This is a genomic window from Streptomyces sp. NPDC126497, assembly GCF_040302425.1.
Lineage (GTDB): Bacteria > Actinomycetota > Actinomycetes > Streptomycetales > Streptomycetaceae > Streptomyces.
The window spans coordinates 1-57,363 of the sequence record NZ_JBEORT010000021.1; the positions used below are offsets into that span (position 1 = coordinate 1).

Below are 57,363 nucleotides of genomic sequence, written 5' to 3' on the forward strand. Positions count from 1 at the left end.
GCCGCTCCGGGATCCGGGACCGCGGAGCCGGCGGCCGGCGGCTCGCCGGCACCCGGCTGTCGCGGCTCCGGGTCCACGGCCGCCGGCCCGGCAGGCGTCGCCCGCCCGTGTCCCCCGCGCTCGGACCGCAGGCAGCGGCGGATCGACTCCGGGTCCAGACCCTCGTTGCACGCCTGGTGCAGAAGCCGGGCGAAGAGGTAGTCGGGGTCGGCGCCCAGCGCCATGGCGAGTGCCTCCCGGGCCTCCAGTTCGTCACCGGTGGACCAGGCGACCCACCCGGCGAGGGTGAGGGGCGCCGCGGCGTGCTCGCCGTACGCCCCGACGCAGCGGCGGGCCAGGGCACGCCACAGGCGAAGGGCCGGGCCGGCCTCGTCGCCCTCCATCCACTCGGCCGCGCGGTCACGGGTCGTGCGGTCCTGCAGGCCGAGGATCAGCGCCGCGGCCTCGTCGTGCCCGAGCAGCTCGTCGTCCCGCAGGTCCGCCGGGAGCACCCCGGACACGGGCGGGGCACCGGCGAGACGGTCCAGGACCCGCCCGGCCAGCGCCAGTGTCTCCTCGGCGACCTCGTGGCGGCCCGCCGCGTCGAGGATCCTGGGGATCAGCGCCAGGCCGGCGGCGTCCAGGGCGGCCTCCTGCTCCCGGGCGGCGGAGTGCTCCCACGGCTGGAGCCGGACGCGCAGTTCGCGCAGGGTGCCACGGACCTGGAGTCCGGCGTAGGTGGCGGCGGCGGCCAGCACCGAGGTGCCGGGCAGGCCCGTCGGTGTCCCCTCGGCCGGGCAGCAGCCCTCGTCGTCACAGCAGTACGACCAGAAGCGCCCGTCCGAGACGCACAGGGCCTCCACCACCGGGATGTCCAGGGCGCCGCACTCCAGGCGCAGGGCGTGGGCGAGCGGGCCCAGTCGTTCCCTGACCTGCCGGCCGGACTCACCCCGGGCCGGTTCCTGGCAGAGGAAGACGACCATCTGCTCGGGCCTGGCGCCCCGGCGCTCGCTCCCCGCCACCAGGCCGTGGGCCAGCTGCCGGGCGGCGGAGGGCCAGTCGTCGGGGCTGGTGGGGATGCCGAGCCGGGCGCGGCCGCCGAACCGGCCCCGTCCGTCCTTGTCGTGCAGGGCGACCAGCACGATGCTGTCCTCCGGGCGGTAGCCGAGCAGATACGGCAGGGCATCGGCGAGCTCGGCGGGCGAGCGCAGGGTGACCTGCTGCGCGTCGCCGCGGCTGTCGTAGGCGGTGCAGGTGATGTCCGCCGGCTGCGGCGCCCGCTCCTCGTCGCCGCCGGGTGCGCGGGAACCGGTGCCATGTCCGGAGATGTCCTTGTTCTCGGGATTCTCGGGGGATCCAGTGATTTCGCTGTGATTCGTCATGCGGAGACGATCTCGCGAATCGCGGCCTTCCGCTTCACCCTGTGGATAAGTCCGATCAGGGACATGTCATTGTTTGCGGGACCCCGGAGCCGCCCCCGCGCACCCGCCCGCATGTCAGTGGCGTCCTGTTGTATGGAGCCATGGAGCACACGAACAACGCGGATCTCCGTACGGCCGCCGACGCGGTTCTCGCCCGTCTCGTCGGGGACGCCTCGGGCGGGGCCCGGCTGCGCGAGGACCAGTGGCGGGCGATCGAGGCGCTGGTCGCCGACAAGCGCCGGGCCCTGGTCGTCCAGCGCACGGGCTGGGGCAAGTCCGCGGTCTACTTCGTGGCCACCTCGCTGCTGCGGGCGCGGGGCAGCGGTCCCACCGTGATCGTCTCCCCGCTGCTGGCGCTCATGCGCAACCAGGTGGAGGCCGCGGCCAGGGCCGGTGTCCACGCCCGGACCATCAACTCCTCCAACAGCGAGGAATGGGAGGCGATCCAGACGGAGATCGCCGCGGGCGACGTCGATGTGCTGCTGGTGAGCCCGGAGCGGCTGAACAACCCGGACTTCCGCGACCAGGTGCTGCCCGAGCTCTCCGCCGCCACCGGGCTCCTGGTGGTCGACGAGGCGCACTGCATCTCCGACTGGGGGCACGACTTCCGTCCGGACTACCGCCGGCTGCGCACCATGCTCACCGACCTCCCGGACGGCGTGCCCGTCCTCGCCACCACCGCCACCGCCAACGCCCGCGTCACCGCCGACGTCGCGGAGCAACTGGGCACGGGGGGTTCGTCGGACGCGCTGGTGCTGCGGGGCCCGCTGGACCGGGAGAGCCTGAGCCTGAGCGTGCTGCGCCTGCCGGACGCCGCGCACCGGATGGCCTGGCTCGCCGACCACCTGGACGAGCTCCCCGGTTCGGGGATCGTCTACACGCTCACCGTGGCCGCCGCCGAAGAGGTCACCGCGTTCCTGCGGCAGCGCGGGCACACCGTCGCCTCGTACACGGGCAGGACGGAGAACGCCGACCGGCAGCAGGCCGAGGAGGACCTGCTCGCCAACAAGGTGAAGGCCCTGGTCGCCACCTCCGCGCTCGGCATGGGTTTCGACAAGCCGGACCTGGGCTTCGTGGTGCACCTCGGCTCGCCCTCCTCCCCCATCTCCTACTACCAGCAGGTCGGCCGCGCCGGGCGCGGTGTCCGGCACGCCGAGGTGCTGCTGCTGCCGGGGAAGGAGGACGAGGCGATCTGGGAGTACTTCGCGTCGCTCGCCTTCCCCCCGGAGGACCTGGTGCGCCGTACGCTCGACGTCCTCGCGCGCTCCGACCGGCCCGTGTCGCTGCCGGCCCTCGAGCCGCTGGTGGAGCTGCGCCGCTCCCGGCTGGAGACCATGCTCAAGGTGCTCGACGTGGACGGGGCGGTGAAGCGGGTCAAGGGCGGCTGGATCGCGACCGGGCAGCCGTGGACGTACGACGCCGAGCGGTACGCGTGGGTGGCGCGCCAGCGCAGGGCCGAACAGCAGGCGATGCGCGAGTACGCGACGACCACCGGGTGCCGGATGGAGTTCCTCCAGCGGCAGTTGGACGACGAGGGCGCCAAGCCCTGCGGCCGCTGCGACAACTGCGCGGGTCCGCGTTTCACCGCCGGGGCCTCGGCGTCCGCGCTGGAGGCGGCCCGCGTGGACCTCGGCCGGGCGGGCGTCGAGGTGGAGCCGCGGCGGATGTGGCCCACCGGGCTTCCGGCGATCGGCATGGAGCTCAAGGGGCGCATTCCGGCCGGGGAGCAGGCGTCCCGGGGCATGGCGCTGGGGCGCCTGTCGGACATCGGCTGGGGCAACCGGCTGCGTCCGATGTTCGCACCGCAGGCGCCGGACGAGCCGGTGCCGGACGATGTCGCCCGGGCCGTGGTGGGTGTGCTGGCCGACTGGGCGAAGGGACCCGGCGGCTGGGCTCCGGGGGCGGCGGACCCCCAGCCCCGGCCGGTGGGGGTGGTCACCCTCGCCTCCCGCAGCAGGCCGCGGCTGATCCACTCGCTGGGGGCGCGCATCGCGGAGGTCGGACGGCTGCCACTGCTGGGTTCGGTGGCGTACACGGGCGAGACGCGCTCCGTCTCGCGGAGCAACAGCGCCCAGCGTCTCAAGGCCCTCGACGGGGCGCTGACCGTGCCCGCCGACCTCGCCGCCGCGCTCGCCGGGGCGCGGGGGCCGGTTCTCCTCGTGGACGACTACACGGAGACGGGCTGGACCCTCGCGGTCGCGGCGCGCCTGCTCCGGCGGGCCGGTGCACAGGGTGTGCTGCCGCTGGTGCTGGCCGTACAGGGCTGAAGGTTCGACCCGCCCCGCGGGTGGGGATATTAGCCGTGGAACACCCGATACCGGGCCGCTGCCTCAATTGCTCGTTGCCGCATCCAAGTTCGACAGGAAGAATTGACGTACGCACCCGCACGGCTCGCCCGCCGATCAGGTAGGGCTCTGTTGCGTGCGCGCTCCCCGAATCCGACCCTGCCCGCAGTCCGGGCGTAGCCGAAGGGAGAACCGTGACCTTCGGATTCGCTCCGTCCTCGGCGGCATCGCTGTCGACGTCCGCCGCTTCCGCCAACCGCGTGCTCGAACCCACGGAGTGGGCCGCCGCGGGAATCCCGCTGCTGCGCAGCCCGCGCGAGATCGTCAGCGGACTGCACGCCCGGCATCGCCCCGGTCCGGCGACCGCGGTCGTCGCCGTGCTCGATCCGGACGAACGTGTCCGGGCGAGCGCGTCGTTCACCCGGCGCACCGACTCCGCGGACGGCTGGCTGCTCCGCAACGTGCTGCTGGCCCAGCTGCGCCGGGTGATCCCGCACGACCTGCGGCGCCGCACCCCGGTGCGCACCGCCGTGCTGCTCCACTGCCGTGACGGCGACGCGCGCTGGACCGAGGAGGACGGTGCGTGGATGTGGGGGCTGCGGGACGCCTGCACCCTGCACGGGCTGCGCTGCGGGGCGTACATCACGCTGACCCGTGACGGGTGGCAGGTCCTCGGCGAGGGGCGTGGCGGCCGCCATCCCAGCGCCGGCTCGGCGCCGGAACCGCTCGCCGTGTCCGAGGCCCCGCCCCGGATACCGCGCACCGGCGGCGGCGCCGCATCGGAGGTACTGCGCCGCGCGGCGGCACGCTGACGTCACGAAGGACACCGCCCGGGCTTCCGGGCGCCGTGCGGTGGTGCGGGACGGGTCGCACCGGGGCACAGCGCGTCCGCACGACGCCGGACCCGCCCCGGTACCGGGGCGGCAGGAAGGCCGGAGCACCGCCCCTCCGTTCGACACGTCGAGTCCCCGACCGTGCGGACGCCACGACCGCGGCGCCCGTCCCCGGTGCCCGGGTGGACGCCGTGGCGTCGGCTCAGACGCCCGCACCCAACATCGAGTTGATCCGCTGCGGGTCGCCACAGACGACCAACAGGGCGCCGGCCCGGGCGTGCGCCACCGACAGGGCGGAGGCGGCCACGGACTCCGGGCCCCCGTTGACGGCGACCACGACGACGGGGCGCGCACCGGCGCGTTCGGCGACCTCGGCGTCCGTGTAGAAGACGTCGTCACCGGCGTCGTGCTGGGCCCAGTAGGAGGCCTCTCCGAAGGACAGTTCGTGGGTGGCCCACGGGTGCGGATCACCGGTGGTGATCACCAGCACGTCGCCGGGGGCGCGACCCGAGTCCAGCAGCAGGTCCACGGCCTCTTCGGCGGCGTCGAGCGCCCCCTGGGCCGAGGCCGGGATCAACTGGAGCTGCGGGGTGGCCGCCGCGGGCGCGGGCGGGCTCGCGGGCGCGGGCTTGGCCGCGTCGCGCGAGGCGCGCTGCGCCGGCGGCGCGGGCCGTGGCGGGCCGGGACGACCGGGACGCGACGGAGCCGCGGGGCGGGGACCGGGTACGGGGCGGGGGGTCGGCGCGGTGCGGCCGCTGGCCGGCGTGACGCGGGGACCCTGGGCACTCTCGTGAATCTGAGGCTCCTCGGGAATGAGAGGCATGAGCTGATTTTTATCAAACGTTGGTACGACTCGCGCCGCCGGGTGGCACATGAGGTGCGAGCGGCCCGTCAGAAATCGAAGCCGAGTTGACCCTCGATTTCCGGAACGCGCCCTTCCGTCCAGCTGCGGACCTTCTTGAGGTGCCGCCACTGGGGCAGCGCATCAAGATACGCCCACGACAACCGGTGGTGCGGGGTGGGGCCCCGGACCTCCAGCGCGGCCTTGTGCACGGGCGACGGATACCCGGCGTTGTCCGCGAAACCGAAGTCTGCATGGTCGACGCCCAGTTCGGCCATCATTTTGTCGCGCTGAACCTTGGCGATCACCGAGGCCGCCGCGACGGCCACGCACGACTGGTCGCCCTTGACGACCGTACGGACCTTCCAGGGCGTGCCGAGATAGTCGTGCTTGCCGTCGAGGATCACCGCGTCCGGCCGGACCGGCAGCGCCTCCAGCGCGCGCCTCGCCGCCAGCCGCAGCGCGGCCGTCATCCCCAGGGCGTCGATCTCCCCGGGGGAGGCGTGCCCCAGGGCGTACGAGGTCACCCAGCTCCGCAGCGTCTCGGCGAGCTCGGTGCGCCGCCTGACGGTGAGGAGCTTGGAGTCGGTGAGGCCCTCCGGGGGCCTGCGCAGTCCGGTGACCGCCGCGCAGACGGTGACGGGGCCGGCCCACGCGCCGCGCCCCACCTCGTCGACACCTGCAACGATCTTCGCCCCGGTCGTGGCGCGCAGAGAGCGCTCGACGGTGTGAGTAGGTGGTTCGTACGGCATGGCGCCCTTAGCGTACGCCGCCCCGAACGGCCCGCGACACCCGGTTCCCCGAGTGGCTCCGGCGGCCCCGCCGCACCCCCGTCAGGAGCCGTCCGGCCGCAGCAGCGGAACCATCAACCGGTCGATCATCTCCTCCACCTCACCGTCCGGCCATTCGCTGCCGCACACCTTCGAGCGGTACATCATCATCGCCGGAAGGGCGTCGAAGACATATCCGTTCGCGGCGTCGGGGCGCACCTCCCCCCGCTGGATTCCACGCTCGATCACCGCGCGCAGCATCCTGAGGGTGGGTTCGACGACACCGTCGAGGATGATCGCGTGGAAGCGTTCGGCCTGCAGGGTGTCGCATTCGTGAATCACCGACCGCAGGGCGCATCCCGGCCGGGAGAACATCGCGTCGCGCGCCCGCAGACACAGGTGCAGCAGGTCCTCGCGCACACTGCCCAGGTCCGGCGCCGCGTCGAACTGCGGCAGACCGGCCCGCAGCGCGTCCGCGACCAGATCCTCCTTGGACGACCAGCGCCGGTAGACGGCGGCCTTCCCGGTCTGGGCGCCCGCGGCGACGCCCTCCATCGTCAGGCCGTTCCAGCCGACCGTACCGAGCTGCTCCAGGGCGGCGTCGAGGATCGCGCGTTCCAGCACGGCGCCACGGCGGCGGGACGCGGCCGTCCGGTCCTGGGCGGTCACCCAGCTCGAAGAAACCATCTGACTCTCCCACGAGCAGAGGAAGCGGATATTCGGGGACGAAGCACGCGCCGCACGGCGACCGAGGGGGACGCGCCGGGCGACGACGTATCGAGTGAACGCTTGCGTTCACTGTCGGAGGCTCATACCGTTGGCGCAACAGTGAACGCGAGCGTTCACTGAAGCACTCGTGGGGGACCCATAGTGACAACCTCTCCTTTAGTCCAGGACCAGAAGCCAGGCGCGGCCCGCCGCAACGGCCGTCCCGGCATCGCGCTCACCGTCATCGCGGCCTGCCAACTCATGGTGGTGCTCGACTCGACGATCGTGAACATCGCGCTGCCGCACATCCAGAACGCCCTCCAGTTCAGCACCACCGACCTCACCTGGGTGATCAGCGCCTACACCCTGACCTTCGGCGGCCTGCTGCTGCTCGGCGGCCGGGCCGGCGACATCCTCGGCCGACGCCGCGTCTTCATGAGCGGCATCCTGCTGTTCACCCTCGCCTCGCTGCTCGGCGGGCTCGCCCAGGAGCCTTGGCAGCTGCTGGCCGCGCGCGTCCTGCAGGGCGTGGGCGGCGCCGTCGCCTCGCCCACCTCGCTGGCGCTCATCACCACCACCTTCCCGGAAGGGCCCGAGCGCAACCGCGCCTTCGGCATCTTCGCCGCGGTCTCCGCGGGCGGCGGCGCCATCGGCCTGCTCGCGGGCGGCATGCTCACCGAATGGCTCGACTGGCGGTGGGTGCTCTTCGTCAATGTGCCGATCGGCCTGCTGATCGTCGTGCTCACCCCGATGTACATCAACGAGTCCGAGCGGCACACCGGCCGGTTCGACATCGTGGGCGCGGCGACCTCGACGGCCGGTATGGCCTCTCTCGTCTACGGCTTCATCCGCGCGGCGGAGGAAGGCTGGCGGGACGGTCTGACCATCGGCTCCTTCGTGGCCGCCGCGCTCCTGCTGGTGGCCTTCGCGCTGGTCGAGTCCCGGGCCAAGGAGCCGATCACCCCGCTGCGGATGTTCGCCGACCGCAACCGCTCGGGCACGTATGTGATCATGCTCAGCCTGGCCGCGGCGATGTTCGGCATGTTCTTCTACATCGTCCTCTTCGTGCAGAACGTGCTCGGGTACACCCCGATCGAGGCCGGTCTCGCCTTCCTGCCGGTGACGGTCGTGATCGCGCTCGGGGCCGGTCTGTCCCAGCGGTTCCTCCCCGTGTTCGGCCCCAAGCCGTTCATGCTCGTCGGGTCGACGCTCGCCGCCGCCGGACTGGCCTGGCAGACGTTGATCAGCTCCGACAGCTCGTACGTCAGCGGCATCCTCGGCCCCATGCTGGTCTTCGGCCTCGGCATGGGACTGAACTTCGTGACGCTGACGCTCACCGCGGTCTCCGGGGTGGCCCAGCACGAGGCCGGCGCCGCCTCCGGGCTGCTCAACGCGACCCAGCAGGTGGGCGGTTCGGTGGGGCTGGCGCTCCTGACGACGGTGTTCGGCACGGCCGGAAAGGACGAGGCGGAGAAGCAGCTCCCGGCCTTCCTCGCCGAAGGAACGGAGGAGCAGAAGGCGGAGTTCGCCCGGACGCACCAACTGCCCGCCCCCTGGAGCCACGAGGTGCTCACCGAGGGCATCTCCACGGCCTTCGTCCCGGCTGCCGCGATGGCCGTACTCGCCCTGGCCACCGCGTGGTTCGTCATCCGGGTCCGCAAGAGCGACCTGGAGGCGCTGTCCGGCTCGGCCGGACCGGGCGTGGGCTGAGAGGGGAAGACGGCGGGTCCGGCCCGGCGGCGCCCCGGCCGACGTCCTCGGACTCGGCCGGCGCACGCCGGGCCCGCCCGTGCCCCTCGGGACGCGCGGCGCCCCGGCCGACGCCTCCACGGTCACCACCACGGCCCTCCCCCGCACCGTCGCACGGCGGACGCGTCCACACGTGTCAGGTCTCACGCCTCACACAGCGTCCCGACAACGAGCGGCCGGTCACGGAAGGTTCCCGGTGCGCACGGAGGGTTCCGGGCCCCGGACTCAGACCGCGGTCCGCATCCAGTCCGGCAGGGGCTCGACCCGCTCCACCCACTCGGCGGGCGGCGCTCCCGCCGCCTCGGCGGCGACCACACCGCCCACGATCGCGCAGGTCGTGTCGACGTCCCCGCCCACCTGCGCGGTCGTCCAGAACGCCCGCTCGTAGTCACCGAGGGAGCGGGCCGCTGACCAGAGCGCGAAGGGCACGGTGTCATGCGCCGTCGTACGCCGTCCGCAGCCGAGCACGGCCGCGACGGTGGCCGCGTCACCGTAGTCGAGCATGTCCCGGGCCCTGCGCAGCCCCGCGCCGACCGCGCTCCTCGCGGGCACCAGCGCGACGACCCCGTCGAGGAGGGCTTCCGCACCGGGCGGCCCGTCGGGCGCGGCGGCCAGCGCGGCCGCCGCCGCGACGGCCATGGCGCCCACCACGGCCTCCCGGTGCTGGTGCGTGGGGTAGGCGGAGATCTCGGCCTGATGCGTGGCCTGCTCCGGATCGTCCGCGTACCAGGCGCCCAGCGGCGCGATCCGCATCGCGGCGCCGTTGCCCCACGATCCCCGCCCGTCGAAGAGCGCGGCGGCGAGTTCCCGCCAGTCGCCGCCCTCGCGGACCAGCCGCAACAGCCGGTTGACCGCCGGCCCGTAGCCCCGGTCGAAGTCGTGGTGCGTGGCGAAGGACCGCGCGAGGGCGTCCTGGTCGATGCGCTGGTGCGCGGCCAGGACGGAGACGACGGAGCACGCCATCTCCGTGTCGTCCGTCCACTGCCAGGGTCCTCGCGGCAGTTCGCGGCGCTTGAGCAGCGGGTAGTTCGCCGGCACGAAGAACTGGGAGCCGAGCGCGTCCCCGACGGACACGCCGCGCAGGCTGGCCAGGGCGCGGCCCAGGCGCCCGGCGGGAGAGGAATCAGCGGTCATCGCCCTGCCACTCTATCCGGTGCCCCTCGGTCTATCCGGTGATCCCGTAGGGTTCCGGATCCCTCCACCGCTCGAAGGGCCGGTCGAGGGTGTACTTGTCGTTCTCCCCCAGAACGAGCATCCGCATCTCGGCGTTCCCCGGGTTGGACAGCGACTCGAACTCCGCCACGGTCCAGTGGAACCACCGCATGCAGAACAGCCGCATGGCCAGACCGTGGGTGACGATCAGGACGTTCGGCGGGTGGTCGGGGTCCTCGAAGCTGCGGAACAGGCTCTCCAGGAAGCCGCCGACCCGGTCGTAGACGTCGGCACCGGACTCGCCCTGGGCGAAGCGGTAGAAGAAGTGCCCGTAGGCGTCCCGGTAGGCCTTCTGCAGCCGCACGTCCTCCCGGTCCTGCCAGTTGCCCCAGTCCTGCTCGCGCAGCCGCGGCTCCTCGCGCACCCGTATGCGCTCCGGGTCGAGGCGGAAGGCGCTCAGCGTCTGGTGCGTGCGGCGGTAGGGGGAGACGTAGACGCTGACGTGCTCACGGCCGAAGAGTTCCCGCAGCCGCTCCCCCGTCTCCTCCGCCTGCCGCCTGCCCCGCTCGGTCAGGGCCAGGGCGTGATCGGGTTCGCGCTCATAGACGGAGTCATCAACATTGCCCGTTGATTCGCCGTGTCGGACAAGGACGATGCGCCGTGGTCGTGCCATGCCGAAACCCTAGATCGGGTGACGGCCGGACGGGCACCCGGGCGGGGCTCCTACGGCGTACGTCACACCCGTCCCCCGCCCCGTGCCACGCCGGCGCACACCGTTCCCGGTCCGGAGGTCACACCGTCCAGGCCGGCTCCATCTCCACGATGTCCCCCGTGAGGGCCGCGACGTCGGCCTCCGTCTGCGCCCTCAGCGCGAGGCGTTCCACCCGCTCGGTGCGGTACTTGCCGTGCTCGGCGGCCGAACGCCACATCGACAGCACCAGGAACTCGTTGCCCGGCGCCTCCCCGAACAGCCCCCGGACCATGCCGGGCGAGCCGGCCATGGCCGGGTTCCAGACCTTCTCCTGCATCAGCACGAAGTGCTCCGCCCGTTCCTCGTGCACGCGGCACAGCGCCACCCTGAGCAGGTCGGCGTCCGTGAAGCGCGGTTCGAAGCCGGTCTTCACGTCGAAGCGGTGGTCGAAGAGCCTGACCTGGGCGTCCTTGAACGTGCCCGACTGGGTCGAGGCCAGCCGGTCGTGGGAGCGGGCCATGAACGAGTCGTAGAAGGCACGGCTCTCCCAGAAGGAGAAGACGTGCGCCACGTCCTGCCGCCCCCGGCTCCATCCCCCGCCCTGCCCGCGAAACCCCGGCTCCCCCAGAAGCCCCGCCCATTTCCGCTGCCCCCGCTCGAACCCGCGGCGGTCCACCACGGTGCAGCGAATCCACTTGACCAGCACCGCGCCATCGTAAGGCCAGGGAGCGTGGCGTCGGTCACTCCCGGGTCGACTGCTTACCGGCGTCCGCACCCACGCGCGTGGCAGGATGGACAATCTGTCGGGAACGCCCGGCAGTTGGGGTGAGCGGCAGGACGGTCACGGGGAAGGGGAAGACTGGTGAACGACCTCAACAAGGGCATCCGCAAGGTCGAGATCGCGCTGAGGTGGGATCCGAGTCCGTCGGGAGAGCCCTCCACCGACCTGGACCTCGTCGCCGCGCCCTATCCGGCGGAGGGCCCGTACGGTGAGCCCGCCTACGTGGTGCACTTCGACAGCCGCTCCCCCGACGGCACCATCACGCTCAACCGGGACAGCAAGGACGGCCAGGGCTTCGGCTACGACGAGGTCATGACGGTGGAGCTGGACCGGCTCGACGAGCGGTACGCGCGCGTGGTGGTCGGCGTCGTCATCCAGCAGCACCGGGGCCGGCGGACGTTCTCCGGGGTGGGAAACCCCGGTCTGCGCATCCGCGAGGGCTACACCGTGCTGGCCGAGGACGACTTCGGCGGTGTCCCCGGGGCCACGGCGGCGACGGTCGCGGAGTTCGTCCGGGACGGGTCGGGGCCCTGGGAGTTCCGTCCCGGGGTCCGGGGGTTCGAGGGCGACCCGGCGGCCTTCACCCGTGCGATGGGGTCCGCGCGCCGGGCCTGACGCGACGCCGGGGGCGGCGGTGCCGGTGTTCCGGCACCACCGCCCCCGGCGGTTCTCACCCCCGGGCAGCGCCCGGAAGCGTCAGCTGCAGCCGCTGGTCGAGCCGCAGCCCTCGCAGATGTAGCAGGAACCGGCGCGCTGCATCTTCGTACCGCAGGAGAAGCAGAGCGGGGCGTCGGCCTGGATGCCCAGCTGCATCTCGACCAGCTCCGCGCTGGTGTGGGCCTCCTTCGGGGCGGGCTTGACCGCCTCGGTCTCGGTCTTCGGCGCGGCGACCGCCTTCAGCTCCTGGGCCCGCGGCGCCGACTGGGCCAGGCCCTCGACGTCGACCTCGTCCTCGGACGGCTCGTACGAACCGGTCTCCAGGTGACGCTGGCGCTCCTCGGCGGAGTGGATGCCGAGCGCGGAGCGCGTCTCGAAGGGCAGGAAGTCCAGCGCCAGGCGGCGGAAGATGTAGTCGACGATCGACTGCGCCATCCGCACGTCCGGGTCGTCCGTCATGCCGGCCGGCTCGAAGCGCATGTTGGTGAACTTCGAGACGTACGTCTCCAGCGGCACGCCGTACTGGAGGCCCACCGAGACGGCGATGGAGAAGGCGTCCATCATGCCCGCGAGCGTCGAACCCTGCTTGGACATCTTCAGGAAGACCTCGCCGAGACCGTCGTCCGGGTAGGAGTTGGCGGTCATGTAGCCCTCGGCGCCGCCGACCGTGAAGGAGGTGGTGATGCCGGGACGGCCCTTCGGGAGGCGCTTGCGGACCGGGCGGTACTCGACCACCTTCTCGACCGCGGCCCGGATCGTCTCCTCGGCCTTCTCGGTGACCTCGGCCTTCTCCTTCTCCTTGGTCTTCGCGGAGAGCGGCTGGCCGACCTTGCAGTTGTCGCGGTAGATGGCGAGCGCCTTGACGCCCAGCTTCCAGGCCTCGAAGTAGATCTCCTCGACCTCCTCGACGGTCGCCGACTCCGGCATGTTGACCGTCTTGGAGATGGCGCCGGAGATCCAGGGCTGGATCGCGGCCATCATGCGGACGTGGCCCATCGGGGAGATGGCGCGCTCGCCCATGGCGCAGTCGAACACCTCGTAGTGCTCCTGCTTGAGACCGGGGGCGTCGATCACATTGCCGTGCTCGGCGATGTGGGCGACGATCGCCTCGATCTGCTCCTCCTGGTAGCCCAGGCGGCGCAGGGCCTGCGGGACGGTGCCGTTGACGATCTGCATCGAGCCGCCGCCGACCAGCTTCTTGAACTTCACCAGCGCCAGGTCCGGCTCGACACCGGTGGTGTCGCAGGACATCGCCAGACCGATGGTGCCGGTCGGGGCGAGCACGGACGCCTGGGCGTTGCGGAAGCCGTTCTTGTCGCCGAGGTGCAGCACGTCCTGCCAGGCCTCGGTGGCGGCGGCCCACACCGGGCTGTCCAGGTCGTCCATGCGCACGGCGGTGCCGTTGGCGTCGGCGTGCTGCTTCATGACGCGCTGGTGGGCGTCCGCGTTGCGGGCGTAGCCGTCGTACGGGCCGACGATCGCGGCGAGTTCGGCGGAGCGCCGGTAGGCCGTGCCCGTCATCAGGGAGGTGATGGCGCCGGCGAGGGCGCGGCCGCCGTCGGAGTCGTAGGCGTGGCCGGTCGCCATCAGCAGGGCGCCGAGGTTGGCGTAGCCGATGCCGAGCTGGCGGAAGGCGCGGGTGTTCTCGCCGATCTTCTGGGTCGGGAAGTCCGCGAAGCAGATCGAGATGTCCATCGCGGTGATGACCAGCTCGACGACCTTCTGGAAGCGCTCGGTCTCGAAGGACTGGTGGCCCTGGCCGTCGTCCTTGAGGAACTTCATCAGGTTCAGCGAGGCGAGGTTGCAGGACGTGTTGTCCAGGTGCATGTACTCGCTGCACGGGTTCGACGCGGTGATCCGGCCGGACTCGGGGCAGGTGTGCCAGTGGTTGATGACGCCGTCGTACTGGATGCCCGGGTCGGCGCAGGCCCACGCGGCCTCGGCGAGCTTGCGGAAGAGCGCCTTGGCGTCGACCTCCTCGATGACCTCGCCGGTCATCCGGGCGCGCAGGCCGAACGTGCCGCCCTGCTCGACCGCCCGCATGAACTCGTCGTTGACGCGGACCGAGTTGTTGGCGTTCTGGTACTGGACGGAGGCGATGTCGTCGCCGCCCAGGTCCATGTCGAAGCCCGCGTCGCGCAGGACGCGGATCTTCTCCTCCTCCTTGACCTTGGTCTCGATGAAGTCCTCGATGTCCGGGTGGTCCACGTCGAGGACGACCATCTTGGCCGCGCGGCGGGTGGCGCCGCCCGACTTGATCGTTCCGGCGGAGGCGTCGGCTCCGCGCATGAAGGAGACCGGGCCGGAGGCGTTGCCTCCGGAGGAGAGCAGCTCCTTGGAGGAGCGGATCCGGGAGAGGTTCAGGCCAGCGCCCGAGCCGCCCTTGAAGATCATGCCCTCTTCCTTGTACCAGTCGAGGATCGACTCCATGGAGTCGTCGACGGACAGGATGAAGCAGGCGGAGACCTGCTGCGGCTGGGGCGTGCCCACGTTGAACCACACGGGGCTGTTGAAGCTGAAGATCTGGTGCAGGAGGGCGTACGCCAGCTCGTGCTCGAAGATCTCGGCGTCGGCGGGCGAGGCGAAGTACTTGTGGTCCTCACCGGCCTTCCGGTACGTCTTCACGATGCGGTCGATCAGCTGCTTGAGGCTGGTCTCGCGCTGCGGGGTGCCCACGGCGCCCCGGAAGTACTTGCTGGTGACGATGTTGACCGCGTTCACCGACCAGAAGTCGGGGAACTCCACGCCGCGCTGCTCGAAGTTGACCGAGCCGTCGCGCCAGTTGGTCATGACGACGTCACGGCGCTCCCAGGCCACCTCGTCGTACGGGTGGACTCCGGGAGTGGTGTGGATGCGCTCGACCCGCAGCCCCTTGCCGGCCTTGTTGCTCTTCGCGCGGGGACTCCGTGCCGGACCGCTCGCCGTCTCTGTCATGCCGCCTCCCTGTACGGGCAAAAACGCCCTGAAGTGCCCCGATTGTTCCCGTGGCACGGTGTTCTGTCTGATGTCACGTGCGCCCACTCGTCCGCCCGTGACAGGTCTTCTCATCGCCGCCGCCCGGCCGGTCCCCGCATCCGGACCGGCCCGCCGGTCAGTCGGCGGCGGGGGCGGGTGCGGGGACCTGGGCGGTCCCGCCGGACCCGCTGCCCTCTTCCCTGCTCCCCGGGCCGGTTCCCCCGGCGTCCCCGTCGCCCGCGGCGGGCCGCTCCGCCCGCCTGAGTTCCCCGATCGCGGCCTCGAAGTCCTCGAGCGAGTCGAACGCCCGGTAGACGGACGCGAACCGCAGATAGGCGACGAGGTCGAGTTCCTGCAGCGGACCGAGAATGGCCAGCCCCACGTCGTGGGTGGTCAGCTCGGCGCTCCCGGTGGCCCGCACCGCCTCCTCGACGCGCTGCCCGAGCTGGGCCAGGGCGTCCTCGGTGACGGGCCGCCCCTGGCACGCCTTGCGCACGCCGTTGATGACCTTGGTGCGACTGAAGGGCTCGGTGACTCCGGACCGCTTGACCACCATGAGCGAACACGTCTCCACGGTCGTGAAACGACGGGAGCAGTCCGGACACTGGCGGCGCCTGCGGATCGACGTGCCGTCGTCGGTCGTACGGCTGTCGACGACACGGCTGTCGGGGTGCCTGCAGAAGGGGCAGTGCATGAACTCCCAACCCTCCTCACAGCAGACTCGATGACCTCGTGGGGCCTCTCGGGCCTCACGAAGCAGCACCAGCATAGGCGATCACGAAGGGCCCGAAGACCCGGGGGACCACAACTTCTGGGCTGCTGCCGCAATCCAACCACTAGATGTGGGGATTGGCTCATACATCCACGCCCCCCGCACGCGTGTCGCGCGCGTCAGGGCGGACGGGGCCCGCAGGACCCCGCGCGACGGGGAGACGCCGTGCCGGGAACGGGAAGGAGACGTGCGACTCCCGAAGAGAGCGGGGGCCGCTCCACGCGCCACGGGGCGCCCGGTGGCAGACTGAGGGCCGCGACCGCGAGGTCACCGCTTCGGCGGTGAAGAGTACAACAATCGGCTCGTTTGTCCGGCAGGAAGCGTGACGGCCAATACACCCCGGAGAAAGATCACGTACAGTAATTCGCGATTTTTCACTCGAACGTGTGTTTGGCGCAACCTTTCGAAAGCATCTACCGTTGTGCTGCAGGGAGACCATCGAGAGGGGCCGACGTGACCACCACCGCAGACAGTGCCGCCATCACTGCCCAGGACCGCCCCCAGGGCCGGATCGAGCCGGTGCACGCGATGAACGAAGCCACGAATCCCGAGGCGCACAAGCGCTCCCTGCCGGGCCGACCTCCCGGCATCCGGGCGGACAGCTCCGGACTCACCGACCGCCAGCGCCGGGTGATCGAGGTCATCAGGGACTCCGTGCAGCGCCGCGGCTACCCGCCGTCGATGCGCGAGATCGGCCAGGCGGTCGGACTCTCCAGCACGTCCTCCGTGGCCCACCAGCTGATGGCCCTGGAGCGCAAGGGCTTCCTGCGCCGCGATCCGCACCGCCCGCGCGCCTACGAGGTGCGCGGCTCCGACCAGGCCGCCTCCGTGCAGCCCACGGACACCGCCGGCAAGCCGGCCGCGTCCTACGTCCCGCTGGTCGGCCGTATCGCCGCCGGTGGCCCGATCCTCGCCGAGGAGTCCGTCGAGGACGTCTTCCCCCTGCCCCGGCAGCTCGTCGGCGACGGTGAGCTGTTCGTCCTGAAGGTCGTGGGCGACTCCATGATCGAGGCCGCGATCTGTGACGGCGACTGGGTCACGGTCCGCCGCCAGCCGGTCGCCGAGAACGGTGACATCGTGGCGGCCATGCTCGACGGCGAGGCGACCGTCAAGCGCTTCAAGCGCGAGGACGGCCATGTGTGGCTGCTTCCGCACAACGCGGCCTACGAGCCCATCCCCGGCGACGACGCGACCATCCTGGGCAAGGTGGTGGCCGTTCTGCGGCGCGTCTGACACACGGCGCGGGGCCGGCCCGGACCGCCGCCCCGCCCCCTGACCGGACCCCGGGACCTCTGCGCCGGTCCCGGGGTCCTGTGCTGTCCGGACGGACCGCCGACGGCCGCCACCGCTGCTGCTTCCGGTCGGTGGCGTGCCGCGGCACGCCACCCCCTCACTCCGCCGTCGCCCCGCTCTCCGCCCGCCGCGCCGCCGCGTCGATCGCGGCCAGCGACTTCCTGACCTGGTTGCGGTCCGTGGTGTACCAGAAATCGGGCAGCGAGGCCTTCAGATAGCTGCCGTACCGGGCAGTGGCCAGCCGCTGGTCCAGTACGGCCACCACACCCCGGTCCCCCGAGGCACGGACGAGACGGCCCGCGCCCTGTGCCATGAGCAGCGCCGCGTGGGTGGCGGCGACCGCCATGAAGCCGTTGCCGCCGGCTTCCTCCACGGCCTTCTGGCGGGCGCTCATCAGGGGGTCGTCCGGGCGCGGGAAGGGGATCTTGTCCATGACCACCAGCTGGCAGCTGGGACCCGGTACGTCGACGCCCTGCCAGAGCGACAGCGTGCCGAAGAGACAGGTCTTCGGATCGGCCGCGAAGTTCTTGATCAGTTCGCCGAGCGTCTCCTCGCCCTGGAGGAGGATCGGGAACTCCGGGATGCGGGAGCGCAGCTCCTCGGCGGCGAGCTGGGCGGCCCGCATCGAGGAGAACAGCCCCAGGGTGCGGCCGCCCGCGGCCTGGATCAGCTCGGTGAGCTCGTCCAGCATGTCCCCGCGGTCACCGTCACGGGCCGGGCGCGCCAGATGTCTCGCGACGTACAGGATGCCCTGCCGGGGGTAGTCGAACGGCGAGCCGACGTCCACGCCCTTCCACGGGGGGAGGTCATCGTCCTCGGCGCCCTCGGGACCGAGCCCCAGGGACGCCCCCACACCGTTGAAGTCGCCGCCCAGCTTCAGCGTCGCCGAGGTCAGGACCACGGAACGGTCGGTGAAGAGCTTCTCCCGCAACAGCCCCGAGACGGACATGGGGGCGACGCGCAGGGACGCCCCGCTCCATCGATGAGCGGCTCCGCCGCGGGGCTCGTGCCGCTCGTACCAGACGACGTCCCACTCGGAGCCGTTGGTGATGCGCTCCGCCACGTCGTGGACGCTCTCCACGGAGGCCAGCGCCTGCTTGCGGACCGCGTCCTCGTCCTGGACGGATTTGTCGCGGGTGGACCCGATCGCGGAGATGACCGTGCGGCAGGCGTCGCGCAGCGCCATGAGCGCGTAGCCGAGGTCCTCCGGGATCTCCTCCAGCCGGCCCGGAAGGGCCAGCTCCATCAGCCGCTCGAACCCTTCGGCGGCGGTCTGGAGCTGGTCGGCGGCCTTCTCGTCGACCAGCTTCGCGGCGCGCCGCACGGCGCGGTTGACCTGCCCGGGGGTGAGCTCCCCCGTGGCGACTCCGGTGACCCGGGAGACCAGCTCATGGGCCTCGTCGACGATCAGCACCTCGTGCTGCGGGAGGACCGGCGCGCCCTCGATGGCGTCGATCGCGAGCAGGGCGTGGTTGGTGACGACCACCTCGGCCAGCTTGGCGCGCTCCCGTGCCGCCTCGGCGAAGCACTCGGCGCCGTAGGCGCACTTCGTGGCGCCCAGGCACTCCCGCGACGACACCGACACCTGGGACCAGGCCCGGTCGGAGACGCCCGGCGTGAGGTCGTCCCGGTCGCCGGTCTCCGTCTCGTCCGCCCAGTCACGCAGGCGCAGCAGGTCCTGGCCCAGCTTGCTGGTGGGCGCGGCCGCCTCGAACTGGTCGAAGAGGCCCTCCTCCTCGTCCTGCGGCACGCCCTCGTGCAGCCGGTGCAGACACAGGTAGTTGGAGCGGCCCTTGAGCATCGCGAACTCGGGGCGGCGGCGCAGCAGCGGGTGCAGGGACTCCACCGTGCGCGGCAGGTCGCGCTCCACGAGCTGGCGCTGCAGGGCCAGGGTGGCCGTCGCCACCACCACCCGCTCCCCGTGCGCGAGCGCGGGCACCAGGTAGCCCAGCGACTTTCCGGTGCCGGTGCCGGCCTGGACCAGCAGATGGGCTCCGTCGTCGATCGCCTCGGCGACGGCTTCGGCCATGGCCACCTGGCCGGGACGCTCCGTGCCGCCGACCGCGGTGACGGCGGCGTGCAGGAGCTCGGGGAGTGAGGGCTTCGTCATAGCGCGACCACCCTACGGCCCGGCGCTGACATCCGTGCGGCCGCGGTGAGGGCTGGGGACACGATCAGGGCGGGCTCCTCGGGTGCGGAAGGGTTCGGTGCCGAAGCGACCGGGGGACGGCGCGGTGCCGGAGCGTCACAGCAGGTGGCGCACGGCGCGGTCCCGGATCATGAGGGCGGCCCGCTTGGCGGGCAGATCGAGTTCGGCCGAGAAGCGGAAGCCGGCGTTGAGGAAGGCGGTGACGGAGGGGACGTTGCGCAGGTCGGGTTCCGCGACGACGCGCGTCGAGGCGGGCGTGTGGTCGAGGGCGAGGTCGGCGACCGTCCTGAGCAGTACTCCGCCGAGGCCCCGCCCCCGGTCGCCGGCGGCGCCGATGAGGACGTGCAGTCCGGTGTCGTGCGGCCGGGCCGCGTAGTGGCGGGCCAGGGGGTCGCGATCCGCGCGGTAGACCTCCCAGTAGCTCATCGGCGTGCCGTCCAGGACGCCGACGCACGGAACGCTGCGCCCGTCCCCGGCCAGTTGGGCCCGCAGGTGGTCGGCGGTCACGGCCGGCGGCCCGGAGAGCTCCCAGAACACGGCCACGGCGGGGTCGTTCATCCACCGTGCCAGGAGGGGCAGGTCCCTCTCGACCCGGACGGGGACGAGCCGGAACGGGCCGGCGGGAGTGCCGGCCGGGCCCCAGTCGTCGATGTCGCCGGGCGTCACGGGTGCAGGGGGTTGGCGAGGGTGACGTAGACGGACTGGGTGTCGACCGGTCCGACGAGTTCGTCGAGGCCGTGCAGCCGGGTCAGCAGGTTCGCCTTGCAGCGCAGGACGGGTGAGTCGAGCAGCCGGGCGGGCAGCGTGCCGCGGGTGCGGGCCGGTCCGGCGGCGGCTTCGGCCAGGAACCGGCGGAGGACGGCGAGCAGCAGCCGCTCGTCGGCGAGGCGCTGGGAGCCGAAGGCGCCGACGAGACCGAGGACGTTGTTGACGCCCAGGTAGTACGCGAAGCGTTCGTCGGTGACCTCGTCGGGCACGAAGGTGTCGCTGCGCTCGCCGATGCCGGGCAGCAGGGCGTCGAGTTCCGCGCGGCGTGAGGCGCGGAAGTAGTAGCCCTGGTTGTCCCGGTAGCGGCCGCCCACGGGCCAGCCGTCGGCGTCCAGCAGCAGCAGGGTGTTCTGCTGGTGCGCCTCGAGGGCGATGCCGGCCTCTCCGTCCAGCCACAGCACGGGCCGCACCACGTGGTCGAGGTACCGCAGGAACCACTCGGCGGCGACGGCGCCGGAGGGCCGCCCCGTGCGCGCGGTGAGGCGGGTGACGATCTCGGCCAGCCTGGATGCCGTACGGCCGCCGGGGCGGGGGCGCGGCGCGACCAGTCCGGCGACGCAGGCGACGTCGTCGTGCGGCCGGAACGGGTTGTGCCGGATCACCGCGTCGAGTCCGGTCACGGGGTCGCCGGCCGGTGTGTCCACGGCGATCCAGGCCGGGTCCCGGACGATGTCGAAGCCGGGGTGCGCGGCCCGCCACCGCCGGGACAGTCCGGTGCGCAGCAGCCGGTGGACCTCGACGCCCCGGTGGAGCTCCTTGCGGAGGTTCTCCCGGCGGGAGTTGGTGATGCGCAGGCCCAGCGACAGCTTGAGCATGGCCGGGGCGCCGGTGCGGTGGACGGTGCGGACGGAGGAGGTGGGGTGCCAGGGGGCGCCGTGCTCGCCGAGGTCGCGGAGCAGCCCGGCGTCCAGCAGGGCGGCGACCTGGGGCCGGTGGCGGACCTGGCGCAGTTGCCAGGGGTGCACGGGCAGCGCCGCGTAGCCGTCGGGCAGCGGCAGCCCGGCGCCGGCGAGCCGTGCGGTGAGGCGGTCCGCGGGGACGGGCCGTCCGCGCTCGGTCCAGGCGGAGTCGGTGGCCAGCAGCGACGGGGCGACGGCCACCCAGTGCAGGGGGAAGGAGCCGCGCGACTCGGGCGAGTACCGCCGTGCCTCGGCGTCGGAGAGTCCCTCGCGGCTCTTCGGGTCCGGGTGCAGCGGATGCCCGAGGACGAGTGCCTGTTCGGCGGCGAGGAAGAGGTCGGCACGGTCGGCCGGGTGCGTGCGCCGGTCGCCGACGAAGGCGGCGGTGCGCCGTACGGAGTCGGCGACGCGCGCGACCAGGTCGGTGCCGTCGCCGGCCGGCGCACCCGCCGGCTCCGGGAGGCCGGTGTCCTCCCGGCCAAGGAGGGCGGCGAGCAGCACGGCGTCGACGGGCGGGGCGGGCTCCGGCGCGTCGGCCAGACGGGGCGGGCCGAAGCGGTGCCAGCCCGTGGGGGACCGGTACAGGACGGGTACGAGCAGGGCCGTGCCGCTGGCCGGCAGGGGCAGGCACAGCAGGCCGCCGTCCGGGACACGGAGGCCGGTCTCGCGTACCCAGCAGCGCAGCAGGTTCTCCGTGGCCGCCGCCTGGGCCGCACTGTGCGGGTCGGGGTGGTCCAGGGGGCAGGCGCCGGCGTCCTCGGACGGGTCGGCGTCGGGCGGCTTCCCCTGCCGGCGCGGGAGCGGGGAGCCGGTGCGGTCGGCGGGTGCGGGGGTCGTGTGCAAGGCGGATCCTCGTGGGGGGGTGCCGGGGGTGGGGTCAGCCCGTCCGTGCCGGACGGGCTCCGGGGAGGCCGGGCTCCCGGTGCGTGGTGTGGCGGTGCGCGCGGCCCCGGGCCGCCGCGTGGAGGGCGTCGGCGAGTCGGTCCAGGACCGCGGCCGCCTGTTCCCCGGTGATCGTCAGGGGCGGCAGCAGGCGCACGACGTTCGCGCGGGGGCCGCCGACGTCGACGATCAGCCCCCGTCGCAGGCACTCCCGCCGCACGGCGGCCGCGAGTCCGGGCGCGGCGGGGTGGGAGGGGCACGGGTCGTCGGGCGGCGCTTCCGGGTCCACCACGTCGACCCCGATCATCAGCCCCCGCCCCCGCACGTCCCCCACGCAGGCGAGCTCACCGGCGAGGGTCCGGAGCCGGTCCAGCAGGACGGCGCCCAGGGCGGCCGCGTGTCCGGCGAGGCCGTTCTCGCGGATGTGGGCGAGGGTCGCCGTGCCCGCGGCCATGGCGAGCTGGTTGCCGGGGTGGGCGGGGGGACCGGGCGGGTCGAGGTCGTCGCGGTGGACCACGGCGGCCAGCGGGAGGCCGCCCCCGATCGCCCCGGACAGCACCATCGCGTCCGGTGCGGTGCCGCTCCGCTCCACCGCCCAGAAGGTGCCGGTCCGCCCGAGCCCGGTGAGTGTCTCGTCGACGATCAGCGGGACGGACCGGTCGGCCGTGAACCGTCCCGGCCGGGCGTCCGGCGCCGGATCCACGATCACCCCGGACGGAACGCGTCCGTGGGGCGCGGTGTCCTCGGGCACGGACTCCGGCCGGTGGGCGGCGGGTCCGGCTTCGTGCTCGTCGTCCACGGCCCGCCCGGTCGTCCTCCGTACGAGTCGGAGGGCGGTCGCCACCGCGTCGTCGCGGCTCGGTCCGCAGAGGCGCACGTGGGCGTGCCGGGCGAGCCCGGGCGGCAGGGTGCGCGACAGTTCGGTGACGAAGGCGTCCTCCACCGGGGTCGCCGGGCCGGGGGCGTGGAGCGGCGCGCCGGAGTCGATGATGCCGCGGATCGCCTCCAGCACGACGGGGTGGTTGTGCCCGAGGGCGAGGGTGCCCGCCCCGGAGAGGCAGTCCAGGTAGCGCCGGCCGTCCGCGCCCTCGACGGTCATCCCGCGCGCCCGCACCGGAACGATCGGCAGGGCACCGCTCCCCCGCCCCTCGTACGTGGATTCCGCCACCGTCCTTCGTCCTCCCCTGTGTCCCCGCCGGACCACGGCACGGGGGGTCCGCGTGCGGGCGGCGGGCCTCCCACCGCTACCAACCGCGGACCGCCCGCCGGGTTACGGGTTGTTCCGCCGATGCGCGGCCCCGTGCGCCGGCGGCTCCAGGGGCCGACGGCCTCAAACCGGCGCTTCCCCGGACGATCGGCCAGGTCAGGCGGCTTGTAGCCGAACCGTTGCCGTTCCGTCGGACGTCCCCCATGGCGAACGCATAGTGTGTGGTGCCGTTCCCGAAGGCCGTCGGAACGCCCGCGGGATCCGGTCCGGATCCCGGCGGGACCACGGCCGAAGCACCAGATCCGTTCGTTCCAGGGGGAGTCAGATCATGCGATCCATACGGCCGTCGTCCACCGCTCGCCGAGGGGGGCGGGCGCGCCGGACCTCCCCCGTTCTGACCGCCGTCGCGCTCGCCTCGGCGCTCGCCCTCACCGCCACCGCCTGCGACACGGGGGGCACCGACGCGAGCGCCGAGACCTCCGCGGCCGCCGACGACGGCAAGTTCAAGATCCCGGACGACATCAAGGACCGGCTCAAGGAGCACGGGATCGACATCGACAAGTGGAAGGACGGCGCCTGGAAGGACTGGAGCAAGGACGACTGGCTGCGCGAGGCCGAGGACTTCGTCAACCCGATCATCGAGGACCTGTGGAACCCGGACCGCATGCGGGACGCCGAGGAGCCGGACCAGCAGGTCGACGAGAGCGACCTCTCCGGTGACCAGGGCGTGACGGACCCGACTCCGCAACCGGTGCGGGCGGAGGCGATGTCGCCGTCCTACCACGCCAACGCCCCCACGGCGGGCAAGGTGTTCTTCGACTCGCCCGAGGGCACGATGGTCTGCTCGGCCACGGTGGTGCAGGACCCGGCCAACCCGGGCAAGTCCAACATGGTGTGGACGGCCGGCCACTGTGTGCACGCGGGCAAGAAGGGCGGCTGGTACCGCAACATCGCCTTCGTGCCGTCGTACAACGACGCGGGCAGGTCGGCGAAGGAGCTGGAGACCGCCACGAAGGAGGAGATCGCCCCGTACGGCGTCTGGTGGGGGGACTGGGCGCAGACCTCGGACCAGTGGATCGAGCAGGGCGGTGCCACCGGCGGTGACGGCGCCTCGTACGACTTCGCGGTCATCCATGTGACGCCGGAGAAGGGCGGGAACGGCAAGTCGCTGGAGGAGACGGTCGGTTCGGCGCTTCCTGTGGACTTCGACGCTCCCGCGGTGCCGGAGGCGGGGGAGCTGACGGCGATCGGTTACCCGGCCGCCCCGCCGTACGACGGCCAGACGCTGTACCGCTGCCAGGACGAGCCCGGACGGCTGTCGCTCGCCGAGTCGGACCCGACGATGTACCGCATCGGGTGCAGCATGACCGCCGGTTCGTCCGGTGGCGGCTGGGTCGCCACGGGGTCGGACGGAAAGCCGGCGCTGGTGTCCAACACCTCCATCGGCCCGGTGACGGCGGGCTGGCTGGCCGGTCCGCGGCTGGGCGACGTGGCCAAGGGCGTGTACGACGCGGTCAGCGGGAAGTTCGCCGGTCGGTGACCGGCTCCGTCCGGTCCCGCGTCGTCGCGCGCGGGACCGGACGGGGCGGCGTACGACTACGCCGTGCCGCACGCGAAGCCGAAGCAGGGCTCGAGGTCCCCGGGGGAGACGGTCGGCGCCGCGCCGGACGTGGACTTCTCCGCGCCGGCCGCGACGGAGGCGGGCGAGACGGGGGCCCGGGGCCACCCGGCCGCGCCCGAGCGGGACCTACGGCGACCGGTGATCCGCGCGTGACGAAGGCCCGCCCCCCGCTCACGGCGGGGGGGGGCGGGCCTTCGCGGTGCCGCGGGCGGCTCAGCCGGCCGGGGTGGGAACGTACGGCGCGAGTTCCGCCGCCAGCTCCTCGTGCACCCGGACCTTGAGCAGGGTGCCCTCCGGGGTGTGCTCCTCGGAGATCACCTCGCCCTCGTCATGGGCGCGGGCGACCAGCTTGCCGTGGGTGTAGGGCACGAGCGCCTCGATCTCCACGGACGGGCGGGGCAGCTCGCTGTCGATCAGCGCGAGCAGCTCCGGGATGCCCCGGCCGGTGCGGGCCGAGACCGCGATGGAGCGCTTCTCCACCCGCAGCAGCCGCTGGAGCGTCAGCGGGTCGGCCGCGTCGGCCTTGTTGATCACGACGATCTCGGGCACGTCGGTGGCGCCGACGTCCCTGATCACCTCGCGCACCGCGGCCAGCTGCTCCTCGGGGACCGGGTGCGAGCCGTCCACCACGTGCAGGATCAGGTCGGCGTCGCCGACCTCCTCCATGGTGGAGCGGAACGCCTCGACCAGGTGGTGCGGCAGGTGCCGGACGAAGCCGACGGTGTCGGCCAGCGTGTACAGCCGGCCGCTCGGGGTCTCGGCCCGGCGCACGGTCGGGTCGAGGGTCGCGAACAGGGCGTTCTCGACCAGGACGCCCGCACCCGTGAGGCGGTTGAGCAACGAGGACTTGCCGGCGTTGGTGTAGCCCGCGATGGCCACGGACGGCACCTTGTGGCGCTTGCGCTCCTGGCGCTTGATCTCGCGGCCGGTCTTCATCTCCGCGATCTCCCGGCGCATCTTCGCCATCTTCTCGCGGATCCGGCGCCGGTCCGTCTCGATCTTGGTCTCACCGGGGCCGCGGGTGGCGAGGCCGCCGCCCTTGCCGCCGCCCATCTGCCGGGACAGCGACTGGCCCCAGCCGCGCAGCCGCGGCAGCATGTACTGCATCTGCGCGAGCGCGACCTGCGCCTTGCCCTCTCGGGACTTGGCGTGCTGGGCGAAGATGTCGAGGATCAGGGCCGTACGGTCGATGACCTTGACCTTGACGACGTCCTCGAGGTGGATCAGCTGACCGGGACTGAGCTCACCGTCGCAGATGACGGTGTCCGCGCCCGTGTCGAGCACGATGTCGCGCAGTTCCTCGGCCTTGCCGGAGCCGATGTAGGTGGCGGCGTCGGGCTTGTCGCGGCGCTGGATCACGCCGTCGAGGACGAGGGCGCCGGCCGTCTCCGCGAGGGCGGCGAGCTCGGCCAGGGAGTTCTCCGCGTCCTGTACGGTTCCCGAGGTCCACACCCCGACGAGCACGACCCGCTCCAGGCGGAGCTGCCGGTACTCGACCTCGGTGACGTCCTCGAGCTCGGTGGAGAGGCCCGCGACACGGCGCAGGGCCGCGCGCTCGGAGCGGTCGAACTGGTCGCCGTCCCGCTCTCCGTCGATGTCGAGGCTCCAGGCGACGTCCTCTTCCATCAGGGCATCGGCCCGAAGACCCTCGGGGTAGGTGTGCGCGAGGCGCTTGGTGTCCTGGGAAGGGGAAGAAGAGGAGGTCATTGGGTCCTTACGTCGTCGGTAAACCTTCTGCGGTGACGGAGCCGGTCCGTGGGACCCTCCGTCACTGTCACTGTCCACAACGTCCGGGACGCCCGGGAGATTCCCGCGTCCCGTGCTGTGCTGTGCGGACCTGACGATGGTCGCACGGTACGGCTCGTCTCGTCACCGTGTTATTCCCGGCTTCCGCCCGGTCCACGCACGGGCGGGACCGGCCGCCGGGCGGGCGTCGCGGACCGGGCCGCGGAGGTCCATTCCGGGTGGCCGGGCATCGGCGGGGTCGTGGCCCCGTACAGCCAGGGGTGCAGGAAGCCGGTCAGGTCGCGTCCGGCGGTGCGGGACGCGAGGCGGACGAAGTCGGCGGTGGCGGCCGTGCCGTCCCGGTGGCGGGCGGCCCAGTCGCGCTCCAGGCGTTCGAAGGCGGCGCGGCCGATCTCCTCGCGCAGGGCGTACAGCACGAGCGCGGCGCCGGAGTACACGTTCGGCCGGAAGATGCCGATCTTCCGGCCGGGCCCCGGGGGATTCGGCGCGGCGGGCGGTCCGCCGGCCGCGCGCCAGCCGTCGGACGCCTCGTAGGCGGCCCTCATCCGCGCCTCGAGGGTCCTGCCGCCCCGCTCCTGCGCGTACAGCGCCTCGTACCAGGTGGCGTGTCCCTCGTTGAGCCACAGATCGGACCAGGTGCGGGGGCCGACGCTGTTGCCGAACCACTGGTGGGCCAGCTCGTGCACCATGATCGACTCGACGTACCAGGCGGGGAGGGCGGGATCGGTGAACAGGTCCCGTTCGAAGAGGGAGAGGGTCTGGGTCTCCAGCGCGAACCCGGTGGTCGCGTCGGCCAGGAGCAGGCCGTAGGTCTCGAACGGGTAGCGGCCGGCCCTCTCCTCCATCCAGGAGATCTGGGCGGGGGTCCTGGCCAGCCAGGGTTCGAGCTCCGCGCGGTGCGCGGCGGGGACGACGTCCCGCAGGGGCAGTCCGTGCGGTCCTGTGCGGTGCACGACGGTGGAGCGGCCGATGGAGACCTGGGCGAGTTCGGTGGCCATGGGATGACGGGTCCGGTACGTCCGGGTGACGGCCCCGCGCGTGCGGCCGACGCCGGCGGGCAGGCCGTTCGCGACGGCCGTGTGGCCGTCGGGGGCGGTGACGCGGAAGGTGAACATCGCCTTGTCGGAGGGGTGGTCGTTGCACGGGAACACCAGGTGGGCGGCGTCGGCCTGGTTGGCCATGGCGAGGCCGTCCGCGGTGCGCACCCAGCCGCCCTCGCGGTCCCCGGTGGTCACGGGGTCGCTGGTGTGCCGGACGGTGACGCGGATCCGCTCGCCTTTCTCCAGCGCGTCACCGGGCGTGATCACCAGGTCCTCCCCGGCGCCGGTGAAGCCGGCCGGATCGCCGTCGACCTCGACGGAGCGGACCGTGCCGTGGGCGAAGTCGAGGTTGATCCGCTCCAGGACGGCGGTGAGGCGGGCGTCGATCGTGGTGACGGCTTCGAGCGGCCGGTCGTTGCGGCCGGGGTAGTCGAGGGCGATGTCGTACGCCAGCACGTCGTACCCGGGGTTGCCCAGGTGCGGGAAGAGACGGTCACCGATGCCGAGGGGGGCGGCGGGGGCATCCGCGGCGACCAGACAGACGGAGACGGCGGAGGCGAGCAGCGCCGTGGCCGTCCGGCGGTGACGCGCGCGACCGGTCCCGGGGCGGGAGGTCTGTCGGCGGGAGGTGGGCAGCATGCCCCACGGCTATCAGCGCGCGCGGGCGCCGTGGCGACGGCGCGCTTCCGAGCCACTCGGTCGGGTCATCACACCGCGGGGTCGGGGTGTCGGCCGCCGACGCCTTCGGGTGAGGCCCGGGTCAGATCCCCGGGGCCTGTGCCCGGGCCCGGCTCACGTCGTACACGCCGGCCACCTTGCGCATCGCGCGCATGAGGGCGGGGAGGTGGGCGGCGTCCGGCAGCTGCACGGTGTAGGTGTGCCGTACCTGCTGCCGGTCCGGGGGTTCGACGGTCGCGGAGACGATCTCGGCGCCTTCGGCGGCCATGGCCTCGGTGAGGTCCGCGAGCAGGTGCGGGCGGACGAACGATTCCGCGACCAGCGTGACCCGGCACTCCGCGCCCTCCCCCCAGCGCACGCCGACCTCCGCGCGCCCCGCGCTCTTCATGCGCTCCACCGCCGCGCACTCGGTCCGGTGCACGGTGACCGCCCCTCCGCGCACGGCGAAGCCGGTCACCTCGTCGGGCGGTACGGGCGTACAGCAGCCGGCCAGCCGTACGGTCGCGCCGGCCCGGTCGGCCAGGACCCGGGCGGCGGTGGGACGGCCGGGGACCGGCTCCGGTGACGGGGCCGGGTCCTCGGGCCGGGGCCGGGCGGCCTCCTCCGGTCCGGTCCCGGGCGTCCCGTCCTGTGCGGGGTGGGCGGCCAGCCACCGCTGGATGGCGATCCGCGCGGCGGGCGTGTGGGCGTGCTCCAGCCACTCCCTGGAGGGCTCGGAGGCCGTGTCCTGGCCCATCAGCAGCTGGACGGCGTCGCCGTCCTTGAGGACGGTGCTCAGCGTCGCCAGACGCCCGTTGACCCTGGCCCCGATGCACGCGTGGGCGTCCTCGCCGTACTGCGCGTAGGCGGCGTCCACGCAGGTCGCCCCCTCGGGGAGGCCCAGGGTGCCCCCGTCGGGGCGGAAGACGGTGATCTCGCGGTCCTGGGCGAGGTCCTCGCGCAGCGTGGACCAGAAGGTGTCGGGGTCGGGCGCGGCCCGCTGCCACTCCAGCAGCCGGGAGAGCCAGCCGGGCCGGGTGGGGTCGACGCGTTCCCCGTCGCCCGTGGACTGCTCCTCCGGCGGGGTGGCGTAGGGGTTGCCGAGGGCGACGACGCCCGCCTCGGCGACCTTGTGCATCCGGTGGGTGCGGATGAGGACCTCGACGAGCCGGCCGTCCTCGCCGGCCACGGCGGTGTGCAGCGACTGGTACAGGTTGAACTTCGGTACGGCGATGAAGTCCTTGAACTCCGAGACCACGGGCGTCATGCAGGTGTGCAGCTCGCCCAGGACGCCGTAGCAGTCGGCGTCCTCGTTCACCAGGACCAGCAGCCGGCCGAAGTCGGCGCCGCGCAGGGTCCCGCGCTTGCGGGACACACGGTGCACGGAGACGAAGTGGCGCGGGCGGATGAGGACTTCGGCGGTGATGTCGGCCTCGCGGAGCACCCTGCGCACCTCGTCGGCGGTCTCGGCGAGCGGGTCGTCCCGACGGGCGGCGTTGCGGACGACCAACTCCCGTGTGCGCGCGTACTCCTCGGGGTGGAGGATGGCGAAGACCAGGTCCTCCAGCTCGGTCTTGAGCGCCTGGACGCCGAGCCGTTCGGCGAGCGGGATGAGCACGTCACGTGTCACCTTGGCGATGCGTTCCTGCTTCTCGGGGCGCATCACGCCGAGGGTGCGCATGTTGTGCAGCCGGTCGGCGAGTTTGATCGACATCACGCGGACGTCGTTGCCGGTGGCGACGAGCATCTTGCGGAAGGTCTCGGGCTCGGCGGCGGCGCCGTAGTCGACCTTCTCCAGCTTGGTGACCCCGTCGACGAGGTAACGCACCTCCTCGCCGAACTGCTCCCCCACCTGGTCCAGCGTCACCTCCGTGTCCTCGACGGTGTCGTGGAGCAGGGAGGCGGTCAACGTCGTGGTCTCGGCACCGAGTTCGGCGAGGATCAGGGTCACCGCGAGCGGGTGCGTGATGTACGGCTCACCGCTCTTGCGCATCTGGCCGCGATGGGACGACTCGGCCAGCAGATAGGCGCGGCGCAGGGGTTCGAGGTCGGCGTCGGGATGGTGGGCGCGGTGGGCGTCGACGACGTGCCCGATGGCGTCGGGGAGCCGGTCGCGGGCGGTGGTGCCGAGGAGCGCGGCACGGCCCAGTCGGCGCAGGTCGAGCCGGGGGCGGGCCTTTCTGCGGAACCCCGTGGGCGTGGCGTGACCAGAGGTCACGGGGCCTGGGGTCGCAGGATTCGCGGCCTCCGCGTTCATGTGGCACCTCCGGCTGCGTGGACCGGCGGACGGCGCGCCCCAGGGCGGACTCGGGCTCGGGAGGCGGTGTTCGTCCCCGTCCGGGCCGGTGCTTGATGCTACCGAGCCGGCCCCCCGGAGCCGACCGCCTCCGGCCGAGCGTGAAACGGATCACCCCATTGAGCGAAGGCCCGCCGGGGTCCTTTTCACGCCGCCGGAGCGACGGTCCTCCATGATCTTGAAGGTGAACACGCCTCCGGTCCTGCGAATGCGCTCACCGGGCGGGCCGGAGGCTGCGGTACCGAGCCGGCGCTCCGCTCAGCGCAGGGCGTTCTCCAGCCACTCGGGCTCGATCACACCCTCGGCGACGATCACCGCCGGACCGGTCATCTCGATCTCGCCGTCGGGCCGCTCGGTGATCACGAGGGTGCCGCCGGGCACCTCCACGGTGTACGTCGCCGGGGTGCCGGTGACGCCCGGGTCGGCGCCGTCACGGCGGGCGGCGGCGACGGCGACCGCGCACGCGCCCGTGCCGCAGGAGCGGGTCTCGCCGGCCCCGCGCTCGTGCACCCGCAGCGCCACGTGCCGCGGGCCGCGGTCGACGACGAACTCCACGTTCACGCCGTCCGGGTAGGCGGCGGCCGGGCTGAAGGGGGGCGGGGCGTACAGGTCACCGGCGTGGGCGAGGTCGTCCACGAAGGCCACCGCGTGCGGGTTGCCCATGTTCACGTTCCGTGCCGGCCAGCTGCGCCCGCCGACGCTCACGGTGACCTCGCCCTCGGGGAACAGCGCCTTGCCCATGCCGACGGTGATGTCACCGTCCTTGGCGATGCGCACGGTCTTCACCCCCCCGCGCGTGGCGACGGCGACGTCCCCCGCGGCCACGTGTCCGGCGCGCTGGAGGTAGCACGCGAACACCCGCACACCGTTGCCGCACATCTCCGCGATCGAGCCGTCGCCGTTGCGGTAGTCCATGAACCACTCGGCCTCGGCCGCCATGGCCCGGGCCTCGGGGTGGGCGGCGGACCGCACCACGTGCAGCAGTCCGTCGCCGCCGATGCCCGCGCGGCGGTCGCACAGGGCGGCGACGGCGGCCGGGGACAGGTCGACGGTGTTCTCGGGGTCCGGGACGATCACGAAGTCGTTCTCCGTGCCGTGTCCCTTGAGGAAGGCGAACCGCGTGCTCATTCCTCGATCCTACGGGGCGCCGGCGACCGCGCGGCGTCGCCGGTGGACCACCGCGCCCGAGGGCCTCAGCGGAGCCGTGCCACCCGCCACACCGCCAGGGCCACCACCGCGGCGACCATCACGGCGTAGGCGGCCACGACCCGCCAGTCGGGTCTGCGTCCGGATCCCCGGGGCGGCAGACCCGGCCAGGTGGAACCCACCCTGCGGGCGGCCATCATGCCCCAGCCGGCCGCGCAGGAGCAGATCAGCAGCCCCAGCATGGCGATCACCGCGCCGCTGTCGCCGAAGTCGAAGGCGAGCGGGAAGGCGAACATCAGGGAGCCGACCGCGGCCAGTGCGACGATGGGCGCGAGCTGCCAGATGCGCAGCCGACGCTGCGGGCGCAGCTCGACCTCGACCTCGTCGCCGCCCGCGAACATCTCGTCCGGCTCGGGGCCGTCGTCGGTCACCCCGCCCTGCGTCTCGTCCGGCCCGTCCGGGCTGAGACGGCTGGTCTCCTGCTCCGGCACACCCTGCTCGGTGGTGAGGTGCTCGGTGCTGTGTGCGGTGTCACGAGGGCCGGCCTCCATCGCCACGCGCCCTCCCAACTAGGACTCCACTGGTCGATCGAAGCTCGATGATGGCACGGCGCCGCAGGGCCGGATGACGGCCTGGGCGTCCCGATGCCATGACGTGATCAGGCTGTAACCGGTCGTTCGACCAACGACAACGCGAGCTGCGGAAGTTCCGTCAGGTCCGCCGCGGCCCCACTCAACCAGTGCACCCGGGGATCGCGCCTGAACCACGAATCCTGACGGCGCGCGAAGCGCTTGGTGGCACGGACGGTCTCGGACCGCGCCTCCTCGAGGGTGCACTCCCCGGCGAGCGCCGCGAGCACCTGCTGGTAGCCGAGCGCACGCGACGCCGTGCGCCCCTGGCGCAACCCCTGCGCCTGGAGTGCGCGCACTTCCTCCACGAGACCGGCCTCCCACATCCGGTCGACCCGGCGGGCGATGCGCTCGTCCAGTTCGGGACGGCTCACGTCGACGCCGATCTGGAGGGTGTCGTAGACCGAGTCGTGGCCCGGGAGGTTGGCCGTGAAGGGCTGCCCGGTGATCTCGATGACCTCGAGCGCGCGGACGATACGGCGGCCGTTGCCCGGCAGGATCGCCCGCGCGGCCTCCGGGTCCGCCGCGGCGAGGCGCGCGTGCAGCGCCCCCGGTCCGCGCAGGGTGAGCTCCTCCTCCAGGCGGGCCCTGACCTCGGGGTCGGTGCCCGGGAACTCCAGGTTGTCGACGGCGCCGCGGACGTAGAGGCCGGAACCGCCGACCAGGACGGGCCAGCGCCCCTCGGCGAGCAGCGCGTCGATCCGCTCCCGGGCCAGCCGCTGGTACTCGGCGACGGACGCGGTGACGGTGACGTCCCAGACGTCCAGCAGGTGGTGCGGGACTCCGCCGCGCTCCTCGGGCGTCAGCTTGGCGGTGCCGATGTCCATCCCCCGGTAGAGCTGCATGGAGTCGGCGTTGACGACTTCGCCGCCGAGCCGCTGGGCCAGGAAGACGCCCAGATCGGACTTTCCGGCCGCGGTGGGTCCGACGACGGCGATGACGCGGGGGGCAAGGGGTGCGCTGCTCACTGATCCAGTCTCGCAAACCTCCCGCACCGCTCTCGAACGGGTTACGTGACGCGGCGGTCACCGGGTCGTTGCCCGTTGCGAGGTTCCTGCCGCCGGATCACGGGGCGGCGGCCCGGGTCGCACGAACGGGCACACCGGGCGGCGCGGGACGTCGCCCGCACGAGTAACGTATGGAGTGGACATGGGTGTTTTTGCACGGATTTTCCGGAGGTCGAAGACCACGGAGGGGACGGGGACCGCGAAGGCCCGGACCGGTGAGGCGGCGGCCGGGACCGGTGCGGGGGACGCGGCCGGAACCGCGGAGTCCGAGGAGGCGGCCGGGGCCCCGGGGAGCACCGGGCCGGCGGAGGAGGAGGCCGGCGGGGTCACCGGCACCGACACCGTCGAGATCCCCCAGCAGCAGTCCGCCGAGGCGGCCGGCAGCGAGGCCGGCAAGGGCGCCCGCACCTAGACCGCCGCGAGGGAAGGTGTGTCATGGGACTCCTGGACGATCTGAAGGCCAGGGTCGGCCCGGCCAAGGACAGGGTCTCCGGCCTCGCGCACCAGCACGAGGACACGATCCGGCACGGCCTGGACCGGGCCGCGCGGACCGTCGACCAGCGGACCAAGGGCAGGTACAGCGACCGGATCCGGACCGGCACGGACAAGGCCAAGGACGCCGTGGACCGGCTCGCGCACAGGAACGACCCCGGTCCGGGCGCGGGCGGCGCGGCCACCCCGCCGGCCGGGCCGCCCACTTCCTGAGCTGCACACCGGCGGACGGCCGTGGAGCGCGCCGGGGGCTCCCGGCCGTCCGCCGTGTCCTCCCGCGGGGACTTCCTACGTCCAGGTGGCCACGAGGTAGCCGACCCCGTAGGGGGCGTCCTCGTGGAGCAGCGCGCCCTCCAGCCCCGGGTTGCCGGCCGCCGCGCCGGCGAGCACCTGCCAGGGGGCACGGCCGGACACCTTCAGCTCGCGCGCCAGCCCGGTGTCCAGCGCGCGCAGGGCCCCGGTGTCGGCCGCGCCCAGGGCGCGCGCGAGTTCCGCGTCGAAGGGGGCCGCGCGCTCGTCGAGGTAGCCGGGCGCCTTGAGCGTGCGGCACGCGCTGGCGTCCCCCATCACCAGCATCGCGACCCGCTCCGCCCGGCCGGCGACGGCCTCCCCCTCCGCGAGGCACCGCTCGGCCGTGAGCTCCTCCCCCACGGCGATTCCCTCGACGGGGGCGTCCGCCCATCCGGTGCGGCCCAGCAGCCAGGCGCCCACGGCCAGCCCGTACGGGAGTTCCCGCCCGGCCGGCAGGCCCCTGTCCGGTCCCAGCCGTACCTCCAGGCCGACGCCGAAGCCCCGGAAGGACCCGGGGGTGCCCTCCGGGTAGCCGTCGGGGCCGGCACCGTCCCCCGGCCCGACGACCACGAGCAGATCGGGCCGGGCGGCGGCGAGCACGCCCAGCGCGTCCGTGCACGCGGCCCGCGCGGTGTCCAGCTCGGGGGCGGCCCCGGTGGCGACCTCCGGCACGAGCAGCGGCGGGCACGGGCAGACTGCGGCGGCGACAAGCATGATCGACAGCCTACTGCGGCGGCCCGGAACGGCACCCCCGTCCCGGTCCGGTCAGTCGACGGCGCAGCCCCCGGTGGCCGCCGGCAGCGGCTCGGGCACGCCCACCTTGGGCAGGCCGAGCAGTACGCCCGCGGGCCGTGCCGCCTGCTCGGTGTTCCGCTTCTCCCAGGCGTCGCCCGCGCGGGTGCGGCGCACGTCGAGCACCGCGCCCTCGGCGAGGAGGTGGTGCGGGGCGGCGTAGGTGATCTCGACGGTGACCACGTCGCCGGGGCGCACCTCCTGCTCCGGCTTGGTGAAGTGCACCAGGCGGTTGTCGGGGGCGCGGCCGGAGAGGCGGTGGGTGGCGCCGTCCTTGCGGCCCTCGCCCTCGGCGACCATCAGCTCCAGGGTGCGGCCGACCTGCTTCTTGTTCTCCTCCCAGGAGATCTCCTCCTGGAGGGCGACGAGCCGCTCGTAGCGCTCCTGGACGACCTTCTTGGGGATCTGGCCGTCCATCTCGGCGGCCGGGGTGCCGGGACGCTTGGAGTACTGGAAGGTGAACGCCTGGGCGAAGCGGGCCTCGCGCACCACGTGCAGGGTCTGCTCGAAGTCCTCCTCGGTCTCGCCGGGGAAGCCCACGATGATGTCGGTGGTGATCGCCGCGTGCGGGATGGCGGCACGGACCTTCTCGATGATGCCGAGGAAGCGCTCCTGCCGGTAGGAGCGGCGCATCGCCCTCAGGACGGTGTCGGAGCCGGACTGCAGCGGCATGTGGAGCTGCGGCATCACGTTCGGCGTCTCGGCCATGGCGGCGATGACGTCGTCGGTGAAGTCCCGCGGGTGCGGCGAGGTGAAGCGGACCCGCTCCAGGCCGTCGACCTTCCCGCAGGCCCGCAGCAGCTTGCTGAACGCCTCGCGGTCGCCGATGTCGGAACCGTACGCGTTGACGTTCTGGCCGAGCAGGGTGATCTCGGAGACGCCCTCGCCCACCAGGGCCTCGATCTCGGCGAGGACGTCGCCGGGGCGGCGGTCCTTCTCCTTGCCGCGCAGCGCCGGGACGATGCAGAAGGTGCAGGTGTTGTTGCAGCCGACGGAGATGGAGACCCAGGCCGCGTAGGCGCTCTCGCGCCGGGTGGGCAGCGTGGAGGGGAACGCCTCCAGCGACTCGGCGATCTCGACCTGCGCCTCCTCCTGCACCCGGGCGCGCTCCAGGAGGACGGGCAGCTTGCCGATGTTGTGCGTGCCGAAGACGACGTCGACCCAGGGGGCCCGCTTCACGATGGTGTCGCGGTCCTTCTGCGCGAGGCACCCGCCGACCGCGATCTGCATGCCGGGGCGGCTCGCCTTCTTCGGGGCGAGGTGGCCGAGGTTGCCGTACAGCTTGTTGTCGGCGTTCTCCCGGACGGCGCAGGTGTTGAAGACGACGACGTCCGCGTCGCCGTCGGAGCCCTCGGGGGCGCGGACGTATCCCGCGTCCTCCAGCAGACCGGACAATCGCTCGGAGTCATGGACGTTCATCTGGCACCCGTAGGTGCGTACTTCATAGGTGCGTGTGCCGCCCGCTGACTGGCTCCGGTCGATGCTGCTCATGCCCCTAAGGGTAGGCGGTGCCGCGGACCGCCTCCGCCGTGCGGACGACTTCCCGCCGGGCGGCTGCCCGGCCCGGCCGCGGCGGGACCGTGGGATTCCCGTGCCCGGCACGCGTCACGGGCGTCGGTCGTCCGGGGGGAACGGCCGGCCCCCGTCCTGGGTCACCCGCTCCATGGCCCCGGTCGCGAGCACGGTCAAGGCGGCCCGTCAGCCCCGTACGGCCAGGTGGCAGGCGGAGGCCCAGAGCACCGCCGCGCACCCCAGGCCCACCACGACCCGCACGCCCTCGTCCGACAGCCCGGCCACGACCAGCACGACGCCGACGGCCGCGACGGCGGTCAGCAGCGCCGCCGTCCACCGGTACTGCCACTGGTCGTACAGGCGCGCGAGCGGGAAGAAGTGCAGCCCCACGACGAGGGCGACGCCGGCCGGGATGAGCTCGGGGCGGCCGGAGGCGTTGGATCCGGCGATGACCGCGAAGACGGCCAGCACCTCGACGCCGTTGACGACGCCCACCCCGCGCGCCCAGTTCTCCGGCAGGCTCACCGTCCGGGACGGGGGAGCGGCATCCGCGCGGCGCCCCAGGTGGATCGCCGCCGCGGTGACCACGAGGGCCGCCACTTCTATGGAGACCGGCACGGCGTCCGTCGCCGCACCGGTCCCGGAGGCCCCGGCGAAGGCCCACACCAGGGCGAACACGGAGAGCACGAGGGTCCCCCGGCGCCGCAGCCTCCGGGTGAGCGCCAGGCACTCGGCGTCCGTGGCGGACCGGGCCGGGGGCGGTGCGGGGGAAGGAGGCGTCGGTGCGGCCGCATTGGAGCCGCACCCGGACACCGCCGGCGCCGGGTGCGCCCCCCGTGTCCTGAACGTCCGGGAGGCCCCGGCGCGGCACGCGGGGGCGCCGTCGCTCAGGACTCCCCCCGCGGCACCCACCCCTGCCGCCGCAGCACCGCCGACACGTCCGGCGCCACGTAGTGGTCCCCCTTGAGCACCTTGCCGTCGGCGCGCCGGCTGACCTGGCCGTCGGGCCCCAGCTTGGTCATGTTGGACCGGTGGATCTCGGCGATCACCGCGTCGAGGTCGATCCCGTGGACCAGCGCGGTCCCGTACGCCACGTACACCACGTCGGCCAGCTCGTGCGCGAGCCGGTCGAGCGGCCCCGTCACCGCCACCTCGGCGACTTCCCGGGCCTCCTCGGCGAGCAGCTCACCGCGGTGGGCGGCGAGTTCCGGCGAGACCTCGGACGGTGTGTCACGGACGTCCAGCCCGAAGGCGCGGTGGAAGTCACGGACCAGGTCGGCGGGCGAAGCACTCATGCCGTGACTGTAGCGACCGCCCCCGGCACCCTCCCCTGTGAGCTCCGCCCTGGTCAGCGGGGACCCGGGCTGGCAGGATCGCGCGCATGTCCCCTGTGCCGTCCCGGATCGGCAGGCGACGGGCCCTGCGGGGCACGGCCGCCGGTCTCGTGGTGCTCGCCCTGCTGCTGTGGTGGCTGGCGCCCTGGAGCGAGGGGCCGCCGGGCGGGACGATCACCCTGAGCACGGGCACCCGCTCGGGGGTCTACCAGAAGTACGGCGAGCTCCTGCGCGCCTCGCTCGGCAAGCACATGCCCGACCTCGACGTACGCCTGAGGACGAGCGACGGGTCGCAGGAGAACGTGCGGCGCGTGGCGGCCGGGGAGGCCGACTTCGCGATCGCCGCGGCCGACGCGGTGGAGACGTACCGGCTGAGCGACCGGCCGGGCGCCGACCGGCTGCGTGGGGTGGCGCGCCTGTACGACGACTACGTGCAGCTCGCCGTCGCGCCCGGCTCGGGCATCCGCTCCGTGGCCGACCTGCGCGGCAAGCGGGTCGCCATAGGGCCGCCCAAGTCGGGGGTCCGGCTCATCGCCGACCGGGTGCTGCGGGCGGCCGGCATGGACCCGGAGACGGACATCAGGCCCTCCGCGGACGGCATCGACACCGGCCCGGGGCGGCTCGGACACGGTCTGGACGCCTTCTTCTGGTCGGGCGGACTGCCCACGGACGGCCTGAAGGCGCTCGCCGAGCGGTCCGCGCTGCGGTTCGTGCCGATCGGCGCCGACCTGGTCTCCGAGCTGCACAGGCAGGGCGGCGCCACGCGCTACTACCGCGCCACCACCATGCCCGAATCGACCTACCCCGGCAGTCAGCTCGGCTCCGCCGTCCCGACGATGGCGGTGTCCAACCTCCTGATCACCCGGGCGGACGCCGACCCCCGGCTCACCGAGTGGCTCACCCGCGTCGTGCTCAAGAGCAGGGACGGCATCGGCGCGCACGTCCACTCCGCGCAGCTGGTCGACGTACGCACGGCGATCTACACCGATCCGCTCCGGCTGCACGAGGGAGCCCGCCGGTACTACCGGTCCGTCAAGCCCTGAGCCGTCTCCTCACCCGTGGGGGCGTTCCTCGGCACCGTCACGGTCACCCGCAGCCCGTGCGGCTCGTGGTGCCCGTACGCGATCGAGCCGCCGCCCGCCGCGAGCAGTGCCCGGGTGATGGACAGGCCGAGGCCCGAACCCTTGACGTTCTGGTGCCGGCCGCTGCGCCAGAAGCGGTCGCCGACACGGGTCAGCTCCTCCTCGGTCAGTCCCGGGCCGTTGTCGGTGACGACGACGGTCGAGGTGTCGCCGTTGGAGGCGACGGTCACCTCGACGGTCTCGCCCGGCGGGGTGAACTTCACCGCGTTGTCGATGACCGCGTCCAGGGCGCTGGACAGCGCCACCGGGTCGGCCCAGGCGGTGGTCGGCGGGCAGGTGCCGGTCAGCCGCACGCCCTTGGCCTCGGCGGTGGGCGCCCAGGCCGCCACCCGTTCGGCGGCCAGGGCGCCGATGTCGGCGACCTGGAGGCTGGCCTCACTGTGCTCGGCGAGCGCCAGGTCGAGCAGGTCGTCCAGGACCTGCGCCAGACGCCTGCCCTCGGCCTGCACGGAGGCGATCTCCTCATTGCCCTCGGGCAGTTCCAGGGCGAGCAGCTCGATGCGCAGCAGCAGCGCCGAGAGCGGGTTGCGCAGCTGGTGGGAGGCGTCGGCGACGAAGGCGCGCTGCTGCTCCAGCACGCTCTCGACGTTGTCGGCCATCTCGTTGAACGACCGGGCCAGCCGTCTCAGTTCCGGCGGTCCGCCGGCCGCCGCGACCCGGGACTTCAGCCGTCCGGTGGCGATGTCGTGGGTGGTGGCGTCCAGGATCCGCACGGGTCTGAGCACCCAGCCGGTCAGCCGCAGGGCCGCGCCGACCGCGAGCAGCATCGCGGCCGCCTCGCCCGCGGCGATGACCAGCCAGCCCCGGAGGATGCGGGAGCGCATCTGCCCGGTCGGCGAGTCGGTGACCACCACCGCGACGACGTCGCCGTCCCGGATGACCGGCGAGGCCACCACCAGGCTGCGCCGCTGCCAGGGCCACACCTGCTCGGGGTCGTGGCTGCGGCGGCTGAGCAGCGCCTCCTCGAAGGCGTCGCGCACCTCGCCCGTGCGGGGCGGGAACCAGTCGCCCGGCGCGTGCGCCATGGGCAAGTCGTTGCGGTAGAAGACGCCGGCGCGGATGCCGTAGACCGTGTGGTAGCTGCGGAGCTCGCTGCGGAGCGTCTCGCGGCGCTCGTTGACGTCCGCACCCGTCGGATCGGTGGGCTCGGTGACGAACTGGGCGAGGGCCGCGAAGCGCGCGGTGTCGTCGATCCGGTCGACGACGACCCGCTGCTGCTGCGCGCCGGCCAGGCTGACGGCGAGCGGGACCCCCAGGGCGAGCAGGACGGCCGCCATCAGGACGATGAGCAGCGGAAGCAGACGCGTGTGCACCCGGCCCCGCTAGGCCACGGGCGCGACGAGCCGGTAGCCGACGCCGCGCACGGTCTCGATGAGGGCCGGCATGCGGAGCTTGGCGCGCAGGGAGGCGACGTGCACCTCCAGGGTGCGCCCGGTCCCCTCCCAGCTGGTGCGCCACACCTCGCTGATGATCTGTTCCCGGCGGAAGACGACCCCCGGCCGCTGGGCGAGCAGGGCGAGCAGGTCGAACTCCTTGCGGGTGAGCTGGACCACCGAACCGTTGACGCTGACCTGGCGGGTCGGCAGTTCGATCCGGACCGGTCCGAGCCGCAGCTCGGTCTCCGTACTGCCCGTGGCCTCCCCGGGGACGGTGCGCCGGCTGACGGCGTGGATCCGCGCGAGCAGCTCCCCCGTGTCGTACGGCTTGACCACGTAGTCGTCGGCGCCGAGGTTGAGGCCGTGGATGCGGGAGCGCACGTCGGACCGCGCGGTGACCATGATCACCGGTGTGCTGGTGCGCTTGCGGATCTTGCCGCAGACCTCGTAGCCGTCCTGGTCGGGCAGTCCCAGGTCGAGCAGGACGACGCCGAAGCCGTTGCCCTCGGGGACGAGCGCCTGGAGCGCCTCCTCACCGCTGCGCGCGTGGGTGACGTCGAACCCGTGCCGTGCCAGGACCGCCGACAGGGCGGCGGCGACGTGGTTGTCGTCCTCGACGAGGAGCAGTCTCACCGGGGCCCCCTTCGGTTCATCGGCCGTACGCTCTCCTCGGGTAGGGGAACGCGTGCACGGGCGCGTGCACCTTGCAGTGACGCCGATGAACGAGGACGGCGTCAAGAGGGTTCCGGTTGCTCTTCCGTACCGTTACCCGGCTGGAATCACCCCTGCTCACAAGTGCTACGACAGGTGTCCGATTGCTATCGGATCGTGATGCTCAGATTCCCCTCAGATGTGATGACGCAGGTCCGACGGGTTACTACTGTCCTCCGAAACCGAGGAGGACGGAGCCCGAGAGCGATGACCGAAGTATCGGTGGCCAAGGAAGATGTGGCCGCGACCGGCGATCTGGTCGTCCTGAAGAGCGTCAACAAGCACTTCGGCGCGTTGCACGTACTCCAGGACATCGACCTGACGATCGCCCGCGGCGAAGTCGTCGTGGTCATCGGACCCTCCGGGTCCGGCAAGTCCACCCTGTGCCGCACCATCAACCGTCTGGAGACGATCGACTCCGGTTCGATCACCATCGACGGCAAGCCCCTGCCCCATGAGGGCAAGGAGCTCGCCCGGCTGCGGGCCGACGTGGGCATGGTCTTCCAGTCCTTCAACCTCTTCGCGCACAAGACCGTGCTCGAGAACGTGACGCTGGGCCAGGTCAAGGTCCGCAAGAAGGACAAGAAGGCGGCCGAGGAGCGGGCCCGCGCCCTGCTCGACCGGGTCGGTGTGGGCGCGCAGGCGGACAAGTACCCCGCGCAGCTCTCCGGTGGTCAACAGCAGCGCGTCGCCATCGCGCGGGCCCTGGCGATGGAACCCAAGGTCATGCTCTTCGACGAGCCGACGTCGGCTCTCGACCCGGAGATGATCAACGAGGTGCTGGAGGTCATGCAGCAGCTCGCCCGGGACGGCATGACCATGATCGTCGTCACCCACGAGATGGGATTCGCCCGTTCGGCCGCCAATCGTGTGGTGTTCATGGCGGACGGCCGCATCGTCGAACAGGCTTCGCCGGAGCAGTTCTTCAGTAATCCGCGCAGTGACCGCGCCAAGGACTTCCTGTCGAAGATCCTTCACCACTGAGGCGCCCCGCGCCCCGACGACTTGCGTCACCGGACACCGCCCGGGCCGCACCACTTCACCAGTCAAAGGATGTGCACCATGAAGCTCCGCAAGGTCACCGCCGCCTCGGCCGTCGTGTTCGCCCTCGCCCTGACCGCCACCGCCTGCGGCGGCGACGACAGCAAGGACAACGGTTCGTCCTCCTCGGGCGGCGACAAGATCAAGATCGGCATCAAGTACGACCAGCCCGGTCTCGGTCAGAAGACGCCTCAGGGCTACGAGGGCTTCGACGTGGACGTCGCCACGTACGTCGCCAAGAAGCTCGGCTACGACGAGGACCAGATCGAGTGGAAGGAGTCGAAGAGCGCCGACCGCGAGACCATGCTGCAGCGCGGTGACGTCGACTTCATCGCCGCCACCTACTCGATCACCCCGGAGCGCCAGGAGAAGGTCGACTTCGCCGGCCCCTACCTGCTCGCCCACCAGGACGTGCTGCTCCGCGCCGACGACGACAAGATCAAGTCGCCGGAGGACCTGAACAACGCGAAGCTCTGTTCCGTCACCGGCTCCACCTCGGCGCAGAACGTCAAGGACAAGCTCGCGCCCAAGGCGCAGCTGCAGCCCTACCCGACGTACTCCGCCTGCCTTCCCGGTCTGCAGAACGGTGCCGTCGACGCGCTGACCACCGACGACTCCATCCTCGCCGGTTACGCCGCCCAGTCCCAGTTCAAGGGCAAGTTCAAGCTCGGCGGCTTCAAGCTGACCAACGAGAACTACGGCATCGGCGTCAAGAAGGGCAGCGACCTCAAGGACAAGATCAACAAGGCCCTCGAGGAGATGGTGGCCGACAAGTCCTGGGAGAAGGCCGTCAAGGACAACTTCGGCCCGGCCAACTACAAGAACGAGCCCGCGCCGAAGATCGGCGACATCAAGAGCTGAGGCAACGCCCGACAGGGTGCGCCGCCCCTGATGCGGGGCGGCGCACCGGGGTGGGCATCCCTACACGCGGAAGCGCGGGAGATCGTGTTCGACTTTCTTGAAGATTACGACCTGTTGGGGGCTTTCTGGACGACGGTGCAGCTCGCTGTGCTCTCCGCCGTCGGTTCCCTGATCTGGGGCACCCTGCTGGCCGCCATGCGGGTCGGCCCGGTGCCGTTGATGCGCGGCTTCGGGACCGCGTACGTGAACATCGTGCGGAACATCCCGCTGACGGTCATCATCCTTTTCACGTCGCTGGGTCTGAACCAGACGCTGGGTGTCAGTCTCGGCGCGGACGACTTCGAGACGATCAACTTCCGGCTCGCCGTCCTCGGTCTGATCCTCTACACCTCGGCCTTCGTGTGCGAGGCGTTGCGCTCCGGCATCAACACGGTGCCGGTCGGCCAGGCGGAGGCCGCCCGCGCACTCGGCCTCAACTTCAACCAGGTGCTGGGCCTGGTGGTGCTGCCCCAGGCGTTCCGCTCGTCCGTCGGTCCACTGGCGAACGTGCTCATCGCGCTCATCAAGAACACCACGGTGGCCGCCGCCATCGGTGTCGCGGAGACGGCCCTGCTGATGAAGGAGATGATCGAGAACGAGGCGCAACTGCTGCTGATCTCCGCGGTCATCGCATTCGGTTTCGTGGTTCTGACGCTGCCGACCGGCCTGATCCTCGGCTGGGTGGGCAAGAAGGTGGCGGTGAAGCGATGAGCTCCGTTCTCTACGACGCCCAGGGGCCTCGCGCCAAGCGGCGGAACATCGTCTTCACGGTGGTCTTCCTGGTCGCCCTCGCCGCCCTGCTGTGGTGGGTGTTCAGCACGCTCAAGGACAAGGGCCAGCTGGAATGGTCCCTGTGGGAACCGTTCTTCACCGGCACCGAAGCCTGGTCCACGTACATCTGGCCGGGTCTGCAGAACACGTTGAAGGCGGCCGTGCTCGCGGTCCTGATCGCCATGCCGCTCGGCGCGGCCCTCGGCATCGCCCGGCTGTCCGACCACGCCTGGATCCGCGTACCGGCCGGAATCGTGGTCGAGTTCTTCCGTGCCATCCCCGTCCTGGTCCTGATGATCTTCGGCCTCGCCCTGTTCGCCGAGTACACCGACGTCAGCTCCGACGACCGCCCGCTGTACGCGGTCGTCACGGGTCTGGTGCTCTACAACGCCTCCGTCCTCGCGGAGATCGTGCGCGCCGGCATCCTGTCCCTGCCCAAGGGCCAGTCCGAGGCGGCCATGGCGATCGGGCTGCGCAAGGGCCAGCTGATGCGGGGGATCCTGCTGCCGCAGGCGGTCACCGCGATGCTTCCGGCCATCGTCAGCCAGCTCGTCGTGATCGTGAAGGACACCGCCCTCGGCGGCGCCGTCCTCACCTTCCCCGAGCTGCTCGCCTCGGCCAACACGATGAGCGGCTACTACGGCGCCAACGTCATCGCCAGCTTCACGGTGGTGGCCGTGATCTTCATCGCGCTCAACTTCGCCCTGACGTCCTTCGCCGGCTGGCTGGAGGCAAGGCTCAGGCGCAGCAAGAAGAGCACGGGCGCGGTCGTCGGCGCGGAGGACGTCGACGACCTCAACGCGGGCGAGGTCGGGGGGACCCGCAAGACCGGCGCGGACCGGTGACACGCGCCTGACACCCGGTACGACCGTGGCCCGCCACATCCCGGCGGGCCACCGTCATGTCGCGTTGCCGGGCGGCCCGGCGGTACGGGAGAGCGGTGCGCACCGGACTGCGGTGAGGGACGGTCGAGTGGTGTGACGGGCCCCGGCCCGCTCCATGATCACAACTGGCCTTCGGTCACTTGACGCAAGCACCGGCAATGGGTTGCATACGTTGTGTGATCGTGCACCCTGCTCCATCTTCCTGTTCCTCCACGTCCCTCCGGACGTCACTTCGAGCAGGGGGCGCCGCGCCGTGGACCCGGTGATCATCGTCGGGGCGGGGCCCGTCGGACTCACGCTGGCGCTGGCGCTGGCACGCCAGGAAGTGCCGTGCGTGGTCCTCGACGAGGGGTCGGGCAAGGACGAACCCCGCCCGGCGCGCACCGTCGTCCTGCGCGAGGAGACCGCCGCGCTCATGGAGCGGCTGACCGGCGTACCGCTCGCGCACGCCGGTGTCCGCTGGGCCGGATGGCGGTCCATGCGGCGCAGGCAGGTGACGTCCGAGGTCGCCTTCGGCGACACCGAGCCCGCTCCCCTGCACATCGCCCAGCACGTCCTGACGGGTGCCCTGCGCGCGGCCCTCGCCCGCGAACGGCTCGTCGAGGTCGCCACGGACAGCCGGCTGGACTCCCTGGAGCAGGAACCCTCCGGTGTCGGCGCCCACACCCGCGGCCCCGGGGGCACCTGGTGGCGCGGCAGTTACCTGGTCGGCTGCGACGGCCCGCGCTCGACCGTGCGCAAGCTCCAGGACATCCGCTTCCCGGGCCGCACCGCGGTGGAACGTCACGCCGTGGCCGCCCTGCGCGCCGAACTCCCCTGGCACGACGAGGCGGTGCTGCACCGGGCGCCGCCGTGGCGCACCTCCGGCCCCTCGGCCGGGGAGATCACCGCGCGTCCGCTGCCGGACGGGGTGTGGCGGCTGGACTGGCTGCTGCCACCGGGCAAGGACCTGGTCACGCCCGAACTGCTGCTGACCCGGGTCCGGGAGACCCTGGCCGGCTGGACGGGCGGCCCGACCCCGCCGTACGAGCTGCTGGACACCGGGGTGCACACCGTCCACCACCGGCTGGCCCGGCGCTGGCGGGCCGACCGGGTGTTCCTCGCCGGGGACGCGGCCCACCTGCTCGGCGCGCTGGGCACCCACGGGCTGGAGGAAGGACTCCGCGACGCCGACAACCTCGCCTGGAAGCTGGCGCTGGCCTGGCACCACGGTCCGCACGAGGCGCTGCTCGACAGCTACCAGACCGAGCGCCGGGCGGTCGTCGCCGCCCGGCTGCGCGCCGCCGACCGGACGCTGCCGCTGGTGCGCGGCGGCGGGCTGCGTTCCTACGTGCCGGGCTCCGCGCGGGGGCACGACGCCTTGCTGATGGACGGCCACCTGGGGCGGGGCGCGCTGGGCGCGCCGGGGACGTACGCCGGCTCGCCTCTCACGCCCGGCCCTCTCGAGGGCGAGGCGCCCGTCGGGACGGCTCCCGGGTCGGCGGTGGTGGACGTACGGGTCACGGCGGAGGACGGCGCCTTCGTCCGGCTGCGGGACCGGCTCGGCCGGGGTGCGCTGCTGGTGGTGCTGATCGCACCCGGTACGGGGGTGTGGGAGCGCCGGCACTGGATGTCCGCCGGGGTCATGCCCCGGCTGGCGGCGGCCGTCTCGGCGCTGCCGCACCGGGCCGAGCTGCTGGTCGCCGAGAGCTATCCGGGGGCGGCGGCCCACACCGTGCTGCTGGTGCGCCCCGACGGTCACCTGGTGACGGCGCTGAGCGGGGTCCGACCGGCGGATCTGTACGCGGCGGCGGAAACCGCGGTCGGCGGGCCTTCCGTGAAGGAGGCGGAGGCCCCGGCCGACGCGGGGGCCGGATCACGTTGAGGGTCCCGTTCCGCCGACACCCTGTGGTCCACATGGTGTCGGCGAGTTGAACCGGTGCGCGGCCCCGTGGTGTACTCCGCCTCGTGACCGACACCTGTGTACGCCTGTGGCGGAGGGTCCACATGGACCTCGTCCGCTATGCGGGCTGCGTGTGTCGCCCGTCCTGCTGATTCGCGTTCCTCCTCCTTCCCCGCGCGCCGCCCGCCGTCTCGTCCGTGCGGCCGCGCACCTCCGCGAACCTTCTCCAGGACGGTGCACGTGTCTGTCCCCTCCCCTGTTCCGGCTGTTCCGGCCCCCGTCTCCGCCCCCACGCAGGCGGACCTCCTCGACTTCGTACGGCGTACCGTCGCCGACGCCGAACTGATCGCCGCCCTTCCGCTCGATCCCGAGGGGCGCACCTGGATGCGGCTCGACGGGCCCGGCGGCAGCGAGGCCTGGCTGATCGGCTGGCCGCCCGGCACCGGTACCGGCTGGCACGACCACGCCGACTCCATCGGCGCCTTCATGACCGCCTCGGGCGAGCTGAAGGAGAACGCGCTCGCCGCGCGGCTGCCCACCGACGGCTGGAAGACCCTGGAACTCACCGACGGCGTGGACCGGGAACGCCGGCTGGGGGCCGGGCAGGGCCGCGCCTTCGGACGGCATCACGTCCACGAGGTGCTCAACGAGTCCCCGGACCGGCACGCGATCTCGGTGCACGCCTACTATCCGCCGCTGCCGCGGATCCGCCGCTACAGTCGCACCGGCCCTGTTCTCCGCCTGGAGCAGGTCGAACGCCCGGAGGACTGGCAGTGAGCGGGACGAACGAACCGGCCGGTGGGGCCGTGGGCATCGACGAACTGCTGGAGCGGGTGCGCGCCGGTTACGAGCGCGTCGGCCCCCGGGACGCTTACGAGGCCGCGCGGGCCGGTGAGGCGCTGCTGGTGGACATCCGCTACGCCGCGCTGCGGGACCGGGACGGGCTCGTTCCGGGGGCCCTCGTGGTCGAACGCAACGAACTGGAGTGGCGCCTGGACCCGCGGGGCAGTCACCGCCTCCCGGAGGCCACGGGCCACGACCTGCGGGTCGTGGTGATCTGCAACGAGGGCTACGCCTCCAGCCTCGCAGCGGAGTCCCTCCACCGGCTGGGCCTGCACCGGGCCACCGATCTGATCGGCGGCTTCCAGGCCTGGCGGGAGGCGGGCCTGCCGGTGGTCCCCGCACCGCCCGGTTAGGCGTCGCGCGGAAGGCGTCCGGTGCCGTTCCACCGCGCTCCGCGTCGTCTCAGAACGCCTCGTCGCCGAGGAACCCCGTGTCCTCGCCCTCCTCCTCCAGCGCCTGCCGGACGACGCGCAGGGCGAGGCCCTCGGGGTAGCCCTTGCGGGCGAGCATGCCCGCGAGGCGGCGGAGCCGCTTGTCTCGGTCGAGTCCGCGGGTGGCGCGCAGTTTACGGGCGACCAGCTCCCGGGCGGTCGCCTCCTCCTGCTCGGAGTCGAGCCGGGAGACCGCCTCGTCGATCAGCGTGGGGTCGACCCCCTTGGTGCGCAGCTCCCGGGCGAGCGCACGCCGGGCGAGTCCCCTGCCGTGGTGCCGTGACTCCACCCAGGCGTCCGCGAAGGCACTGTCGTCGATCAGTCCGACCTCCTCGAACCGGGACAGCACCTCCTCGGCGGCCTCGTCCGGGATCTCCCGCTTGCGCAGGGCGTCGGCGAGCTGCTTCCGGGTGCGCGGGGTCCCGGTGAGCAGGCGCAGGCAGATCGCCCGCGCCCGCTCGACCGGATCCGCCGGAGGTTCCTCCCGCCCGGCCCTCGACGAGGAGGAGGCGCCCCCGTCCTCCGCGGTCGCCTCGCCGAAGGTCCGGCGTCTGCGCCCGCGTCCACCGCGCGGCCCGCCGTCACGCGGGCCGCCCGTCTGTGCGCCACCGCCCCCGCCGGTGCTGTCGTCGTACGCCGCGTCACCGTCCACGGCTGGGCCGTCGCCGCTTCCGGTGCCCCTCCCCCGTGGGACACCGGAGGCGGCGAACTCGTACTCCGCCCAGTCGGTTCGTCGGGTCACGGGTCAGCTCTTGGCCGCCGCGGCCTTGGACTTGGTGGTCTTGGCCGCCGGTGCCGGTACGGCGGCCGGCTCGGCCGGAGTGGTGCCCGTGGCGTCCGCGCCCGGCTCGGCGTCGGACTCCTCGGGCCGTACGCCCACGCCCAGCTTCGTCAGGATCTTCTTCTCGATCTCGTTGGCGAGGTCGGGGTTGTCCTTGAGGAAGTTGCGGGCGTTCTCCTTGCCCTGGCCGAGCTGGTCGCCCTCGTAGGTGTACCAGGCGCCGGCCTTGCGGACGAAGCCGTGCTCCACGCCCATGTCGATCAGGCCGCCCTCGCGGCTGATGCCCTGGCCGTAGAGGATGTCGAACTCGGCCTGCTTGAAGGGCGGCGCCACCTTGTTCTTGACGACCTTGCAGCGGGTGCGGTTGCCGACCGCCTCGGTGCCGTCCTTGAGGGTCTCGATGCGGCGGATGTCGATGCGCACCGAGGCGTAGAACTTCAGCGCGCGACCACCGGTCGTGGTCTCCGGCGAGCCGAACATCACGCCGATCTTCTCGCGGAGCTGGTTGATGAAGATCGCGGTGGTCTTGGACTGGTTGAGCGCGCTGGTGATCTTCCGCAGGGCCTGGCTCATCAGCCGGGCTTGCAGACCCACGTGACTGTCGCCCATCTCGCCCTCGATCTCCGCGCGCGGGACGAGCGCGGCGACGGAGTCGATGACGATGAGGTCGAGGGCGCCGGAGCGGACCAGCATGTCCACGATCTCCAGGGCCTGCTCGCCGTTGTCCGGCTGGGACAGGATCAGGTTGTCGATGTCGACGCCGAGCTTCTTCGCGTACTCGGGGTCGAGGGCGTGCTCCGCGTCCACGAAGGCGACCTGGCCGCCGGCCCTCTGCGCGTTCGCCACCGCGTGCAGGGTCAGGGTCGTCTTGCCGGAGGACTCCGGTCCGTAGATCTCCACCACACGGCCGCGCGGCAGGCCGCCGACGCCGAGGGCCACGTCGAGCGCGGTCGACCCGGTCGGGATGACCTCGATGGGCTCGTTGGTCCGGTCACCCATGCGCATGACCGCGCCCTTGCCGAATTGCCGTTCGATCTGTGCGAGCGCGGCGTCGAGCGCCTTCTCGCGGTCGGTTCCTGCCATGGGTTCCACCCGATTTGCTTGATTCGATCGCTTCACGTCAAAGACGCTAACGCCTGCCACTGACAACGCGCCCCGACGCACCTTCGGCCTGTGGATAACGCGGGTGCACACCCGTACAAAAAGGGGCACAACACCCGTCGTCGAGCCTCACCGGCACCTCCATAAGAATGGATGTTCGATTTTTGTGTCAAGCGCGCCACACCGCACGGCGGCCCCGCGCGACGCGCGGGCCGGGCGTCCTCAGGAGGCCCCGTCGTCCCCGCCGCGGGGCCGCTCCGGACCCGGCCGGCGGGCCCACAGACGACGGACGCGTGCGAGGGCGCCCGGCCCGTCACCGGGACCGCGGTGACCGTGCACCCGGGGGTCGTCCGTGACGTCGTACCGCCGTACGTACGCGCCCAGGAACGCCTGCAGGGTGGCGACGGCGGGGATGGCGATCAGCGCGCCCACGGCACCGAGCAGGGCGGTTCCCGCGACGACCGAGCCGAAGGCGACCGCCGGGTGGATGTCGACGGTCCTCGAGGTCAGCTTGGGCTGCAGCACGTAGTTCTCGAACTGCTGGTAGACCACCACGAAGATCAGCACCCACAGCGCGTACCAGGGGTCGACCGCGAAGGCGATCAGCATGGGCAGGGCGCCCGCGAGATAGGTACCGATGGTGGGGATGAACTGCGACACCAGGCCCACCCACACGGCGAGGACGGGCGCGTAGGGCACCTCGAGGAACTCCAGCAGGACGTAGTGCGCCAGGCCGGAGACCAGGGCCATCAGCCCGCGCGAGTAGAGGTAGCCGCCCGTCTTGTTCACGGCGATCTCCCACGCGCGCAGCACCTCGGCCTGCCGGGCGGGCGGCAGCAGGGAGCAGACGGTGCGCCGCAGCCGCGGGCCGTCGGCGGCGAAGTAGAACGAGAACAGACCGACGGTCAGCAGCTGGAAGAGACCGCCGAGGACCTGCGCGGACACGTCCAGGACACCGGTGGCGCTGTTCTGGACGTAGTTGCGCAGCCAGTCGGAGCGCAGCAGGCCCTCCTGGATGTCCACGCGCCGCAGCTCGGTGTGGAAGTGCGTGTTGATCCAGTTGATCACGGAGTCGAGGTACTCCGGGAAGTCCTCGACGATCTTGATGATCTGTCCCGCCAGCATGGACCCGAGCAGCGTGACGAAGCCCGCCGCGGCGATCAGCACGCCCAGGAAGACGAGGAAGGTGCCCAGGCCCCGGCGCACCCCGCGGGCGGCCATCCAGCTCACCGCGGGCTCGACGGCGAGCGCCAGGAAGAACGCGATGAGGACGTTGATCAGCAGACCGATGAGCTGGTGGAAGACCCAGCTGCCCAGCTGGAACACGGCGAACAGCGCGAGGGCGAGCACCATGGCGCGCGGCAGCCAGCGCGGCATGCGGGCGCCCTGCCCGGTCACGGGGGACGACAGAGGCCCGGCGGGCGGCGGCGCGCCGGGCGTGGAGGGGTGCTGGGCCGCCGGCCCGGTCTCGTCAGTGGGTGCCACGGATCAAGTCTCGCCCACGCCTGCCGTGGCCGTGCGCTCGCCGTCGGGCTCCGTGACGGTCAGCGCTTCTCCGCGGGGACGTCCATCACCGCGCAGACCACCTGCCAGACGTCCTTGGCGTCCCGGCCGGCCGCCAGCGCCTCGTGCACGGTGCGCCCGCCGAGCTCGGACATGACATGGTCGCGTGCGAAGGTGTCGGCGTAGCCCGCACCGAAGTGCTCCGTCATCCGCTCCCAGAAAACCGTCAACCGCATGCACCCAGTATCCCGCCTGCGGAAGCGGCCCCGGGCCGGGGCGCCCGCCGGCACCGTTCCCCGCCCGCGGCCGGGCCCACGGCCGGCGCCGGAGCCGCCCGCCGTCCCCGGTGCGGCACCGCCGGGCGCCGCGCCCGCCGTCTCAGCCGCCCAGCGCCCGCACCCCCGCCGTCACGGCGACGGCCGCCCCGACCACCAGCAGGAACGGAGCACGGAGGATCAGCGCCACGGCGGCCGCCCCCAGCCCGGCCGCGCGGGCGTCCAGGAGCAGGTCCCGACCGTCCGAGAAGGTCTGCTGGGCCGTCAGGGCGGCGAGCAGGGCGACCGGGAGGAGCGCGGCGAGGCGCCTGACGAGGGGCCGTTCGAGGACCCCGGCGGGCACCAGCAGCCCCACGAGCTTGACGGCGTAGCAGCCGAGGGCGGTCACACCGATCGCGATCCAGATGTTCAACGGTCTCCCTCCACCGTGTCACCGCGCGAGGCGCTCCCGCGGCCCCGGGCCCACAGGACGGCCGGTGCCGCGAGCGCGGCCACCAGGACCGGCACGCCGGCCGGCAGCACGGGCAGCAGCCCCAGTCCCAGGAGGACGGCGAGCCCGGCGACGGTCCGCTCGGTGCCGGTCCGCAGCATCGGCGCGAGCAGCGCCAGGAAGACCGCGGGCCCGGCCGCGTCCAGCCCCCACGCGTCGGTGTCGCCGATCGCCTCGGCGCCCAGCGCGCCGAGCAGCGTGGTGAGGTTCCACAGGACGTAGAGGCTGAGCCCGGTCACCAGGAACCCGATGCGCGCGCCGCGCCGGGTGTGCTGGGCGAGCGAGACGGCCGTCGTCTCGTCGATGACCCACTGCGCGGCGAACGGTCGCACCGCGCGGGGCAGCGCCAGCACCTGCGACAGCCGCAGCCCGTAGAAGGCGTTGCGCACCCCGAGGAAGAACGCCCCCGCGGCGGCCGTGAAGGGGCTCCCGCCCGCCGCCAGCGCCCCCACCAGTGCGAACTGGGAGGCACCGGTGAACACCAGCAGGCTGAGCGCACAGGTCTGGAGCAGGGTGAGCCCGCTGCCCGCCGAGGTCACGCCGAAGGCGAAACCGGAGAGTCCGACGGCGATGCCGACGCCCAGGGCGTCCCGCACGACGGCGCCGTCCGGTTCGCCTCCGCCGCCGTCCCGTATGTCTGCGTGCTCTGTTGTCCGTTCCACTGCCACGCACCGCACGGTACGGGCGGACCGCCCCGCGCGTCTTGTACGTTCTTGCGCTCGCGCTGGTACGCCCCCGGCGGCACGCCGACGATCCGGCCGAAGTGCCGGGTCAGGTGCGACTGGTCGGTGAACCCGACCGCGACGGCCGCCTCCGACGGCGGCGTCCCCGCGTCCAGCAGCCGGCGCGCCCGCCGCACGCGCGCGTCGGTCAGCCAGGTGTGCGGCGGCATCCCGTAGGCGTCCCGGAAGGCACGCAGCAGCGCGAACGGACTGCCGCCCAGTTCACCGGCGAGCCGCTCCAGGGTCGGCGGATCGGCCATCCGCTCCTCCAGCACGGCACGCGCGCGTGCCGCGGTCCGGGCCCCCGCCGTGCGCACCTCGCGCCGTGGCAGCGTCCCGCCGTTCAGCCGCAGCAGCCGGGTCACCACCACCCGGAGCAGGGTGTCGGCGGCGAGCGCGTTGCCCTCGTCGGTGGCCCGCAGCACCTGGTGCACCAGGTGGACGGTGTACGGGTCGTCGAGCACCGGCGTCACGAATCCCGGGGTGCCGCGCAGCGTGGTGGTCTCGGCGGCGATGGCGGCCACCACCTCGGGCGACGGGTACACCGCCCCGTACCGCCAGCCCTCGGGGACGCCCGCCCGGCCGGTGTGCGGGGTGTCGGGGTTCACCAGGGCGAGGGCCCCGGCGCCCGCGTACTGGTCGCCCCCGCCGTGGTGGAAGACCTCGACCCCGTCGGCGATGGCCGCGATCACGAAGTGCTCGTGGGTGTGCCGGACGAACGTCTTCCGTATGTAGCGGGCGCGCAGCAGGTCGACGCCGGGCAGTTCGTCGTACTGCCAGTGCCGCGCCCGCTCTCCGCCCGATTCCGCCATGCGGCCATTGTCACGCGGCCCCGGCGCCCCGCCTTCCCGGCCCGGCCCGGCCCGATTGTCAGTGGCCGGGTGCACGATGGACGCATGGTCAGTGATCCGCACCAAGCCCTGGACGGCTTCTCCCCCGCGACCCGCGGCTGGTTCACGGGGGCGTTCTCCGCGCCCACCGCCGCCCAGGCCGGCGCGTGGTCGGCCATCGGGGAGGGCTCGGACGTGCTGGTGGTCGCCCCCACCGGTTCCGGGAAGACCCTGGCCGCCTTCCTCGCGGCCCTGGACCGGCTGGCCTCCACGCCGCCGCCCGCCGACCCCAGGAAGCGCTGCCGGGTGCTGTACGTCTCGCCGTTGAAGGCCCTGGCGGTCGACGTCGAGCGCAACCTCCGCAGTCCGCTGACCGGCATCCGCCAGGAGTCGGTGCGCCTGGGGCTGCCCGAGCCCGAGGTGAAGGTGGGCATCCGCTCGGGCGACACCCCGCCCGCGGAGCGGCGCGCCCTGGCCACCCGGCCGCCGGACATCCTGATCACCACGCCCGAGTCCCTGTTCCTGATGCTGACGTCGGCCGCGCGCGACGCGCTGACGGGCGTGGAGACGGTGATCCTGGACGAGGTGCACGCGGTCGCCGGCACCAAGCGCGGCGCGCACCTCGCGCTCACCCTGGAGCGGCTGGACGAGCTGCTGCCCCGCCCGGCCCGCCGCATCGGCCTGTCGGCGACGGTGCGCCCGGTCGACGAGGTCGCCCGGTTCCTCTCCCCGCGCCGCAGGGTGGAGATCGTGCAGCCGGAGTCCGGCAAGGAGTTCGACCTGTCCGTGGTGGTGCCGGTCGAGGACCTGGGCGAGCTGGGCGGCTCCCCGGTCGCCGACGGCTCGGAGGGCGCCGAGCGCCCGTCGATCTGGCCGCACGTCGAGGAGCGGATCGCCGACCTGGTGCAGGCGCACCGCTCGACCATCGTGTTCGCGAACTCCCGCCGCCTCGCCGAGCGGCTGTGCAACCGGCTCAACGAGATCGCCCACGAGCGGGCCACCGGCGAGCCCCTGGACGAGCGCCACTCCCCCGCCGAGCTGATGGGCGGCTCCGGGGTCGCCCGGGGCGCGCCCGCGGTCATCGCGCGCGCCCACCACGGATCGGTCTCCAAGGAGCAGCGCGCCCTGGTCGAGGAGGACCTCAAGGCGGGCCGGCTGCCCGCGGTGGTCGCCACCTCCAGCCTGGAGCTGGGGATCGACATGGGCGCCGTCGACCTGGTGGTCCAGGTCGAGTCCCCGCCGTCGGTCGCCTCCGGGCTCCAGCGCGTCGGCCGCGCGGGGCACCAGGTGGGCGCGGTCTCCACAGGTGTGGTGTTCCCGAAGTACCGGGGCGACCTGGTGCAGGCGGCGGTGGTCACCGAGCGCATGCGCACGGGGGCCATCGAGGCCCTCAGGGTCCCCGCCAACCCCCTCGACGTCCTGGCGCAGCAGCTCGTCGCCATGACGGCCATGGACACCTGGCAGTTCGACGACCTGCTCGCCCTGGTCCGCCGCGCGGCGCCCTTCGCCTCCCTGCCCGAGTCCGCCTTCACGGGCGTCCTGGACATGCTCGCCGGCCGCTACCCGTCCGACGCGTTCGCGGAGCTGCGCCCGCGCGTGGTGTGGGACCGGGTCACGGGCGGGATCACCGGCCGCCCTGGCGCCCAGCGTCTGGCCGTCACCTCCGGGGGCACGATCCCCGACCGCGGCCTCTTCGGGGTGTTCCTGGCGGGCTCCGACCCCAAGAAGGGCGGCGGGCGGGTCGGCGAGCTGGACGAGGAGATGGTCTACGAGTCCCGGGTGGGCGACGTCTTCACGCTGGGCACCAGTTCCTGGCGCATCGAGGACATCACCCGCGACCGGGTCCTGGTCTCCCCGGCGCCGGGCGTACCGGGCCGGCTGCCGTTCTGGAAGGGCGACCAGCTGGGCCGCCCGCTGGAGCTCGGCCGCGCGGTGGGCGCGTTCCTGCGCGAGGTGGGCGCGCTGTCCGAGGAGGACGCCCGGCTGCGGCTGCGCGCGGCGGGCCTCGACGCCCGGGCCGCGGACAACGTGCTGTCCTACCTCGGCGAACAGCGCGAGGCCTGCGGCCACGTCCCCGACGACCGCACCATCGTGGTGGAACGCTTCCGCGACGAGCTCGGTGACTGGCGGGTGGTCGTGCACTCCCCGTTCGGCGCCCAGGTGCACGCCCCGTGGGCGCTGGCGCTCGGCGCCCGCCTGTCCGAGCGGTACGGCATGGACGCCCAGGTGATGCACGCCGACGACGGCATCGTGCTGCGGCTGCCGGACGCCGACCTGATGGGCCTCGACCTGCTCGACCAGGAGCCGGTGAGGGCCGGCGCGGAGTACGACGCGGACCGGGCACCGGTGGGCGCGGCCGACGTCGTCTTCGACAAGGGCGAGGTCGATCAGGTCGTCACCGACCAGGTGGGCGGCTCGGCGCTGTTCGCGTCCCGGTTCCGCGAGTGCGCCGCCCGCGCGCTGCTGCTGCCGCGCCGCAGCCCCGGCCGGCGCACACCGCTGTGGCAGCAGCGTCAGCGTGCCTCGCAACTGCTCCAGGTGGCCGGGGAGTTCGGTTCGTTCCCGATCGTCCTGGAAGCGGTCCGCGAGTGCCTCCAGGACGTCTTCGACGTGCCCGGGCTCGTCGAGCTGATGGGCGACCTGGAGTCCCGCAGGGTGCGCCTGGTCGAGGTCACCACCCCCGAACCGTCCCCCTTCGCCCGCTCCCTCCTCTTCGGGTACGTCGCCCAGTTCCTGTACGAGGGCGACTCCCCGCTCGCCGAGCGCCGCGCCGCCGCCCTGTCGCTGGACTCGCGGCTGCTGGCCGAGCTGCTCGGCCAGGCCGAGCTGCGCGAGCTGCTCGACGCGGAGGTGCTCACCGAGCTGGAGCGCGAGCTGCAGTGGCTCACCGAGGACCGGCGGGTCAAGGACGCGGAGGGCGTGGCCGACCTGCTGCGGCTGCTGGGCCCGCTCACCGACGCCGAACTCGCCGAGCGAGGAGCCGAACCGCAGTGGGCGCGGGAGCTCGCCTCGGCGCGGCGCGCCATCCGGGTGCGGATCGCGGGCGCCGACCACTGGGCGGCGATCGAGGACGCCGGCCGGCTGCGCGACGCGCTGGGCACGGCGCTCCCGGTCGGTGTTCCCGAGGCGTTCACCGAGCCGGTCAAGGACCCCCTCGGCGACCTCCTCGCCCGGTACGCGCGCACCCACGGCCCGTTCACGTCGGCCACCGCGGCGGTCCGCTTCGGGCTGGGCGCGGCGGTCACCGAGGGTGCCCTGCAGCGGCTCTCGGCGGCGGGCCGGGTCGTCCAGGGCGAGTTCCATCCGGCCGGGATCGGACAGGAGTGGTGCGACGCGACCGTACTGCGCCGGCTGCGCCGCCGTTCCCTGGCCGCGCTGCGGCACGAGCTGGAGCCGGTGCCGCCGCCCGCGCTCGCCCAGTTCCTCCCCCAGTGGCAGCACGTCGGCAAGGGGCACTCCCTGCGCGGCGTCGACGGCCTGGTGCGCGCCGTCGAACAGTTGCAGGGCGCGTCCGTGCCCGCGTCCGCCCTGGAGAAGCTGGTCCTGCCGTCCCGGGTGGCGGACTACGCCCCGGCGATGCTGGACGAGCTGACGGCCGCCGGGGAGGTGGTGTGGGCGGGGGCCGGCTCGCTCCCCGGGAAGGACGGCTGGGTCTCCCTCTACCTCGCGGACGCGGCCCCGCTGCTGCTGCCGCCCCCGCACCCCCTGGAGCTCACCGCGCTCCACCGGTCCGTCCTGGACGCCCTCTCCGGCGGCTACGGCCTGTTCTTCCGCCAGATCGCCGACCGGGTGCGCGCCACCACCCACCCCGAGGCCGGCGATCCCCAGCTGGCCGACGCCCTGTGGGACCTCACCTGGTCCGGGCGGCTGACCAACGACACGCTCACCCCCATGCGTTCCCTGCTGGGCTCGGGCCGCACGGCGGGCTCCACGGCACACCGCGCGAAGCGCCCGGTCCCGCGCGGACGCTACGGTTCGCTCGCGGCGTCCGCCCGCGGTGCCTCCCGCACCGGCCCGCCGACCGTCGCCGGCCGCTGGTCCCTGCTCCCTGACCGGGACAGCGACGCCACGGTCCGTGCCCACGCGCTGGCCCGCACCCTGCTCGACCGGCACGGCGTGGTGACCCGGGGCGCCGTCTCCGCGGAAGGCGTCGAGGGCGGCTTCTCGGCGGTGTACCGCGTGCTGGCCGCCTTCGAGGAGACGGGGCAGGCGCGTCGCGGCTACGTGGTGGAGGGCCTGGGCGCGGCCCAGTTCGCGATGGACGGGGCCGTGGACCGCCTCCGCGCGGCGGCCAACGCCCGCGAGCGGGGCGACGGCCTCCCGCC

The 57,363-nt window shown here is 72.9% G+C and carries 51 protein-coding genes (1 of these 51 only partly in view); 19 read left to right on the plus strand and 32 right to left on the minus strand.

Translation table 11 applies throughout. The annotated features are described in order from the left end of the window. Positions 1-1,361 (minus strand): DUF4192 domain-containing protein (locus ABTY20_RS12670; protein ID WP_351996982.1); only part of this gene is annotated, 1,361 nt, incomplete at its 3' end. A gap of 140 nt (positions 1,362-1,501) precedes the next feature. Here ABTY20_RS12670 and ABTY20_RS12675 point away from each other — a divergent pair. Both ABTY20_RS12675 and ABTY20_RS12680 read left to right on the plus strand, forming a co-directional pair. Continuing rightward, positions 1,502-3,667, plus strand: coding sequence for a RecQ family ATP-dependent DNA helicase (locus ABTY20_RS12675; RefSeq protein WP_351996983.1), 2,166 nt, complete (start codon positions 1,502-1,504; stop codon positions 3,665-3,667). Positions 3,668-3,879: 212 nt separating this feature from the next. Next, complete coding sequence (locus ABTY20_RS12680) at positions 3,880-4,497, plus strand: hypothetical protein (protein ID WP_351996984.1); 618 nt, start codon at positions 3,880-3,882, stop codon at positions 4,495-4,497. Positions 4,498-4,720: 223 nt separating this feature from the next. Here ABTY20_RS12680 and ABTY20_RS12685 read toward each other — a convergent pair whose 3' ends face one another. The 3 genes from ABTY20_RS12685 to ABTY20_RS12695 form a co-directional block, all read right to left on the minus strand. Continuing rightward, the gene (locus tag ABTY20_RS12685) at positions 4,721-5,341 is read right to left on the minus strand and encodes a hypothetical protein (protein ID WP_351996985.1); all 621 of its coding nucleotides are present in this window, start codon (positions 5,339-5,341) and stop codon (positions 4,721-4,723) included. Positions 5,342-5,409: 68 nt separating this feature from the next. Next, on the minus strand, positions 5,410-6,111 hold the full coding sequence (rnhB, locus tag ABTY20_RS12690) for a ribonuclease HII (protein WP_351996986.1): 702 nt from the start codon (positions 6,109-6,111) through the stop codon (positions 5,410-5,412). A gap of 81 nt (positions 6,112-6,192) precedes the next feature. Then, the gene (locus ABTY20_RS12695) at positions 6,193-6,816 is read right to left on the minus strand and encodes a TetR/AcrR family transcriptional regulator (RefSeq protein ID WP_351996987.1); all 624 of its coding nucleotides are present in this window, start codon (positions 6,814-6,816) and stop codon (positions 6,193-6,195) included. 183 nt (positions 6,817-6,999) lie between these two features. On the opposite strand from ABTY20_RS12695, the gene ABTY20_RS12700 reads away from it, so the two are divergent. Continuing rightward, the gene (locus ABTY20_RS12700) at positions 7,000-8,547 is read left to right on the plus strand and encodes an MFS transporter (RefSeq protein WP_351996988.1); all 1,548 of its coding nucleotides are present in this window, start codon (positions 7,000-7,002) and stop codon (positions 8,545-8,547) included. A gap of 264 nt (positions 8,548-8,811) precedes the next feature. Here ABTY20_RS12700 and ABTY20_RS12705 read toward each other — a convergent pair whose 3' ends face one another. From ABTY20_RS12705 to ABTY20_RS12715, 3 genes are all read right to left on the minus strand, one after another. Next, the gene (locus ABTY20_RS12705; protein WP_351996989.1) at positions 8,812-9,720 is read right to left on the minus strand and encodes an ADP-ribosylglycohydrolase family protein; all 909 of its coding nucleotides are present in this window, start codon (positions 9,718-9,720) and stop codon (positions 8,812-8,814) included. A 31-nt stretch (positions 9,721-9,751) separates the two neighbouring features. Continuing rightward, complete coding sequence (locus ABTY20_RS12710) at positions 9,752-10,411, minus strand: histidine phosphatase family protein (protein ID WP_351996990.1); 660 nt, start codon at positions 10,409-10,411, stop codon at positions 9,752-9,754. Between the two features lie 118 nt (positions 10,412-10,529). Then, complete coding sequence (locus tag ABTY20_RS12715; protein WP_351996991.1) at positions 10,530-11,135, minus strand: YdbC family protein; 606 nt, start codon at positions 11,133-11,135, stop codon at positions 10,530-10,532. Between the two features lie 156 nt (positions 11,136-11,291). Here ABTY20_RS12715 and ABTY20_RS12720 point away from each other — a divergent pair, with 156 nt between their 5' ends. Beyond that, a complete protein-coding gene (locus ABTY20_RS12720; protein ID WP_351996992.1) occupies positions 11,292-11,825 on the plus strand; it encodes a TerD family protein in 534 nt (177 codons plus the stop codon). An 81-nt stretch (positions 11,826-11,906) separates the two neighbouring features. Here the strand turns inward: ABTY20_RS12720 and ABTY20_RS12725 are convergent, their stop codons facing one another. Next, positions 11,907-14,801, minus strand: coding sequence for a vitamin B12-dependent ribonucleotide reductase (locus tag ABTY20_RS12725; RefSeq protein ID WP_351996993.1), 2,895 nt, complete (start codon positions 14,799-14,801; stop codon positions 11,907-11,909). Between the two features lie 157 nt (positions 14,802-14,958). Continuing rightward, complete coding sequence (gene nrdR, locus ABTY20_RS12730; protein ID WP_351996994.1) at positions 14,959-15,516, minus strand: transcriptional regulator NrdR; 558 nt, start codon at positions 15,514-15,516, stop codon at positions 14,959-14,961. Positions 15,517-16,047: 531 nt separating this feature from the next. Between nrdR and lexA the strand changes: the two genes are divergently transcribed. After that, positions 16,048-16,827, plus strand: a complete 780-nt coding sequence (gene lexA, locus ABTY20_RS12735; RefSeq protein ID WP_351996995.1) for a transcriptional repressor LexA — start codon at positions 16,048-16,050, stop codon at positions 16,825-16,827. A 157-nt stretch (positions 16,828-16,984) separates the two neighbouring features. On the opposite strand, the gene ABTY20_RS12740 is transcribed toward lexA, so the two are convergent. The 4 genes from ABTY20_RS12740 to ABTY20_RS12755 form a co-directional block, all read right to left on the minus strand. Beyond that, positions 16,985-18,997, minus strand: a complete 2,013-nt coding sequence (locus ABTY20_RS12740) for an ATP-dependent DNA helicase (RefSeq protein ID WP_351996996.1) — start codon at positions 18,995-18,997, stop codon at positions 16,985-16,987. Between the two features lie 135 nt (positions 18,998-19,132). Continuing rightward, complete coding sequence (locus tag ABTY20_RS12745; protein WP_351997039.1) at positions 19,133-19,804, minus strand: GNAT family N-acetyltransferase; 672 nt, start codon at positions 19,802-19,804, stop codon at positions 19,133-19,135. After that, positions 19,699-21,546, minus strand: coding sequence for an IucA/IucC family protein (locus ABTY20_RS12750; protein ID WP_351996997.1), 1,848 nt, complete (start codon positions 21,544-21,546; stop codon positions 19,699-19,701). Before ABTY20_RS12750 ends, ABTY20_RS12745 begins: the two co-directional genes overlap by 106 nt. A gap of 34 nt (positions 21,547-21,580) precedes the next feature. Next, entirely contained in the window at positions 21,581-22,753 is a 1,173-nt protein-coding gene (locus ABTY20_RS12755; RefSeq protein WP_351996998.1) for an aminotransferase class III-fold pyridoxal phosphate-dependent enzyme, read from the minus strand. Between the two features lie 367 nt (positions 22,754-23,120). Here ABTY20_RS12755 and ABTY20_RS12760 point away from each other — a divergent pair, with 367 nt between their 5' ends. Together ABTY20_RS12760 and ABTY20_RS12765 are read left to right on the plus strand one after the other, a co-directional pair. Further along, the gene (locus tag ABTY20_RS12760) at positions 23,121-24,332 is read left to right on the plus strand and encodes a trypsin-like serine peptidase (RefSeq protein WP_351996999.1); all 1,212 of its coding nucleotides are present in this window, start codon (positions 23,121-23,123) and stop codon (positions 24,330-24,332) included. Between the two features lie 63 nt (positions 24,333-24,395). After that, positions 24,396-24,566 (plus strand): hypothetical protein, encoded by a 171-nt coding sequence (locus ABTY20_RS12765; RefSeq protein ID WP_351997000.1) that lies wholly within the window; start codon positions 24,396-24,398, stop codon positions 24,564-24,566. 60 nt (positions 24,567-24,626) lie between these two features. Here the strand turns inward: ABTY20_RS12765 and hflX are convergent, their stop codons facing one another. From hflX to miaA, 6 genes are all read right to left on the minus strand, one after another. Beyond that, positions 24,627-26,120, minus strand: a complete 1,494-nt coding sequence (hflX, locus tag ABTY20_RS12770; RefSeq protein WP_351997001.1) for a GTPase HflX — start codon at positions 26,118-26,120, stop codon at positions 24,627-24,629. 170 nt (positions 26,121-26,290) lie between these two features. Beyond that, entirely contained in the window at positions 26,291-27,838 is a 1,548-nt protein-coding gene (locus ABTY20_RS12775; RefSeq protein WP_351997002.1) for a M1 family metallopeptidase, read from the minus strand. 121 nt (positions 27,839-27,959) lie between these two features. Further along, the gene (locus ABTY20_RS12780; protein ID WP_351997003.1) at positions 27,960-30,113 is read right to left on the minus strand and encodes a RelA/SpoT family protein; all 2,154 of its coding nucleotides are present in this window, start codon (positions 30,111-30,113) and stop codon (positions 27,960-27,962) included. Positions 30,114-30,410: 297 nt separating this feature from the next. Then, positions 30,411-31,280, minus strand: coding sequence for a diaminopimelate epimerase (gene dapF, locus ABTY20_RS12785; RefSeq protein WP_351997004.1), 870 nt, complete (start codon positions 31,278-31,280; stop codon positions 30,411-30,413). Positions 31,281-31,345: 65 nt separating this feature from the next. Beyond that, a complete protein-coding gene (locus ABTY20_RS12790; RefSeq protein WP_351997040.1) occupies positions 31,346-31,849 on the minus strand; it encodes a hypothetical protein in 504 nt (167 codons plus the stop codon). Between the two features lie 107 nt (positions 31,850-31,956). After that, positions 31,957-32,895, minus strand: a complete 939-nt coding sequence (gene miaA, locus ABTY20_RS12795) for a tRNA (adenosine(37)-N6)-dimethylallyltransferase MiaA (RefSeq protein ID WP_351997005.1) — start codon at positions 32,893-32,895, stop codon at positions 31,957-31,959. Between the two features lie 181 nt (positions 32,896-33,076). Here miaA and ABTY20_RS12800 point away from each other — a divergent pair, with 181 nt between their 5' ends. Together ABTY20_RS12800 and ABTY20_RS12805 are read left to right on the plus strand one after the other, a co-directional pair. Next, positions 33,077-33,346: a hypothetical protein gene (locus tag ABTY20_RS12800; RefSeq protein WP_351997006.1), complete on the plus strand. Its 270-nt coding sequence runs from the start codon at positions 33,077-33,079 to the stop codon at positions 33,344-33,346. Positions 33,347-33,369: 23 nt separating this feature from the next. Beyond that, entirely contained in the window at positions 33,370-33,639 is a 270-nt protein-coding gene (locus ABTY20_RS12805) for an antitoxin (RefSeq protein ID WP_351997007.1), read from the plus strand. A 75-nt stretch (positions 33,640-33,714) separates the two neighbouring features. On the opposite strand, the gene ABTY20_RS12810 is transcribed toward ABTY20_RS12805, so the two are convergent. From ABTY20_RS12810 to ABTY20_RS12825, 4 genes are all read right to left on the minus strand, one after another. After that, positions 33,715-34,431, minus strand: a complete 717-nt coding sequence (locus tag ABTY20_RS12810) for a class III extradiol dioxygenase subunit B-like domain-containing protein (protein ID WP_351997008.1) — start codon at positions 34,429-34,431, stop codon at positions 33,715-33,717. Between the two features lie 51 nt (positions 34,432-34,482). After that, entirely contained in the window at positions 34,483-36,000 is a 1,518-nt protein-coding gene (gene miaB / locus ABTY20_RS12815; protein ID WP_351997009.1) for a tRNA (N6-isopentenyl adenosine(37)-C2)-methylthiotransferase MiaB, read from the minus strand. 207 nt (positions 36,001-36,207) lie between these two features. Further along, complete coding sequence (locus ABTY20_RS12820) at positions 36,208-36,708, minus strand: hypothetical protein (RefSeq protein WP_351997010.1); 501 nt, start codon at positions 36,706-36,708, stop codon at positions 36,208-36,210. Between the two features lie 200 nt (positions 36,709-36,908). Beyond that, positions 36,909-37,316 (minus strand): pyrophosphohydrolase domain-containing protein, encoded by a 408-nt coding sequence (locus ABTY20_RS12825; RefSeq protein ID WP_351997011.1) that lies wholly within the window; start codon positions 37,314-37,316, stop codon positions 36,909-36,911. An 86-nt stretch (positions 37,317-37,402) separates the two neighbouring features. Between ABTY20_RS12825 and ABTY20_RS12830 the strand changes: the two genes are divergently transcribed. Beyond that, on the plus strand, positions 37,403-38,398 hold the full coding sequence (locus ABTY20_RS12830; protein ID WP_351997012.1) for a TAXI family TRAP transporter solute-binding subunit: 996 nt from the start codon (positions 37,403-37,405) through the stop codon (positions 38,396-38,398). On the opposite strand, the gene ABTY20_RS12835 is transcribed toward ABTY20_RS12830, so the two are convergent. After that, positions 38,377-39,810: a sensor histidine kinase gene (locus tag ABTY20_RS12835; protein WP_351997013.1), complete on the minus strand. Its 1,434-nt coding sequence runs from the start codon at positions 39,808-39,810 to the stop codon at positions 38,377-38,379. The two genes, ABTY20_RS12830 and ABTY20_RS12835, sit on opposite strands and share 22 nt — an antisense overlap. Before the next feature lie 9 nt (positions 39,811-39,819). Then, positions 39,820-40,506, minus strand: coding sequence for a response regulator transcription factor (locus tag ABTY20_RS12840; RefSeq protein ID WP_351997014.1), 687 nt, complete (start codon positions 40,504-40,506; stop codon positions 39,820-39,822). Between the two features lie 285 nt (positions 40,507-40,791). On the opposite strand from ABTY20_RS12840, the gene ABTY20_RS12845 reads away from it, so the two are divergent. The 8 genes from ABTY20_RS12845 (at position 40,792) to ABTY20_RS12880 (ending at position 47,258) form a co-directional block, all read left to right on the plus strand. After that, positions 40,792-41,568: an amino acid ABC transporter ATP-binding protein gene (locus ABTY20_RS12845; RefSeq protein WP_351997015.1), complete on the plus strand. Its 777-nt coding sequence runs from the start codon at positions 40,792-40,794 to the stop codon at positions 41,566-41,568. A gap of 78 nt (positions 41,569-41,646) precedes the next feature. Further along, positions 41,647-42,486, plus strand: coding sequence for a glutamate ABC transporter substrate-binding protein (locus ABTY20_RS12850; RefSeq protein ID WP_351997016.1), 840 nt, complete (start codon positions 41,647-41,649; stop codon positions 42,484-42,486). An 84-nt stretch (positions 42,487-42,570) separates the two neighbouring features. Then, entirely contained in the window at positions 42,571-43,236 is a 666-nt protein-coding gene (locus ABTY20_RS12855) for an amino acid ABC transporter permease (protein WP_351997017.1), read from the plus strand. Next, positions 43,233-44,141, plus strand: a complete 909-nt coding sequence (locus ABTY20_RS12860) for an amino acid ABC transporter permease (RefSeq protein ID WP_351997018.1) — start codon at positions 43,233-43,235, stop codon at positions 44,139-44,141. Before ABTY20_RS12855 ends, ABTY20_RS12860 begins: the two co-directional genes overlap by 4 nt. A 292-nt stretch (positions 44,142-44,433) precedes the next feature. Further along, the gene (locus ABTY20_RS12865) at positions 44,434-46,044 is read left to right on the plus strand and encodes an FAD-dependent monooxygenase (protein ID WP_351997019.1); all 1,611 of its coding nucleotides are present in this window, start codon (positions 44,434-44,436) and stop codon (positions 46,042-46,044) included. Positions 46,045-46,166: 122 nt separating this feature from the next. Next, the gene (locus ABTY20_RS12870; RefSeq protein WP_309506048.1) at positions 46,167-46,214 is read left to right on the plus strand and encodes a hypothetical protein; all 48 of its coding nucleotides are present in this window, start codon (positions 46,167-46,169) and stop codon (positions 46,212-46,214) included. Positions 46,215-46,302: 88 nt separating this feature from the next. Continuing rightward, positions 46,303-46,839: a cupin domain-containing protein gene (locus ABTY20_RS12875; protein ID WP_351997020.1), complete on the plus strand. Its 537-nt coding sequence runs from the start codon at positions 46,303-46,305 to the stop codon at positions 46,837-46,839. After that, entirely contained in the window at positions 46,836-47,258 is a 423-nt protein-coding gene (locus ABTY20_RS12880) for a rhodanese-like domain-containing protein (RefSeq protein ID WP_351997021.1), read from the plus strand. Before ABTY20_RS12875 ends, ABTY20_RS12880 begins: the two co-directional genes overlap by 4 nt. A 49-nt stretch (positions 47,259-47,307) precedes the next feature. On the opposite strand, the gene recX is transcribed toward ABTY20_RS12880, so the two are convergent. From recX to ABTY20_RS12915, 7 genes are all read right to left on the minus strand, one after another. Beyond that, positions 47,308-48,078, minus strand: a complete 771-nt coding sequence (recX, locus tag ABTY20_RS12885; protein WP_351997022.1) for a recombination regulator RecX — start codon at positions 48,076-48,078, stop codon at positions 47,308-47,310. Positions 48,079-48,081: 3 nt separating this feature from the next. After that, on the minus strand, positions 48,082-49,200 hold the full coding sequence (gene recA, locus ABTY20_RS12890; RefSeq protein WP_351997023.1) for a recombinase RecA: 1,119 nt from the start codon (positions 49,198-49,200) through the stop codon (positions 48,082-48,084). Positions 49,201-49,440: 240 nt separating this feature from the next. Continuing rightward, positions 49,441-50,703 carry an AI-2E family transporter gene (locus ABTY20_RS12895; RefSeq protein ID WP_351997024.1) on the minus strand — a complete coding sequence of 421 codons (1,263 nt, stop codon included), beginning with the start codon at positions 50,701-50,703 and terminating at the stop codon, positions 49,441-49,443. 59 nt (positions 50,704-50,762) lie between these two features. Next, positions 50,763-50,957, minus strand: coding sequence for a DUF3046 domain-containing protein (locus tag ABTY20_RS12900; protein WP_351997025.1), 195 nt, complete (start codon positions 50,955-50,957; stop codon positions 50,763-50,765). Between the two features lie 142 nt (positions 50,958-51,099). Then, positions 51,100-51,408 carry an AzlD domain-containing protein gene (locus tag ABTY20_RS12905; protein WP_351997026.1) on the minus strand — a complete coding sequence of 103 codons (309 nt, stop codon included), beginning with the start codon at positions 51,406-51,408 and terminating at the stop codon, positions 51,100-51,102. Then, the gene (locus ABTY20_RS12910; RefSeq protein ID WP_351997041.1) at positions 51,405-52,121 is read right to left on the minus strand and encodes an AzlC family ABC transporter permease; all 717 of its coding nucleotides are present in this window, start codon (positions 52,119-52,121) and stop codon (positions 51,405-51,407) included. The genes ABTY20_RS12905 and ABTY20_RS12910 overlap by 4 nt, the downstream gene beginning before the upstream one ends. Beyond that, positions 52,022-53,020, minus strand: a complete 999-nt coding sequence (locus ABTY20_RS12915; RefSeq protein WP_351997027.1) for an AraC family transcriptional regulator — start codon at positions 53,018-53,020, stop codon at positions 52,022-52,024. Before ABTY20_RS12915 ends, ABTY20_RS12910 begins: the two co-directional genes overlap by 100 nt. An 84-nt stretch (positions 53,021-53,104) precedes the next feature. Here ABTY20_RS12915 and ABTY20_RS12920 point away from each other — a divergent pair, with 84 nt between their 5' ends. Next, positions 53,105-57,363, plus strand: the 5' portion of a protein-coding gene (locus ABTY20_RS12920; RefSeq protein WP_351997028.1) for an ATP-dependent helicase. The gene runs 598 nt beyond the window's last position; 4,259 of the gene's 4,857 nt are visible here — the first part of the coding sequence; its start codon is at positions 53,105-53,107; the stop codon falls past the right edge of the window.

Bases quoted from the DNA above. Each gene is read 5' to 3' on its own strand.
- rnhB (WP_351996986.1), bottom strand. From the start codon at position 6,111: ATGCCGTACGAACCACCTACTCACACCGTCGAGCGCTCTCTGCGCGCC.
- ABTY20_RS12740 (WP_351996996.1), bottom strand. From the start codon at position 18,997: ATGACGAAGCCCTCACTCCCCGAGCTCCTGCACGCCGCCGTCACCGCG.
- ABTY20_RS12800 (WP_351997006.1), top strand. From the start codon at position 33,077: ATGGGTGTTTTTGCACGGATTTTCCGGAGGTCGAAGACCACGGAGGGG.
- ABTY20_RS12760 (WP_351996999.1), top strand. From the start codon at position 23,121: ATGCGATCCATACGGCCGTCGTCCACCGCTCGCCGAGGGGGGCGGGCG.
- ABTY20_RS12695 (WP_351996987.1), bottom strand. From the start codon at position 6,816: ATGGTTTCTTCGAGCTGGGTGACCGCCCAGGACCGGACGGCCGCGTCC.
- ABTY20_RS12775 (WP_351997002.1), bottom strand. From the start codon at position 27,838: ATGCTGCCCACCTCCCGCCGACAGACCTCCCGCCCCGGGACCGGTCGC.
- nrdR (WP_351996994.1), bottom strand. From the start codon at position 15,516: ATGCACTGCCCCTTCTGCAGGCACCCCGACAGCCGTGTCGTCGACAGC.
- hflX (WP_351997001.1), bottom strand. From the start codon at position 26,120: ATGACCTCCTCTTCTTCCCCTTCCCAGGACACCAAGCGCCTCGCGCAC.
- ABTY20_RS12805 (WP_351997007.1), top strand. From the start codon at position 33,370: ATGGGACTCCTGGACGATCTGAAGGCCAGGGTCGGCCCGGCCAAGGAC.
- ABTY20_RS12915 (WP_351997027.1), bottom strand. From the start codon at position 53,020: ATGGCGGAATCGGGCGGAGAGCGGGCGCGGCACTGGCAGTACGACGAA.
- ABTY20_RS12900 (WP_351997025.1), bottom strand. From the start codon at position 50,957: ATGCGGTTGACGGTTTTCTGGGAGCGGATGACGGAGCACTTCGGTGCG.
- ABTY20_RS12685 (WP_351996985.1), bottom strand. From the start codon at position 5,341: ATGCCTCTCATTCCCGAGGAGCCTCAGATTCACGAGAGTGCCCAGGGT.
- ABTY20_RS12725 (WP_351996993.1), bottom strand. From the start codon at position 14,801: ATGACAGAGACGGCGAGCGGTCCGGCACGGAGTCCCCGCGCGAAGAGC.
- dapF (WP_351997004.1), bottom strand. From the start codon at position 31,280: ATGAGCACGCGGTTCGCCTTCCTCAAGGGACACGGCACGGAGAACGAC.
- ABTY20_RS12860 (WP_351997018.1), top strand. From the start codon at position 43,233: ATGAGCTCCGTTCTCTACGACGCCCAGGGGCCTCGCGCCAAGCGGCGG.
- ABTY20_RS12825 (WP_351997011.1), bottom strand. From the start codon at position 37,316: ATGAGTGCTTCGCCCGCCGACCTGGTCCGTGACTTCCACCGCGCCTTC.
- ABTY20_RS12845 (WP_351997015.1), top strand. From the start codon at position 40,792: ATGACCGAAGTATCGGTGGCCAAGGAAGATGTGGCCGCGACCGGCGAT.
- ABTY20_RS12810 (WP_351997008.1), bottom strand. From the start codon at position 34,431: ATGCTTGTCGCCGCCGCAGTCTGCCCGTGCCCGCCGCTGCTCGTGCCG.
- ABTY20_RS12710 (WP_351996990.1), bottom strand. From the start codon at position 10,411: ATGGCACGACCACGGCGCATCGTCCTTGTCCGACACGGCGAATCAACG.
- ABTY20_RS12675 (WP_351996983.1), top strand. From the start codon at position 1,502: ATGGAGCACACGAACAACGCGGATCTCCGTACGGCCGCCGACGCGGTT.
- recA (WP_351997023.1), bottom strand. From the start codon at position 49,200: ATGGCAGGAACCGACCGCGAGAAGGCGCTCGACGCCGCGCTCGCACAG.
- ABTY20_RS12780 (WP_351997003.1), bottom strand. From the start codon at position 30,113: ATGAACGCGGAGGCCGCGAATCCTGCGACCCCAGGCCCCGTGACCTCT.
- ABTY20_RS12705 (WP_351996989.1), bottom strand. From the start codon at position 9,720: ATGACCGCTGATTCCTCTCCCGCCGGGCGCCTGGGCCGCGCCCTGGCC.
- ABTY20_RS12790 (WP_351997040.1), bottom strand. From the start codon at position 31,849: ATGGAGGCCGGCCCTCGTGACACCGCACACAGCACCGAGCACCTCACC.
- ABTY20_RS12850 (WP_351997016.1), top strand. From the start codon at position 41,647: ATGAAGCTCCGCAAGGTCACCGCCGCCTCGGCCGTCGTGTTCGCCCTC.
- ABTY20_RS12830 (WP_351997012.1), top strand. From the start codon at position 37,403: ATGTCCCCTGTGCCGTCCCGGATCGGCAGGCGACGGGCCCTGCGGGGC.
- miaB (WP_351997009.1), bottom strand. From the start codon at position 36,000: ATGAGCAGCATCGACCGGAGCCAGTCAGCGGGCGGCACACGCACCTAT.